The sequence below is a fragment of the Streptomyces sp. NPDC107575 genome (genome assembly GCF_055657265.1).
Genome location: NZ_JBVKBG010000009.1, coordinates 225,835 through 280,917 on the forward strand (window position 1 = coordinate 225,835; position 55,083 = coordinate 280,917).

The 55,083-nt window shown below is 70.4% G+C and carries 53 protein-coding genes and 1 tRNA gene (2 of these 54 cut by a window edge); 24 read left to right on the forward strand and 30 right to left on the reverse strand.

Translation table 11 applies throughout. The features are described 5' to 3' along the window. On the forward strand, positions 1–591 hold the 3' portion of the coding sequence (locus ACZ7L4_RS37170) for a helix-turn-helix transcriptional regulator (RefSeq protein WP_472109464.1). Its footprint begins 399 nt before the window's first position; the window shows 591 of its 990 coding nt (coding positions 400–990); the start codon falls outside the window, past its left edge; it ends in the stop codon at positions 589–591. 84 nt (positions 592–675) lie between these two features. On the opposite strand, the gene ACZ7L4_RS37175 is transcribed toward ACZ7L4_RS37170, so the two are convergent. Next, on the reverse strand, positions 676–1,683 hold the full coding sequence (locus ACZ7L4_RS37175; protein ID WP_399237769.1) for a sigma-70 family RNA polymerase sigma factor: 1,008 nt from the start codon (positions 1,681–1,683) through the stop codon (positions 676–678). A gap of 172 nt (positions 1,684–1,855) precedes the next feature. Between ACZ7L4_RS37175 and ACZ7L4_RS37180 the strand changes: the two genes are divergently transcribed. Beyond that, positions 1,856–2,374: a GNAT family N-acetyltransferase gene (locus ACZ7L4_RS37180; protein WP_472109465.1), complete on the forward strand. Its 519-nt coding sequence runs from the start codon at positions 1,856–1,858 to the stop codon at positions 2,372–2,374. Positions 2,375–2,383: 9 nt separating this feature from the next. On the opposite strand, the gene ACZ7L4_RS37185 is transcribed toward ACZ7L4_RS37180, so the two are convergent. Beyond that, complete coding sequence (locus tag ACZ7L4_RS37185) at positions 2,384–3,145, reverse strand: dioxygenase family protein (protein WP_472109534.1); 762 nt, start codon at positions 3,143–3,145, stop codon at positions 2,384–2,386. A 107-nt stretch (positions 3,146–3,252) separates the two neighbouring features. Here ACZ7L4_RS37185 and ACZ7L4_RS37190 point away from each other — a divergent pair, with 107 nt between their 5' ends. Next, complete coding sequence (locus ACZ7L4_RS37190) at positions 3,253–3,756, forward strand: MarR family winged helix-turn-helix transcriptional regulator (protein WP_472109466.1); 504 nt, start codon at positions 3,253–3,255, stop codon at positions 3,754–3,756. Positions 3,757–3,769: 13 nt separating this feature from the next. Here the strand turns inward: ACZ7L4_RS37190 and ACZ7L4_RS37195 are convergent, their stop codons facing one another. Together ACZ7L4_RS37195 and ACZ7L4_RS37200 are read right to left on the reverse strand one after the other, a co-directional pair. Then, positions 3,770–5,278 carry an MFS transporter gene (locus ACZ7L4_RS37195; RefSeq protein WP_472109467.1) on the reverse strand — a complete coding sequence of 503 codons (1,509 nt, stop codon included), beginning with the start codon at positions 5,276–5,278 and terminating at the stop codon, positions 3,770–3,772. 104 nt (positions 5,279–5,382) lie between these two features. Next, positions 5,383–6,048, reverse strand: a complete 666-nt coding sequence (locus ACZ7L4_RS37200; protein WP_472109468.1) for a TetR/AcrR family transcriptional regulator — start codon at positions 6,046–6,048, stop codon at positions 5,383–5,385. Positions 6,049–6,307: 259 nt separating this feature from the next. On the opposite strand from ACZ7L4_RS37200, the gene ACZ7L4_RS37205 reads away from it, so the two are divergent. Further along, the gene (locus tag ACZ7L4_RS37205; protein WP_472109469.1) at positions 6,308–7,579 is read left to right on the forward strand and encodes a M6 family metalloprotease domain-containing protein; all 1,272 of its coding nucleotides are present in this window, start codon (positions 6,308–6,310) and stop codon (positions 7,577–7,579) included. Between the two features lie 1,114 nt (positions 7,580–8,693). On the opposite strand, the gene ACZ7L4_RS37210 is transcribed toward ACZ7L4_RS37205, so the two are convergent. From ACZ7L4_RS37210 to ACZ7L4_RS37225, 4 genes are all read right to left on the reverse strand, one after another. Beyond that, on the reverse strand, positions 8,694–10,391 hold the full coding sequence (locus tag ACZ7L4_RS37210) for a class I adenylate-forming enzyme family protein (protein ID WP_472109470.1): 1,698 nt from the start codon (positions 10,389–10,391) through the stop codon (positions 8,694–8,696). A gap of 163 nt (positions 10,392–10,554) precedes the next feature. After that, positions 10,555–12,042: an amino acid permease gene (locus ACZ7L4_RS37215; RefSeq protein ID WP_472109471.1), complete on the reverse strand. Its 1,488-nt coding sequence runs from the start codon at positions 12,040–12,042 to the stop codon at positions 10,555–10,557. 205 nt (positions 12,043–12,247) lie between these two features. After that, positions 12,248–13,591, reverse strand: a complete 1,344-nt coding sequence (locus tag ACZ7L4_RS37220; RefSeq protein ID WP_472109472.1) for a diaminopimelate decarboxylase — start codon at positions 13,589–13,591, stop codon at positions 12,248–12,250. Positions 13,592–13,842: 251 nt separating this feature from the next. Next, positions 13,843–15,783: a PucR family transcriptional regulator gene (locus tag ACZ7L4_RS37225; RefSeq protein WP_472109473.1), complete on the reverse strand. Its 1,941-nt coding sequence runs from the start codon at positions 15,781–15,783 to the stop codon at positions 13,843–13,845. A 128-nt stretch (positions 15,784–15,911) separates the two neighbouring features. Between ACZ7L4_RS37225 and ACZ7L4_RS37230 the strand changes: the two genes are divergently transcribed. Then, complete coding sequence (locus ACZ7L4_RS37230; protein ID WP_422476510.1) at positions 15,912–16,217, forward strand: DUF6401 family natural product biosynthesis protein; 306 nt, start codon at positions 15,912–15,914, stop codon at positions 16,215–16,217. A gap of 4 nt (positions 16,218–16,221) precedes the next feature. Here ACZ7L4_RS37230 and ACZ7L4_RS37235 read toward each other — a convergent pair whose 3' ends face one another. Continuing rightward, positions 16,222–17,025, reverse strand: coding sequence for a mechanosensitive ion channel family protein (locus ACZ7L4_RS37235; protein WP_472109474.1), 804 nt, complete (start codon positions 17,023–17,025; stop codon positions 16,222–16,224). Between the two features lie 195 nt (positions 17,026–17,220). Here ACZ7L4_RS37235 and ACZ7L4_RS37240 point away from each other — a divergent pair. Further along, a tRNA-Arg gene (locus tag ACZ7L4_RS37240) sits at positions 17,221–17,293 on the forward strand. Positions 17,294–17,380: 87 nt separating this feature from the next. Here ACZ7L4_RS37240 and ACZ7L4_RS37245 read toward each other — a convergent pair. The 12 genes from ACZ7L4_RS37245 to ACZ7L4_RS37300 all read right to left on the reverse strand — a co-directional run bounded on the left by ACZ7L4_RS37245 (position 17,381) and on the right by ACZ7L4_RS37300 (position 24,681). Further along, positions 17,381–18,505, reverse strand: a complete 1,125-nt coding sequence (locus ACZ7L4_RS37245; protein WP_472109475.1) for a tyrosine-type recombinase/integrase — start codon at positions 18,503–18,505, stop codon at positions 17,381–17,383. Next, positions 18,505–18,717 (reverse strand): excisionase family DNA-binding protein, encoded by a 213-nt coding sequence (locus ACZ7L4_RS37250; RefSeq protein ID WP_472109476.1) that lies wholly within the window; start codon positions 18,715–18,717, stop codon positions 18,505–18,507. Before ACZ7L4_RS37250 ends, ACZ7L4_RS37245 begins: the two co-directional genes overlap by 1 nt. 3 nt (positions 18,718–18,720) lie before the next feature. Beyond that, complete coding sequence (gene repSA, locus ACZ7L4_RS37255) at positions 18,721–20,109, reverse strand: replication initiator protein RepSA (RefSeq protein WP_472109477.1); 1,389 nt, start codon at positions 20,107–20,109, stop codon at positions 18,721–18,723. 4 nt (positions 20,110–20,113) lie between these two features. Beyond that, a complete protein-coding gene (locus ACZ7L4_RS37260; RefSeq protein ID WP_472109478.1) occupies positions 20,114–20,305 on the reverse strand; it encodes a hypothetical protein in 192 nt (63 codons plus the stop codon). Between the two features lie 92 nt (positions 20,306–20,397). After that, positions 20,398–20,691 (reverse strand): SpdD-like protein, encoded by a 294-nt coding sequence (locus tag ACZ7L4_RS37265; protein WP_472109479.1) that lies wholly within the window; start codon positions 20,689–20,691, stop codon positions 20,398–20,400. Between the two features lie 25 nt (positions 20,692–20,716). Further along, a complete protein-coding gene (locus tag ACZ7L4_RS37270) occupies positions 20,717–20,872 on the reverse strand; it encodes a hypothetical protein (RefSeq protein WP_472109480.1) in 156 nt (51 codons plus the stop codon). Between the two features lie 8 nt (positions 20,873–20,880). Further along, positions 20,881–21,069, reverse strand: a complete 189-nt coding sequence (locus ACZ7L4_RS37275; protein ID WP_389282122.1) for a mobile element transfer protein — start codon at positions 21,067–21,069, stop codon at positions 20,881–20,883. Between the two features lie 19 nt (positions 21,070–21,088). Beyond that, positions 21,089–21,772 (reverse strand): DUF2637 domain-containing protein, encoded by a 684-nt coding sequence (locus ACZ7L4_RS37280; RefSeq protein WP_472109481.1) that lies wholly within the window; start codon positions 21,770–21,772, stop codon positions 21,089–21,091. A gap of 40 nt (positions 21,773–21,812) precedes the next feature. Beyond that, on the reverse strand, positions 21,813–22,007 hold the full coding sequence (locus ACZ7L4_RS37285) for a hypothetical protein (protein ID WP_472109482.1): 195 nt from the start codon (positions 22,005–22,007) through the stop codon (positions 21,813–21,815). Between the two features lie 85 nt (positions 22,008–22,092). Beyond that, positions 22,093–23,433: an FtsK/SpoIIIE domain-containing protein gene (locus ACZ7L4_RS37290; protein WP_472109483.1), complete on the reverse strand. Its 1,341-nt coding sequence runs from the start codon at positions 23,431–23,433 to the stop codon at positions 22,093–22,095. 2 nt (positions 23,434–23,435) lie between these two features. Further along, on the reverse strand, positions 23,436–23,765 hold the full coding sequence (locus ACZ7L4_RS37295) for an SCO3933 family regulatory protein (protein WP_472109484.1): 330 nt from the start codon (positions 23,763–23,765) through the stop codon (positions 23,436–23,438). Between the two features lie 136 nt (positions 23,766–23,901). After that, entirely contained in the window at positions 23,902–24,681 is a 780-nt protein-coding gene (locus ACZ7L4_RS37300; protein WP_399239877.1) for a GntR family transcriptional regulator, read from the reverse strand. An 18-nt stretch (positions 24,682–24,699) separates the two neighbouring features. Here ACZ7L4_RS37300 and ACZ7L4_RS37305 point away from each other — a divergent pair, with 18 nt between their 5' ends. The 5 genes from ACZ7L4_RS37305 to ACZ7L4_RS37325 all read left to right on the forward strand — a co-directional run bounded on the left by ACZ7L4_RS37305 (position 24,700) and on the right by ACZ7L4_RS37325 (position 28,077). Then, entirely contained in the window at positions 24,700–25,176 is a 477-nt protein-coding gene (locus ACZ7L4_RS37305) for an NUDIX domain-containing protein (protein WP_472109535.1), read from the forward strand. 563 nt (positions 25,177–25,739) lie between these two features. Continuing rightward, positions 25,740–25,961 (forward strand): hypothetical protein, encoded by a 222-nt coding sequence (locus ACZ7L4_RS37310; protein ID WP_472109485.1) that lies wholly within the window; start codon positions 25,740–25,742, stop codon positions 25,959–25,961. 12 nt (positions 25,962–25,973) lie between these two features. Beyond that, complete coding sequence (locus ACZ7L4_RS37315; protein WP_472109486.1) at positions 25,974–26,411, forward strand: type II toxin-antitoxin system death-on-curing family toxin; 438 nt, start codon at positions 25,974–25,976, stop codon at positions 26,409–26,411. A gap of 350 nt (positions 26,412–26,761) precedes the next feature. Next, the gene (locus ACZ7L4_RS37320; protein WP_472109487.1) at positions 26,762–27,175 is read left to right on the forward strand and encodes a DUF6578 domain-containing protein; all 414 of its coding nucleotides are present in this window, start codon (positions 26,762–26,764) and stop codon (positions 27,173–27,175) included. Between the two features lie 635 nt (positions 27,176–27,810). Beyond that, positions 27,811–28,077, forward strand: coding sequence for a hypothetical protein (locus tag ACZ7L4_RS37325; RefSeq protein WP_472109488.1), 267 nt, complete (start codon positions 27,811–27,813; stop codon positions 28,075–28,077). A 48-nt stretch (positions 28,078–28,125) separates the two neighbouring features. Here the strand turns inward: ACZ7L4_RS37325 and ACZ7L4_RS37330 are convergent, their stop codons facing one another. Next, positions 28,126–28,728: an HAD family hydrolase gene (locus ACZ7L4_RS37330; RefSeq protein ID WP_472109489.1), complete on the reverse strand. Its 603-nt coding sequence runs from the start codon at positions 28,726–28,728 to the stop codon at positions 28,126–28,128. 166 nt (positions 28,729–28,894) lie between these two features. Between ACZ7L4_RS37330 and ACZ7L4_RS37335 the strand changes: the two genes are divergently transcribed. Further along, entirely contained in the window at positions 28,895–29,776 is an 882-nt protein-coding gene (locus tag ACZ7L4_RS37335) for a hypothetical protein (RefSeq protein WP_472109490.1), read from the forward strand. A 56-nt stretch (positions 29,777–29,832) separates the two neighbouring features. Next, on the forward strand, positions 29,833–30,705 hold the full coding sequence (locus ACZ7L4_RS37340; RefSeq protein ID WP_472109491.1) for a hypothetical protein: 873 nt from the start codon (positions 29,833–29,835) through the stop codon (positions 30,703–30,705). Positions 30,706–30,715: 10 nt separating this feature from the next. Here ACZ7L4_RS37340 and ACZ7L4_RS37345 read toward each other — a convergent pair whose 3' ends face one another. The 3 genes from ACZ7L4_RS37345 to ACZ7L4_RS37355 all read right to left on the reverse strand — a co-directional run bounded on the left by ACZ7L4_RS37345 (position 30,716) and on the right by ACZ7L4_RS37355 (position 34,042). After that, entirely contained in the window at positions 30,716–31,798 is a 1,083-nt protein-coding gene (locus ACZ7L4_RS37345; RefSeq protein WP_472109492.1) for a GNAT family N-acetyltransferase, read from the reverse strand. A 183-nt stretch (positions 31,799–31,981) separates the two neighbouring features. After that, complete coding sequence (locus ACZ7L4_RS37350) at positions 31,982–32,560, reverse strand: GNAT family N-acetyltransferase (RefSeq protein WP_472109493.1); 579 nt, start codon at positions 32,558–32,560, stop codon at positions 31,982–31,984. A 147-nt stretch (positions 32,561–32,707) separates the two neighbouring features. Further along, entirely contained in the window at positions 32,708–34,042 is a 1,335-nt protein-coding gene (locus tag ACZ7L4_RS37355) for an MFS transporter (RefSeq protein ID WP_472109494.1), read from the reverse strand. A 178-nt stretch (positions 34,043–34,220) separates the two neighbouring features. On the opposite strand from ACZ7L4_RS37355, the gene ACZ7L4_RS37360 reads away from it, so the two are divergent. The 4 genes from ACZ7L4_RS37360 (at position 34,221) to dgoD (ending at position 37,767) form a co-directional block, all read left to right on the forward strand. Continuing rightward, positions 34,221–35,150 (forward strand): sugar kinase, encoded by a 930-nt coding sequence (locus tag ACZ7L4_RS37360; protein WP_472109495.1) that lies wholly within the window; start codon positions 34,221–34,223, stop codon positions 35,148–35,150. Positions 35,151–35,154: 4 nt separating this feature from the next. After that, complete coding sequence (locus ACZ7L4_RS37365; RefSeq protein WP_472109496.1) at positions 35,155–35,901, forward strand: IclR family transcriptional regulator; 747 nt, start codon at positions 35,155–35,157, stop codon at positions 35,899–35,901. Beyond that, positions 35,889–36,497, forward strand: a complete 609-nt coding sequence (locus tag ACZ7L4_RS37370; protein WP_472109497.1) for a bifunctional 4-hydroxy-2-oxoglutarate aldolase/2-dehydro-3-deoxy-phosphogluconate aldolase — start codon at positions 35,889–35,891, stop codon at positions 36,495–36,497. The genes ACZ7L4_RS37365 and ACZ7L4_RS37370 overlap by 13 nt, the downstream gene beginning before the upstream one ends. Positions 36,498–36,615: 118 nt before the next feature. Continuing rightward, a complete protein-coding gene (gene dgoD / locus ACZ7L4_RS37375; RefSeq protein ID WP_472109498.1) occupies positions 36,616–37,767 on the forward strand; it encodes a galactonate dehydratase in 1,152 nt (383 codons plus the stop codon). Between the two features lie 129 nt (positions 37,768–37,896). Here dgoD and ACZ7L4_RS37380 read toward each other — a convergent pair whose 3' ends face one another. Both ACZ7L4_RS37380 and ACZ7L4_RS37385 read right to left on the reverse strand, forming a co-directional pair. Then, a complete protein-coding gene (locus ACZ7L4_RS37380; protein WP_472109499.1) occupies positions 37,897–39,759 on the reverse strand; it encodes an MFS transporter in 1,863 nt (620 codons plus the stop codon). Positions 39,760–39,908: 149 nt separating this feature from the next. Continuing rightward, positions 39,909–42,665 (reverse strand): D-alanyl-D-alanine carboxypeptidase, encoded by a 2,757-nt coding sequence (locus tag ACZ7L4_RS37385; protein WP_472109500.1) that lies wholly within the window; start codon positions 42,663–42,665, stop codon positions 39,909–39,911. Between the two features lie 223 nt (positions 42,666–42,888). Here ACZ7L4_RS37385 and ACZ7L4_RS37390 point away from each other — a divergent pair, with 223 nt between their 5' ends. The 3 genes from ACZ7L4_RS37390 (at position 42,889) to ACZ7L4_RS37400 (ending at position 45,233) form a co-directional block, all read left to right on the forward strand. Then, positions 42,889–43,626 carry a GOLPH3/VPS74 family protein gene (locus ACZ7L4_RS37390; RefSeq protein WP_385760804.1) on the forward strand — a complete coding sequence of 246 codons (738 nt, stop codon included), beginning with the start codon at positions 42,889–42,891 and terminating at the stop codon, positions 43,624–43,626. Positions 43,627–43,915: 289 nt separating this feature from the next. Continuing rightward, positions 43,916–44,773, forward strand: a complete 858-nt coding sequence (locus tag ACZ7L4_RS37395; protein ID WP_450817070.1) for a helix-turn-helix domain-containing protein — start codon at positions 43,916–43,918, stop codon at positions 44,771–44,773. Positions 44,774–45,032: 259 nt separating this feature from the next. Continuing rightward, positions 45,033–45,233: a DUF397 domain-containing protein gene (locus ACZ7L4_RS37400; protein WP_385760809.1), complete on the forward strand. Its 201-nt coding sequence runs from the start codon at positions 45,033–45,035 to the stop codon at positions 45,231–45,233. A 136-nt stretch (positions 45,234–45,369) separates the two neighbouring features. On the opposite strand, the gene ACZ7L4_RS37405 is transcribed toward ACZ7L4_RS37400, so the two are convergent. Next, a complete protein-coding gene (locus ACZ7L4_RS37405) occupies positions 45,370–46,218 on the reverse strand; it encodes a hypothetical protein (RefSeq protein ID WP_472109501.1) in 849 nt (282 codons plus the stop codon). A gap of 102 nt (positions 46,219–46,320) precedes the next feature. On the opposite strand from ACZ7L4_RS37405, the gene ACZ7L4_RS37410 reads away from it, so the two are divergent. Together ACZ7L4_RS37410 and ACZ7L4_RS37415 are read left to right on the forward strand one after the other, a co-directional pair. Further along, positions 46,321–47,115, forward strand: a complete 795-nt coding sequence (locus tag ACZ7L4_RS37410) for an SDR family oxidoreductase (protein WP_472109502.1) — start codon at positions 46,321–46,323, stop codon at positions 47,113–47,115. Between the two features lie 211 nt (positions 47,116–47,326). Continuing rightward, a complete protein-coding gene (locus ACZ7L4_RS37415) occupies positions 47,327–48,871 on the forward strand; it encodes a sodium:solute symporter family protein (protein ID WP_472109503.1) in 1,545 nt (514 codons plus the stop codon). A 46-nt stretch (positions 48,872–48,917) separates the two neighbouring features. Here ACZ7L4_RS37415 and ACZ7L4_RS37420 read toward each other — a convergent pair whose 3' ends face one another. After that, complete coding sequence (locus tag ACZ7L4_RS37420; RefSeq protein ID WP_472109504.1) at positions 48,918–50,039, reverse strand: ADP-ribosylglycohydrolase family protein; 1,122 nt, start codon at positions 50,037–50,039, stop codon at positions 48,918–48,920. Positions 50,040–50,251: 212 nt separating this feature from the next. Here ACZ7L4_RS37420 and ACZ7L4_RS37425 point away from each other — a divergent pair, with 212 nt between their 5' ends. Beyond that, on the forward strand, positions 50,252–51,250 hold the full coding sequence (locus ACZ7L4_RS37425; protein WP_472109505.1) for an AraC family transcriptional regulator: 999 nt from the start codon (positions 50,252–50,254) through the stop codon (positions 51,248–51,250). A 228-nt stretch (positions 51,251–51,478) separates the two neighbouring features. Here ACZ7L4_RS37425 and ACZ7L4_RS37430 read toward each other — a convergent pair whose 3' ends face one another. Then, positions 51,479–54,070: a bifunctional FO biosynthesis protein CofGH gene (locus ACZ7L4_RS37430; RefSeq protein ID WP_472109506.1), complete on the reverse strand. Its 2,592-nt coding sequence runs from the start codon at positions 54,068–54,070 to the stop codon at positions 51,479–51,481. A gap of 126 nt (positions 54,071–54,196) precedes the next feature. Between ACZ7L4_RS37430 and ACZ7L4_RS37435 the strand changes: the two genes are divergently transcribed. Further along, positions 54,197–55,083 carry the 5' portion of a CehA/McbA family metallohydrolase gene (locus ACZ7L4_RS37435; RefSeq protein ID WP_472109507.1) on the forward strand. It continues 643 nt past the right edge of the window, so 887 of the gene's 1,530 nt are visible here — the first part of the coding sequence; it begins with the start codon at positions 54,197–54,199; its stop codon lies beyond the right edge, outside the window.

Consider the following 55,083-nt stretch of genomic DNA (forward strand, 5'->3'; position numbering starts at 1 on the left):
CCCCTGACCTCGGGCGACGGCGCCACGATCGCGCCGGAGACCCTCACGGTGATCGCCTCGACGGCGGCGGGCAGCGAGCGGCTGCGCTTCACGTACCGGGCGCGCGACACCGCGGAATCGCGCCGCTTGGTGGAGCCGCACCGGCTGGTGTCGACCGGCCGCCGCTGGTACCTGGTCGCCTACGACATCGACCGCGAGGACTGGCGCACCTTCCGCGTCGACCGCATCTCGGACCCGTTCGCCACGGGCGCGCGGTTCGCTCCGCGTGAGGTCCCGGAGGGCGACGCGGCGGAGTACGTACGCCGCGCGGTGTCCTCGTGGGGTGCGGGCACGTCGTACGACCTCGACGTGGAGTTCGAGGCCCCGGCGGAGTCGATCGCGGAACTGATCCCGGCGGCGGTCGGCGTCCCGGAACCACTCACGGAAGACCGCTGCCGCCTACGGGCCACGTCATCGGACCCGGTGCAGTGGACGGCGGTCCGCCTGGCGATGACGGGTTACGACTTCACGGTCCGAGGACCGGACGAACTCATCACAGCAGTACAGGAATTGGGTGGGCGACTCATGCGCTCAAGCGCATCCACAATTTGAGCCCCGCTCTTTGAACGAGAGCCCGCGGGGCCCGGGGCAGAGCCCCGAGACCGCAACCCCGCTGCGGCGCAACAAAGAACCCGGTCAGGCCGCCGCGTCGAACCCCGTGTCCCGCGCCAACTTCTTCAGCTCAAGAAGCGCATGCTTCTCGATCTGCCGGATCCGCTCCCGCGTCAGACCGTGCTCCTTGCCGACCTCCGTGAGCGTCCGCTCGCGCCCGTCCTCGATCCCGTACCGCATCTTGATGATCGACGCGGTGCGCTGGTCGAGCCGGCCGATGAGGTCGTCCAGCTCCTCGCTGCGCAGCAGCGTGAGCACGGACTGCTCCGGCGACACGGCCGACGTGTCCTCCAGCAGGTCGCCGAACTGGGTCTCGCCCTCGTCGTCCACCGACATGTTCAGCGAGACCGGGTCGCGGGCCCAGTCCAGGACGTCGACGACGCGCTCCGGCTTGGCGCCGAGCTCGGCGGCGATCTCCGTGGGCTCCGGCTCGCGGCCGTGCTCGCGGTTGAACTCGCGCTGCACGCGGCGGATCCGGCCCAGCTCCTCGACCAGGTGGACGGGGAGGCGGATGGTGCGGGACTGGTCGGCTATCGAGCGCGTGATGGCCTGGCGGATCCACCACGTCGCGTACGTGGAGAACTTGAAGCCCTTGCGGTAGTCGAACTTCTCGACCGCGCGCACCAGGCCCGCGTTCCCCTCCTGGATCAGGTCGAGCAGGGGCAGACCGGACCTCGGGTAGCGGCGGGCGACCGCCACGACGAGCCGGAGGTTCGACTTGATGAAGATGTCCTTCGCGTTCTCCGACGCCGCGACCAGAGCCTCCAGCTCCTCGCGGGACGCCTCGACCGCGGCCTTGCTGTCGGAGACCGTGCCGTCGAGGATCTGCTGGGCGTAGACGCCCGCCTCGATGGTCTGGGACAGCTCGACTTCCTTGGCGGCGTCGAGCAGCGGTGTGCGCGCGATCTCGTCGAGGTACATGCCGACCAGGTCGCGGTCGGCGATCTCCCCGCCTCCTGCGCGAACACTGCGTGCCGCATCAGTCTCACCAGTGGCGGCGGACTTACGACGGGCTACGGCACGGGTTGCCATGCGTGCTCCCTTGCGGTGGTAGGTCGGCTGTACGCCCCTTCCGGGGCCTTACGGGTGCCCTGCATCCGATGGAATCAACGACTGGAATCCGGACAGAATTCCCAAGCCGCCCATCTTTTTTCTGATCATGCAGTACCCTGTCGCGCCACACCGCGCGAAGAGGGGAGACACGATGGTGTCCGGTTCCACAGAGGTGCAGGTCAGGCCGGGAGTCGAGGACGACCTCAAAGCCCTCACGGACCTCTACAACCACTATGTGCGCGAGACGCCGATCACCTTCGACACGGCCGTCTTCACTCCCGAGGAGCGACGTCCTTGGCTGCTCTCCCACCTTGAAGACGAACGACACCCACTCCTGGTTGCCACTGAGGCCGCCTCTAACCGGATCCTCGGCTACGCCACGGCCAGCGCGTTCCGCCCGAAGGCCGCGTACGACACCTCGGTGGAGGTCACCGTCTACCTCGCGCCCGACGCGGGCGGCCGCGGCGTCGGCACGCTCCTCTACAAGGCGCTCTTCGAGGCCCTCGCCGACCAGGACGTCCACCGCGCCTACGCGGGCATCGCCCAGCCGAACGAGGCATCCGGCCGCCTCCACGCCCGCTTCGGCTTCCGCCACGTGGGGACGTACCGGGAGGTGGGCCGGAAGTTCGGCCGGTACTGGGACGTGGCCTGGTACGAGAAGGAGCTGTGAGCCCGGCGCTCAGCCGAACTGCACCGACCGCTTCGCCAGCCCCATCCAGAACCCGTCGATCACGCTCCGCTGACCCGCGAGATCGCCGAAGGCATCCGCCGCGCCCATCGTCACGAACAGCGGGGCGAAGTGCTCGGTGCGCGGATGCGCGAGCGCGCCCGCCGGGGACTTGTGGGTGAAGTCGAGCAGCCCGTCCACGTCGCCCGCCTCAAGCGCCCGGTGCCCCCAGTCGTCGAACTCGGACGACCACGCCGGGATCCCGCCCTGCCGCAGCGCGGCCAGGTTGTGCGTGAAGAAGCCGGAGCCGACGATCAGCACGCCCTCGTCGCGCAGCGGCGCGAGGCGTCGGCCGATGTCCATGAGCCGGGCCGGGTCGAGCGTCGGCATGGAGATCTGGAGGACGGGGATGTCGGCGTCCGGGTACATCTCGACGAGCGGGACGTACGCGCCGTGGTCGAGCCCGCGGTCCGGCACGTCCTGGACGGGGATGCCGGGGCCGCGCAGCAGCTTGCGCACGGAGTCGGCGAGTCCGGGCGCGCCCGGCGCCGCGTACGTCACCTCGTAGTAGTGCTCGGGAAAGCCCCAGAAGTCGTACACGAGCGGCACGGTCTCGGTGGCGCCGAGGGCCAGCGGCGCGTTCTCCCAGTGCGCGGAGACCATCAGGATCGCCCGGGGGCGCGGGAGGTCGGCCGACCACTCGGCGAGCTGGCCGGGCCACAGGGCGTCGTCGGCGAGCGGCGGGGCACCGTGGGAGAGGTACAGCGCGGGCATGCGCTCCAGTACGGACACGACGACCTCCTTGAAGTTTCAAGTTCACTCGCCCACTAATGTAAGCGTTGTTTGTTTAATATTCAAGAAGAGGGTCTACGATGGAAGGCATGGAGCCGCAGAACAATGCAGAGACCCCGTGGCTGGCGGATGACGAGCAGCGCACCTGGCGCGCGTACCTCCATGCCACCACGCTCCTCGAGGACCACCTCGACCGGCAACTCCAGCGCGACGCGAAGATGCCGCACATCTACTTCGGTCTCCTGGTGCGACTGAGCGAGGCGCCCCGGCGCCGGCTGCGGATGACCGAGCTGGCGCGGGAAACGAAGATCACCCGCTCCCGGCTCTCGCACGCCGTCGCGCGCCTGGAGAAGAGCGGGTGGGTGCGGCGCGAGGACTGCCCCTCCGACAAGCGAGGCCAGTTCGCGATCCTCACGGACGAGGGCCTCGAAGTCCTGAAGAAGACCGCGCCCGGACACGTCGAGACCGTCCGCCAGGCGCTCTTCGCGCGGCTCACCCCCGAACAGCAGAAGTCCCTCGGCGAGATCATGATGATCGTCGCCGAGGGACTTCAGCCGAAGGACGCCGGGGCGGACCTCCCCTGGCTCCGCTAGCGCCCCACCGGGGTCAGTGCGCGACCACCGGCACCAGCACCTCGTCCTCCGCGCCCTCCGTGTCGCCGGAGGCCGCGGGCGAACCCGTGCCCGGAACACCCGTGTTGACGAGCGTGAAGGCGATCAGGGAAGCGACGGCGAGGATGCCGACGGCCCACCAGATGGCGTGGGTGTAGCCGCTGACCATGGCCTGCGCCTGGAGCAGCTGCCGGCTGGTGGCTCCGGCCGCGTGGTCCGCGACGTACGCGGTGGTGGCCGAGGCCGCGATCGTGTTCAACAGGGCCGTGCCGATGGCGCCGCCGACCTGCTGCGAGGTGTTGACCATCGCGGAGGCGACGCCCGCGTCACGGGGCTCCACGCCGAGCGTGGCGAGCGACATGGCGGGCATGAACGCCGTACCCATGCCGAGGCCGAGCAGCAGTTCGGCGGGCAGGATCAGACCTGCGTACGAGGAGTCGACGGACAGCTGGGTCAGCATCAGCATGCCGAGCGCCGCGACCAGGAAGCCGGGGCCCATCAGCAGGCGCGGGCGGACCCGCGTCATCAGGCGGGCGCCGATCTGCGTGGAGCCCGTGATCATGCCGACGATCATCGGCAGGAACGCGAACCCGGTCTTCACCGGGGAGAAGCCCTGCACGACCTGGAGGTAGTAGGTCAGGAAGAGGAACAGGCCGAACATGCCGATCACGGCGAGACCGAGCGAGGCGTAGACACCGCCGCGGTTGCGGTCGGCGATCACCCGCAGCGGCAGCAGCGGGTGCTTCACCCGGGCCTCGACGGCGACGAAGGCGAACAGCAGCACGGCCGCGGCGATGAACATGCCGATGGTGGTCGCGTCGGACCAGCCGTTGGTCTCGGCGCGCGTGAAGCCGTAGACGAGCGAGACCAGGCCGAGCGTGGAGAGCAGCACGCCGGGGATGTCGAGCGGCGAGCGGTTGCGCGAACCGGCCGGCTCACGGATGACGAAGTACGCACCGGCGGCGGCGACGATCGCGAACGGGATGTTCACGAAGAACGTCCAGCGCCAGTTCAGGTACTCGGTGAGGAAGCCGCCGAGGATCAGGCCGACGGCGCCACCGCCACCGGCGATCGCACCGTAGATGCCGAACGCCTTCGCGCGCTCCTTGGCGTCGGTGAACATGACGGCGAGCAGGGACAGGGCGGCGGGCGCGAGCAGCGCGCCGAACAGGCCCTGGAGCGCACGGGCGCCGAACATCATGGCCTCGTTGGCCGCCGCGCCGCCGAGCGCGGAGGCGAGGGCGAAGCCGATCAGGCCGGTGACGAAGGTGCGCTTGCGGCCCCAGAGGTCCGCGATGCGTCCGCCGAAGAGCAGCAGACCGCCGAAGGCGAGCGCGTAGGCCGTGATGACCCACTGCTTGTTGCCGTCGGATATGCCGAGGTCCTGCTGTGCGGCGGGCAGGGCGATGTTCACGATGGTGGCGTCGAGGACCACCATCAGCTGGGCGAGCGCGATGAAGGCGAGCGCCTTCCAGCGCCTCGAATCGGGTGCCGTTTCCGGCAAGGGGGTACCCACAGCGGGACTCCAAGTCGTGAATAAGCGTGAGAAATCGGGTCGTTACGAAGCTGAGCGTGGTTCTGCAAAGAAGTGGAGAGGCGCCCGGACCGTCAGTCCTGGCGGAGGTCCTCCAAGGTCGCGGGCTCGCCCGGGAGTTCCGAGCGGGCGGGTGCCATCAGGCCGTCGAGGAAAAGCTGCAGGTGACGGTGGACGTACCGGTCGAAGTCCATACAGCCGGTGCCGGGCAGCGGCCGGGTGAGCTGGGAGAGGGCGACCATCAGATCGCCGACGCCGACGTCGGGCCGCAGTTCACCGGCCGTACGGGCCCGTTCGGTGAGCTGCTCGACGGCGTCGGTGAGCCGCTCGCGGGAGGCGACCAGATCCGGGTGGTCCTTGTCGAAGGTGGCGTTGAGCATCGGGCACAGGGCGCCGATCCGCTCCTCGGCCGCGGCGTGCACGAAGGTGCGCAGCGCGCCGAACGGGGTCGTCTCGCCGGCGTCCTCGGCGGCGAGTCCGCACTCCGCGTGCTCGGTGATGGTGTCGGTGACCGTGAGGACCACGTGGTGCATCAGCTCGCCGCGGTCCTTGAAGTTCCGGTACAGCGTCGCGTTGCCGACGCCGGCGCGGCGGGCGACCTCGTCGAGCGGGAGGACCGGACCGTGCTCCACGAGCAGCTCGCGCGCGGCGGCGACGATCCGCTCGCGGTTGCGCACGGCGTCGGCCCGCGGGCGCGGGACGCGGCGCTGTGGCTGCGGCTTCTCGGTCGCGGTGGTCACGGAGGGCTCCTTCACGGTCCGGGTGTTTCGGGTGTACTGGCCGCACGGTCTTCGGATGAAGTGGGGAGCTGGTCCCCGTTTCGTGCGGACACGGGTCTAAACGGGGAGAGCGTCCCCGGTTATTTCCCGGCCTTCATGTGACCTGCCTCACACGCCTCCGACCTCGGAAACCCACGATCGGCGCACCCAGCGAGCGGCCCGCCGGACCTCACCACAGGGTGATCGAAAGGGACCCGAGCGTGAGGCGGTGCGGATGCGGATGCGTCGGATACGCAAGGGCCGGCGGGGGGCGCTGCTCGCCGTGAGCACGGCGGTGGCGCTCACCGTGACGATGACCGCGAGCACCGGCAGGCTCCTCGACGACTCGACGACCGCCGCGGGGCCCGTCGCCGTCTCGCGCACGACCTCCCTCTCCCCCTGCATGATCCGCGGCTCGTTCGGCGTCCAGATGTCGGAGGGCCTGCCCACCGCCCCCGGCTACGCCCGGTCCACCGGCACCGTGCGCGCCCTCAACCTCATGGTCGACTTCCCGGACGCGCCCGGGCAGGGCTCCGCGAAGGACCGGTTCCGCGAGTTCTTCCCGCAGACCCAGGACTGGTTCCGCACCGGCTCGTACGGGAAGCTCGACTACGTTCCCGAGGCCCCGGTCGACCACTGGCTGCGGATGCCCAAGCCGTTCACCGCGTACGGGATAGACCGCGGCGCCCCCTTCGACCCCGGCTACCGCAAGCTCGCCGACGACATCGCGGCGGCGGCCGACCCCGAGGTGGACTTCCGGCGGTACGACCTGGTGAACATCCTGGTCACCCCGAACGCGGGGCCCTCGGCCCTGGACACCGTCCTGTCGGTGACGTTCGCCGGCAACCACGAGGCGCCGGTCGCGGACGGGGTGCCGCTCTCCAACGCGTCGTTCGTGTACTCCCGGCAGGACGACGGGTCGGGGTCGTACGCGAAGACCGGGTACCGGGTGCTGCCGCACGAGAACGGGCACGTGTTCGGGCTGCCGGACCTGTACACGCAGGACGGCGGTGGGGCCGCCGGGCACTGGGACATCATGAGCGAGGACTGGGGGGCCGGGAACGATCTGCTGGGCTGGCACAAGTGGAAGCTCGGGTGGCTCGACGACAGCCAGGTCGGCTGCGCCGCGCAGCCCGGTACGACGGAGTACCGGCTGTCTCCACTGGCCCGTAACGACGGCCGGTCGAAGCTGGTGTTCGTGCCGCTGACCAAGAAGACGGGGTACGCGATCGAGGTGCGTACGCAGGAGGGCAACGACGAGGCGGTGTGCCGGTCCGGGGTCCTGGTCTACAAGGTCGACGCGGACGTGGACACGGGCCAGGGGCCGGTCAAGGTCGAGGACGCGACACCGGACAGCGGCGGCTGCACGCACCAGCCCAACGTCCACGCGGAACTGTCCGACGCGGCGTACCAGTCGGGCGAGGTCTTCCGGGACAAGTCGTCGGGTGTACGGGTGACGGTCGGCGGGATCACGTCCACCGGCGACTACCAGGTGTACGTCACCCGTAAGTAGCCCCGGTGGGCCGCCCCTGCGCCACGGGCTCCGCCCATGCGCGCTGAACCGTCCCCACGCCACGGGGCTCCGCCCACACGCCGGACCGTCCCCACGCCACGGGGCTCCGCCCCGGACCCCGCGCCTCAATCGCCGGCGGGGCTTCAAATGCCCACCCGTCCCAGGGCCTTGATCCGCCCCCTGCCCGCCGGGGCTCGACTCGCCCCACCACCGGCTGCCGCCGCCCATCTCCCACCCACCCGCCCCCTCAGGGGCGTAGGCCCCACGGGGTTCTGCCCTCTCCGGGCAACCTGCCGCAGGCCCGCCTCCCCTTGACGGTCGACCGCCACCCAGCCACGCGTGAGTCACCGTGTGCCGGGCCCCCACCCCGACGAACCTCCACGGTCAGGTCACCGCGAACACGCCTTCGCTTGCCCGAAGGTCGACCGCCACCCCGCCTCGGGCGAGCGACCGCAACCACGCCTCCCGCCCAATTCCCCACCCGCCCGCTCCCTCCAGGGGCGTAGGCCCCACGGGGTACCGCAACGGTTACGGCCAGCCGCCACACCGGCTCCCCACTCGTCGCAGTCGACCGCATCCGACCTCGGCAATCTGCCGCGCTACGACTCCCCCACCCGCCGCGGTCGACCGCACCCGCCTTCGGCAATCCGCCGTCGGAACGGCTCCCCACCCGTGGCGCTGGGCCGCAACCACCTTCGGCAAACTGCTGCCACCACGCCTCCCCACCCATCACGCTCGACCGCAACCACCTTCAGCAATCCGCCACCACGCCCCCCACCCATTGCGCTGGGCCGCAACCGCCTTGGGCAATCTGCCGCCTTGGGCGGCAGGGTGGGCAAGGCGGCCCCCGGTGCCGCGCACCCATCACGACAGGCGCCGACCCCGGCATAAGCACCGCCCCCGGCGCCGCGCATCCAAAACCGCCGCCCCGACCCCGGCACAGCAACCGAACCCCGGACGGACCGAAGCCCCCGGAGGGGGCGGGCGGGTGGGAGATGACCCGGCCCCGGCGCAGCCCGAGCTAGGCCCGGGCCCGCGCAACCAAAACGAAAGGCGTCCCCGACCCGACCTGCCCCGGCCCACCCGGAGAGGAGCACCGCACCCCGCCCCACCCTCACCTCGACGTCAACGCCTCCCGCAGATCCCGCTTCAGGATCTTGCCCGTCGCGTTCCGGGGAAGTTCCGTCTCCTGGAGGAACACATGCGCCGGAACCTTGAACGCCGCCAAGGACTTCGCCGCGAAGTCGCGGATGTCGTCCGGCCCGGCCACCGAGCCGGGCCGCACACGGAGCACCGCCGCCACCTCCTCGCCAAGCACCTCGTGCGGCACACCCACGACCGCCGCCTCCAGAACGTCCGGGTGATCGTGGAGAACCGCCTCCACCTCGACACAGTGGACGTTCTCGCCACCCCGGATCACCAAATCCTTGATCCGGTCGACGACACTGACCCGCCCCTCCGAGCGCACCGCCAGGTCCCCCGTCCGGAACCACCCGTCCGCCGTGAACGCCGCCCCGGTGGCCTCCGGCGCGTTCCAGTACCCCCGGATCAACGGCTGCCCGCGCAGGCACAGTTCGCCCACCTCACCGTCGGCCACCTCCTCCCCCACGGGGTCCGCGATCCGTACCTCGACGGCCGGCGCCGGACGGCCCACGCTGCCCGGCCAACTCCGGTACTCCTCACCCGCGTTGGAGAGCACCCCGCCGAGCGTCTCGGTGAGCCCGTACCCGTTGCGGGGCTCGATGCGCTCGCCGTAGCGGTCGGTGAGGCGGGCCACGATGCCGGGCGGGGCCGCGGCGCCGCCCGTGCTGAACCCCGTAAGGGAGGGGAGTTCGTCGCCCAGTTCCGATGCGCGTTCCAGGAGTTGGAGGGCCGTCGCCGGGACGCCGCCGAAGCTGGTGACGCCGTGTTCGCGGATCATGGCGAGCGCCGTGTCCGGGTCCCATTTGCGCAGCACCACGATCGTGCCGCCCACCCCCATCGCCGCGTAGAACCCGGTGAACGCCGCCACGTGGAAGAAGGGGAAGGTCAGCAGGCCGATGGGGGCCGGTCCCTGGCCGGGCATGACACCACGGGCAAGCGCCGTGCGCGCGGCGGCGTACCGAGGGCCCGTGACGGCGCCCATGTGGGCGTGGTGGGTCGCGACCGCACCCTTGGGGCGCCCCGTCGTACCGGAGGTGTAGAGGATCGTGGCGTCCGCGGACGGGTCGATGTCCACGTCGGGCGGGCCGAGTTGGGGATCGGGCTCGGGGAGGTCCGCGTATCGCTCCACCCGCTCGCCGCTCGCCTCCCGCCCTTCCTCGTGGCAGACCAGGGTCCACGGCCGGGAGCCCGCCGCGTCGAGCCACGGCCGGACCCGTTCCCAGCGCTCCCCGTCGACGACCAGCACCCCCGGCCCGCAGTCGTCGAGGGCGTACGCGAACTCGTCGGGGGTCCACCACGCGTTCAGCGGCACCGCCACCAGGCCGGCCAACTGCGCCGCCCAGAAGGCGACCTGCCACTCCGGGTGGTTGCGCATCGCGATGACGGCGCGGTCGCCCGGCCGCAGCCCGTAGCCGCCCGCACTCTCGTCGGCACAGAAGCGGCGGGCCAGCGCGCACGCCGCCGCGAAGAACTCCCCGTAGGTCATGCGCCCGGTCTCGGAGACGACGAAGGGCGTGTCACCGAACGCCCACGTCGTCTCGGCGAACTCGCGCAGCGTACGGGGCCCGTCGGCATAGGAAAGGCGCCCGTCCTCGCCTCGTACGACGGCGAAGGGGGCGCCCGGAGCGGTCAGCAGCGCTTCCACGGAATCCACGGCATCAGCGTCCATGAACGGACGGTACGTCCGGCGGCCCGACCCACGTCAAGGTACGTGCACCGGCCAACGGCCCCGTACGGCACAGCAGGCGGTGCACGTAGCCCCGTACAGCACGACGGGCGGCGCCCGTGGACCTCTCCACGCACACCGCCCGCCTTCCTACTGGACCGCCCCGCTAGACCTCGGCCTTCGCATGCTCCGCCACCCTCTTACGGGTCAGGAACCAGCCGATCACCAGGCCGACCACGATCAGCGGGGAGCAGTACACCGAGATCGCCGAGTCGCCGCCACCGACGACCATCAGGACCACGACCGCGACCAGGAAGACGATGGTCAGCCAGCTCGTGAACGGCGCGCCCGGCAGCCGGAACGACGGCCGCTCCAGCTCGCCGCGCAGCGCCTTCCTGCGCAGCACCATCTGGCAAATCATGATCATGACCCAGGTGCCGATCATGGTGATCGCGGAGAAGTTGATGACGATCGCGAACGCCCGCTCGGGCACGATGTAGTTGAGGATGATGCCCGCGATGTAGCAGGTCGCGGTCAGCAGCACGCCACCGTAGGGCACGCCCTTCTTGCTCATCTTCGTTGTGAACGCGGGCGCCGAGCCCGCGAGGCCCATCGAGCGCAGCACGCGGCCGGTCGAGTAGAGGCCGGAGTTGCAGCTGGACAGCGCCGCCGTGAGGATCACGAAGTTCATGATGCCGCTGATGCCGGGCACGCCCAGCTTGCCGAGCAGCGTCACGAACGGGGACTCCCCCGCCTTGTACGCGCTCCAGGGCAGGAGGAGGACGAGCAGCAGCACGGACCCGACGTAGAACAGCACGATGCGCCACGACACGGAGTTGATGGCGCGCGGGATCACCTTGCGCGGGTTCTCCGTCTCGCCGGAGGCGATGCCGACCATCTCGATCGCGGCGTACGCGAAGACGACGCCCTGGATCAGGACGATCGCGGGGAGCAGTCCGTTGGGCAGCATGCCGCCGTTGTCGGTGATCAGCTGCGGGCCCGTGCTGTGGCCGTCGACGGGGTGGCGGCTCGCGAGCAGCCAGCAGCCGATGCCGAGGAAGCCGAGGATCGCGGCGACCTTGATGATCGAGAACCAGAACTCGAACTCGCCGAACCAGCGCACCGAGATCAGGTTCGCGCCGAGCACCACGAGGAGCGCCACGAGCGCGAGCGTCCACTGGGGTATGTCGCGGAACATGGCCCAGTAGTGCAGATACATCGCCACCGCGGTGATCTCCGCGATGCCGCTGCACACCCAGTGCAGGAAGTAGACCCAGCCCGCCGTGTACGCGGCCTTCTCGCCGAGGAACTCACGCGAGTACGAGACGAACGAGCCCGACGTGGGCCGGTGCATCACCAGCTCGCCCATGGCGCGCGTGATGAAGAAGGCGAACAGACCGGTGATGGCGAAGATGACCACCAGGGACGGGCCCGCGGTGTGCAGCCGCTCCCCCGCGCCGAGGAAGAGACCGGTGCCGATGGCGCCACCGATCGCGATCATCTGGACCTGACGATTGCGCAGGCCGGCCGCGTAACCCCCCTCACGGATGGCTCCGGCCGTGGCCTTGCCGCCCGTGGTCACACTGCTCTCGGTCGCAGCCGTAGAGGCCTGCGCGGGCCGAGCCTCGGACTCGGCTTGTGCTGTGTGCTCCATGGTTCTCCGACGTACGTGCAAAACGGCATGCCGCACACACGCGAGCACCCACGAATGCGAACGCGGGCAGGCGTGTGCGGCGTACCTGTTGGACAGGACTGGTCCGCCGGATTCGGCGAACTACGAGATCGGAACGGATCCCGGTGGAGTGTGCCGCGGGCGGACCACGCGACGACACGCCACCTTAAACCGTTCGCGGGGGCAACTAATCCACGAGTCCGAGCAGCGAACCGGCGTACTGGGCACCGGACTCGGCGAGCACCTCGTCGAGCGACTGCGCGGACCGGACCGGCGCGAAGGTCACCTTGTCCGCTTCTGCCCCGTTCTCCGGCAGGACATATCCGTACACAGCGGGACGGGGAAGGCTGTTGTAGTGGAAATGCGTCGAGAAGTAGTACGCGCCGGTGTCGTACAGCGCGACGAGATCGCCGGGCTCCAGTTCGGGCAGCTCACGGCCGCGCGCCACGAGGTCGCCCGCGAAGCAGCAGGGCCCGGCCACGTCCTGCACCATCTCCCTCGTCGTCTTCGCCCGGCCCTCGGCGTCGTACGCCCCGACCCGCAGCGGCCACGACTCCGGCACGAAGACGGTACGGGTCGCCACCTGCGCGCCCGCGTGCGTCACCGCGATCCGGCGGCCGCCTGACGTCTTGGTGTACTCGACGTGCGCGGCGATGAACCCCTGCTTGGCGAGGAGCGAGCGCCCGAACTCGGTGACGAGCGTGTACCGCCCGTCGAAGAGGCCGGGGACGGTCTCCCGCAGGATCCGCGCGTACTCCTCGAAGCCGGGCGTGATGTCGTCCGACTCGAAGTTCACGGGCAGCCCGCCGCCGATGTCGAGGGTGTCGATCTGCTGCCGCCCGACGTGCGCGTTGATCTTCTCGGCCAGGTCGTACGCGGCCCGTACGCCCTCGGCCATCAGCTCCAGGGCGACGCCCTGCGAACCGGTGTGGGTGTGAAGCCGGGTCATCCACGGCCGCGCCTTGTACGCGCCGAGGACCCACTGCTCCGCGCCCTCGTCGCGCAGCGCGACGCCGAACTTGGAGGTGGCGGTCGCGGTGCTCATCGCGCCGATCGAACCGCTGCCGACCTGCGGGTTCACCCGCAGCCCCACGGGCGAGGTGCTGCGGTTCGCCGCGACGAGCGCGTCGATCCGGGCCAGCTCCTGCGGGTTGTCGGCGTTCACGGCGATACCGGCCGCCAGCGCCTCGCGCAGTTCCCCGACCGTCTTGGCGGGCGAGTCGAAGACGATCCGCTCGGCCGGCACCCCGGCCGCCCGCGCGAGCGCCAGCTCACCGGGGCTCGCGACCTCGGCGCCGATGCCCTCCTCGTTCAGGAGCGCGAGCACGGGGACGAGCGAGGACGCCTTCACCGCGAAGGTGTGCCGCGCGTCGACGCCCTCGAACGCCGCCTTGAGCGCACGCGCCGCCTCCCGGACCCCGGCCACGTCGAGCAGCCCGAGCACGGGGGCGTCGGGTCCTACGAGCCCCTGCTCGACGGCGGCGCGCAGGGCGGCGTCGCGGCGGGCGGCGGAGGCGGGGGGCTGCGGCATCAGGGGGTGTCCTGCCTTCTGCTTCGTATTGCTTCGTATTGCTTCGTACGGGTTGCTTCGTACGGGGTGGTGCTCGGGGCACTCGTCACTGTGCAGCGCGGCGGGGCGGCGTGTCTGCGTGCGGCGGCACGAAGTACGGGGCGGGGTGATGGTGCGGGCGCACAACGAGCGGCCTGCGGGGCGGCGCGCGTAGTGCCTGTGTACGACGGTGGGCGGGTGGACATGGTGGCGGCGCACTACGTGGGGTGCCCTCACGGCAGCGGGATCAGCCCGGCCCGCCGCAGCCCGAGCTCGACGACGAGCCGTACGTCGGGGTCCGCCAGGTCGAAGCCGCCCAGCTCGCGGGCCCTGCGCAGCCGGTAGCGCAAGGTGTTCGCGTGGATCCCCAGGTACCGGGCGGTGGCCCCGGCGTCCCCGAAGAACGCCAGATGCGCGGCCACGGTGCGCGGCAGATCCGTCCCGTGCCGCTCGTCGTGCGCGAGGAGCGCCGCCACGGCGTCCCCGACGGAGGGCACCTGCGCGGCGACGGCGTCCGACACCCGCAGCGCGTCCAGGGCGAACCGCACGTCGCCGGCGCCCGCCACCTCGGGCTCCCCGCGCTCGCACAGCACCCGCAGCACCTCGCCGGCCCCCGCGCGGGATTCCGCCGCGTCCTTCAGGGCACCGACGACCGGGCCGACCGCGACGAGGGGCTTGCCCCCGGCGCCGCGCAGGACGGCGGCGAGATCCCGGGCGAGCCGCTCGGCGGCGTCGGGCCGGGGGTCACTGAGCAACACGTCGAACCGGTCACCTTCGATTCCGGCCCCGCCTTCACTTCCGACCCCTCCGGGACCTGCATTGCCAGCCGCTCCGGGGCCTGCATTTCCGGCCCCGCCGGAGTCTGGATTTCCACCACCGCCGGAGCTTGCATTCCCAGCCCCGCCGGAACCTGCATTCCCAGCCCCGCCGGAACCTGCATTCCCAGCCCCGCCGGAACCTGCATTCCCAGCCCCGCCGGAACCTGCATTCCCAGCCCCGCCGGAGTCTGCATTTCCAGCCCCTCCGGCGTTTGAGGAGCGGGGTCCGGGGCGGAGCCCCGAGACCGGGCCACGGGGTGCCGCCCCATACGCCGGAGCCAGGCCCCCCTCCACCCGATACGCAAACGCCGGCGAGCCATGCGCAGCAACTCGCAACGCCGCCGCCCGCAACGCCCTCTCCCGCACCTCCGGCACCCCGGCCCCGACCACACCGGAAAGCACCACGCACGGCCGCCCGGGATCAACCCCCAGCGCGGCCCCCGCGGCGACCACATCCGGCGCCCGCTCCTCGAACAACGCCCGCACCGCGTGCCGCCGACGCCCCTCCGCGGACCGGGACCGCAACCGGTGATGCAGCAGATGCGGCACCGCGATCGTCGCGGCCTGCCGCAACGCGTCCCGCGCCCCCTCCGGCAACGGCTCCCCGTCGGCGGCGGCCCACAACGAACCCAGCACTTCCTCGCCCGCACGCACGGCGACCGCGAGCCGCTCGGGAAACCGCCCATCGGCAGGCCGATGCACGACGTCCCCCGCCCACAGCGCGGCCAGGAACCCGCTCTCCGCGAGCTCGGCGACCCGCCACCGCGGCACACGGCGACCGAGAATGGTCAGCCGCCGCAGCGGATCGGCGGTGTCGGCGGTCGGCGAGTACGCCAGCACGTTGGACTCGGGGTCCTCGATGGTGATCGCGCCCCCGACGAGCGCGGCGAGCGCGGAGGCGAGAGCCGGCAGATCCCCCAGCCCCACGTCGACGCCGGGCTCCGGCACCCGCGCCCCACCCGCCGCGAGCGCGGCCCGCAGCAGCCCGATCAGCTCGCCCCAGTCCACCCACGGGGCACGGGCGAGCAGCGCGGTGGACACGCCATCGGCCACTTCCCCGAGCAACGGCGAGACCCCTTCGGCCCCGCGCCGCACGACCAGGGCCGCAGCCCCCGCCCGATCGGCCGCCCGCAACACTTCAGCGGCAGCGGGATCGGACGTATCAACCCCCACGGCAATCAGCACCCGCCCACGCTCCTGCAGGCTCTCCCCGGCGTCGAACACCCCGACCCCGCCCACGGCGACGTCCGTCCCGCACGGCGCCCGTACGACCTGCACGACGTCCTGCCCCACGACCTCGACGACCTGCGCCAACGTGGGTCCGCCACCCGCCGCGGGCCTCTCCGACTGCTCCATGCCCCCAGTCTCACCGATCACGAAACCGGCACCACTGTGACGTACAAGTCACCGCAAACACCCCACTTGTGAGCAACAGCACCCACCACTCACCGCCAATGGGCCGCCCTCGCGCCTACGTTGGACGGATGTCCCCTCTTGCCCGGGTGAGCGAGGCGTACGGTCCGCGCTTCGCCGAATTCGCCTTCGAGCCCGCCTTCCTGGCCGCGGTCGACCAGCACGTGGCGGAGGTCCGCGACCGCCTGGAAGCCGGTTCGGCCGCGCTGCACCCGCCGGCCCCCGACGCCGAGGCCCTCGGCGACTACGCGCTCGGCTTCCTCGACGCGCTCAGCGAGAACGGCTGGCTCGAACCCGTGGGACACGACTACGCGGTGTGCCGCCTCACCGCCATCAGCTGGCTGGTGAGACGGCACGACCTGCTCGACCTGGTGTAGGCGGCTACTGGTTGTCGAACCTCTCCCGCTCCTGAACGGGCTGATTGGTCAGGGCATCCTCACGCCCCGCCTGATAAGCACCGGCACCACCGGCACTCCCCTTCGCCTTGGCGGTCTCCTCCTCGGCCATGTTCAGCCACCGCTCCCAGCGCTGCTTCATCGGTCCGATGAGCCCGCCGCCGACGCCGACGATCAGGATTCCGGCGGCCGCCGCGAGCGCGGCGATCAGCACCGGCTGCGTGACGGTCGTGGCGATCCCCGCCTGCCCGAGCGCGGCAATCGCACCGAGCACGACGATGCAGGCCCACACGATGGTGCCGACGGTCTTCCCGTACGAGACGGAGGACAGGGCGTTGGTGACGATGTCACGCACCAGGTTGGCGACGGCCATGGCCACGACGATCAGGACGACCGCGACGATGCCGCGCGGCAGCCAGGCGACGATGCCGTTGATCATGTCGGACACGGGGTTGTCGCCGAAGACCCCGAAGCCGAGCTGGAGCACGATCAGCATCAGGGCGACGTAGACGACCTTGCAGAGGATGGCGGTCGTGTCGTACTTCGACCCCTCGAGCATCTTCGCCGAGCCGGCCCGCTCGGCGAGCTTCTCCGACCCGATCTTCCTGAGGCCCCTGTCGAGGAGCTTGGTGATCATCTTGGCCACGAACCAGCCGATGACCATGACGACGAGGAAGCCGAGGAACTTCGGAACGAACTCGGCGACCTTCGACCACGCGTCGTTCAGCCCTTGAGTGAAGTCGACGGCGAGCGTGTCGGCGCCGGTCGGCGTACTGAGATTCTGGATCATGAGTGGTACCTCCACCCAGTGGGGCCGGGCGCCGCGAATCCGCACCCGACGAGACGTGTCCCCCTCGTTTTCCTGTGTCCCTCCGGCTTAACAGCCCCAGCCGCCCCCGGCCGCCCCACATCCCCCATTGGCGTGACCCACCCCGCGCCCCGGCCCACCCCACGCCCCGAACCCGATCCGCTACGCTGTTCACGCGCCTTCGTAGCTCAGGGGATAGAGCACCGCTCTCCTAAAGCGGGTGTCGCAGGTTCGAATCCTGCCGGGGGCACAGCATTAAGGGCCAGTTCAGAGGGGTTATCTCCTCGAACTGGCCCTTCGCTTTGATCACGGCCGTGCCACACCCGTGCCAGAACGCCTACGAATCGGTGTCGTCGCGCGCCTTCCGGATCATCGAGCCGAGCCGGTCGGCGATCTCCCGGTCACGCCCGTCGACCATGTGCTGATAGATCAACGCGGCCCGCGAGGTGCTGTGCCCCATCCTGGTCATCAGCTCCCGCAGACTCGCACCGGACGCGGCGAGCGTGTTCCCGGTGTGCCGGAGATCGTGGAAGTGGGCATCCACGGTGACGCCCGCCTCCTTCTTGGCCTTGATCCAGTCATCCCGGAAGTTGCTCCGCCGGAGCTGCCCGCCCTGGGGCCCACGGAAGACATGGCCGTCACGACCAGGACCCGCGTAGGCGTCGAGGTGCACCTTCACGTCCGACAGGAGTTCCGTCGGGAAGGCCACAGGCCGGACACCGGCTTCGGACTTGGGTGCCTTGTCGACGAGCGCCCCGTTCTGCATCTCTGCCTGCGACCGCCGAACCATGAGCGTGGCGTTGTCCGGGTCGATATCCCGTCGGCGCAGCGAGGCCAGCTCCCCGAAGCGCAGGCCAGCGAAGGCCGCGAGGAGGACGAGCAGCCGGTAGCGCGGCGCGATGGCGTCGGCGACGGCGTAGACCTCAGCCACAGTGAGGACGGGACGCTCCGGCACGTCGTAGCGGTCGGCGCCCTTGACCCGGCATGGGTTGCGCCGGATCAGCTCGTCGTCCACGGCCGTATTCAGGATCGCCCGCATGATCTGGTACGCCTTGACCACGGTCGGCTCCCCGGTCCGCTCAAGGCAGGCTGTACGCCATGCCCGGACTTGAGTCGTCGTGATCGAGGACAACGGCCGCTCACCGAAGGTGGGCAGCAGGTGCAGCCGGATCACCGACTCGTGACGCTCGCGGGACCGAGCAGCGAGCTTGCGATCCTTGAGCCATGCCATGGCGTACTCGCCGAAGTGCACCTTGCCCGCATCGGGATCGGCCCACTGACCACGGGTGATGTCCGCCTCAATGTGGGTCAGCGCGACCTCGGCGTCCGTCTTGGTCCCGTAGGTCTCCTCTGCGCTGCGGAGCTGCCCGGTGACCGGATCACGGTAACGAACCTGCCAGCGGCCGGACTTGAGCTGTCGGACCGTGCCGAACCGGCGGCGCCTGCCCTTGCTGTTCGCCATCAGGCAGCCCTCCCATAGGCGCCACGCCGGATTTTCACGGGCTCGACCGTGTGAGCGTCGATGAACTCGCGAACGGCGCTCTCGGCAATGCGGACGTGGCGTCCGACCTTCACGTACGCGATGCGGCGTTCCTCGATCAGGCGCCGGGGGAAACGGACGGTGGTGCCGAGGATCTCGGCGACCTGGTCGACGCTGAGGTAGCGGTCGTTCATGGTCTACTCCCCTTCTTCCTGGGTCGAGTTGGCGTATTCCTCGCGGGACAGTTGGCGGTTCTGCTCGATGTCGCGGCGGATGTTGGCCGCGAGCCAGGACTCGCCGGGGGTGTGGCCGTGGCCGGCATAAGTCCAGTGGGCGAGCGTCAGCGTGGTCCCCTCGTCGATCTCGTCGGGGTCGGGCAGGCCGAGCGCGGCGCGGTGCTGGGCGGCGCGGTAGTCGGCGCGGACCTGGCGCAGGGCACCGAGGGTGGTCGAGTAGCGGCGGGACTTGGTGGAGAAGTGGCCGCGGAAGCCGAGCATGTGGGCCCAGTCGCGCAGCTTGCGGTCCGGGTACGCGTGGTGGAGGTCGAGGCAGGCCTCGATGAGGCGGCGCGGGTGCTCGGGCACGTCCAGGAGGAGCAGGGCTTCCTTGTTGCCGACGCGGCGGTCCACGGTTCCCGTCGTCTCGGCCGCCTTGGTCGCGTACTTGGCGACGTACGAGGCGACCGCCGCCTCGGTGATCTCGGAGCCGTCGCCGAAGGCCTTGATGGTCTGGACGTCGAGGCGGTCGCCCCAGCACAGGACGCGGGCCGGGTGGTCGCCGGAGGCGTCCAGGTCGACGCGGACGCGAGCAGCCGCAGCACGGATCGCGTCGGTGAGCAGGTCGACGGTGGCCCAGTGCGGCGGCGGGGAGTCCGGGCCTTCGGGGCCGTCGAAGCGGATCACGGCGTGGAAGTGGATGGCGCCGCGCTTTTGGTACTCGGCGACCTTGCCGAAGGAGAGCCGGGACTGTTCCTTGGCCGCCTTCTGGGTCAGGCCCGCGCGGGCGGCGATCTCTCGGCGCAGGTAGATCGTGAAGTAGCGCCACAGCTCGGAGGCGTGGTTGTTCCACAGCACCGCGCCCGCGTAGTCGTAGGTGGCCGGGTCGAGCGGGGTGCCCAACTCGGGTGCTTCCTCGGGGTGTCGGGTGCCGCAGCGGCAGGGCCGGGTGCCGGGCCGGTTGTGGACCGGGCCGAAGGACGGCGCGGTCAGCGTGGCGAAGACGCGGGGGTGTTCGCGGACCGTGGGCGGGGTGCCCTTGGCCGGGTCGCCGACGAGGCCCGCACGGATCAGGTGGTAGGTGTCGCCCGCGTACGTCCAGGCACACGAGGGGCAGCGCGAGGCGCGGCGGTTGCCGCAGGCGATCCGGAGCTTGCCGCCGGGCTCGGTGTCGGTCGAGTACGAGTAGAGGGCCTGGCCGGTGGCGCGGTCGCGGGTGACCGTCGATCCCTGGAGGTGGATCGGGTCCGAGCAGCCACCGGTACGGCGGATCTGGTCTTGAATGCGGTCGAAGCCCGGGGACCCGGCCACCCTCAGCACGTCAGCGAGGGTGGCCGGGTCCAGGCCCGCCACGGTGGCGGTGTCGGTCATGCGCTCACCGTCCGGCGTGGGCGAGGAGCGCGGCCGGGGCGGTGGTGCGGCCAAGGCCCTTGCAGGTGCGGCAGGTGACCTTGATGACGTGCAGGTGTCCGGCGTGGTCGCGGCCGAGGCCGGAGGATACGGCAACGGTCGGGAAGCCGTCGCAGTCTCGGCAGACGCGCGAGCGGGCAGGGGTGTGCTGGGCCATGATGAGACTTCCCTTTCGGGTCCGTGGGATCTGGAGGGGTGGAGCCGTCCGGGGCGGCGGAGACTTGGCGGTTGAGGCCGCCCCGGAGGGCGTTACTTGCGCTCTTGGTTCATGAGCGAGCGGACGACCAGCGCGACGATCGCGAGCGATCCGGCGGTGATGGCGACCGCGAGGAGCATGGAGACGAGCACGGTCCCGACCACGAGGACCGCAGCCGAGCCGCCGCCGACGAGGAGCGCCAGCGAACCGGGCGTGAGTTGCACGGTCGGCCGCGTGGAGGCGGCCGGGGCGGGCGCGGGGGCCTGGTGGTGCTCGACGATGGCGCCGCTGAGCGGGATGGTCTGGCCGGTCGGCTGGTCGTTGACCGGGATCTTCGGCGTGAGCATGAGTGGAACTCCTTTCTGATCTGGGCTAGTTGAGGAGGGAGCCGACGGTGGGGCCGAGGAAGCTTTGGGCGATGAGGTAGCCGCCGAGGAGCAGCAGGATCACGAGCCAGATCGGCGGCCGGGTGAGCTTGATGCCGAGGACTCCGACGACGATCACGGCGAGCCAGAGCGGAACGTCCACGAGATCTCCTAGGCCGAGCAGCGGTGGGTACGGGCAGCGAGTTCGGCGGCGGAGCGGTCGTTGTACTCCGTGGAGAAGTCGCAGCGCGGCGCGGTGCAGGCGGCCGTGTGGCGGTCGCGGCCGCGCCCGTCGTAGAAGGTGGCGACCTGGACCGGGCCGAACTTGCGGACGTTGCGGAAGCGCCGATAGGCGGTCATGGGTGGTGCTCCTTCCTGGTCAGGTGAGTTGGAGCTGTGCGGCGATCGAGTCGACGACCGGTGCGGGCAGTCCGAGTTGGGCGTGCAGGTTGGCGGCCGGGAGCGGGCTGCCGGTGGTCTGGTGGTGCTTGTCGGCGAGCTTTCGGGCGTGGTCCAAAAGCGCCGGCGGAACGCTCACCGGGGCCGGGGTGGGGGCCGGGGTTGGGTCGGCGGCCGGGAGTTCAGCGGGCTCGGTCGGCTCCGGACGCTCGTCGAGGTCGGGCGCAGGAGCGGGACGGTGCACGTCGACCGCAGTCGGCTCCTCGGTCGACTCCGGCGCAGGCATCGCGGCCGGGGCCGTGTCGGTCGGGGTGTGCACGAGGAGCGTGCCGCCGAGGAAGGCGAGCGCGGGCCATCCGGCGACGACGATGCGCAGCCAGGCCGGAACGTGGCCGAGGTCGAGGAGACCAGCGGTTGCGATGTTGGCGCCGAGCGAGGCGAACAGCGCGATCACGAACCACGCCCAGGCGGCCCGGTCACGGCGAACGGTGCGCAGGCGCCGCCAGGCCGCGACCAACAGCAGGTCGACGCTGATCGGGTAGGCCCAGGCTTTCCAGCCGGACTGTCCGGCAGCTTCGGCCAAGTCGTGCAGGTGGGAGAAGGACAGGGCTCCGGCGATCACGGCTTGGATGAGCACGGCGTCCAGACGGATCGAGCGGTTCACCGTCATCACCTCCTAGCGGGAGTCGGGCCCGGACCGGCGGTCAGCGGTTGCCGCTGGGGTAGCCGTGGCCGGGCGGCGGGTACATCGCGGGCTCGTAGGCGCCGAACAGGGCGACGGCCAGGCCGTACGCGGTGACCGCGACGAACTCGGGGTCGGCGTCCGGGCGGTTGGCGTAGTCGCTCAGATCGGAGATGAGGGCGGACGTGATGGAGAGGTCGGCGCAGGTCGAGCACATGAGCGTGGTTCTCCTCTCGGATCAGGCATGGGCGGGGTAGGGACCTGGCGCGAGTCGGTCACGCCAACCGGGTGGGGAGGGAGCCTCAGCCGATCGCGGGGGCCGTGGTCGGCATCGGCGGAATCTTCGACGCGGGAACCGGCGCGGGCGCCGGGCGGAACGGCTCCAGGGCCGGAAGGTCCGGGGCCAAGTGGGCGAACTCGCGGCAGACGGCGACAGTTTCGTCCACGGTGGTCAGCGGGGTGCGGATGCGGCCCCAGCCGCCGGAGGCATCAGCGGCAACGGCCTGGCCGGGCCGGTCAGCGGGGATCGTGCAGGCCACCGGTACGGACTCCGGGGCCACGTCGTTCAGTCCCATCTCTGCCGTCTGCTTGTCGTTGACCCGATGCACCACGCGGCCGGTGAGCTGGGCGCGGAGCATGGTCGCGCCCTTGCCCAGCTCGGAGCCGAACCGCTGCCCGCAGATCTCCAGGTAGAGGCCGACTGCGCGGGACAGTTGGGCCAGCCGGATCAGGCCGGTGACGATCCGTTCTCGGCGCTTCTCATCCTTGCTTGAGGAGATCAGGAACAGCTCGGCGATCTCGTCGACCAGGACCACGATCGGCGCCGGGCGCAGGTCCTCGGGGAGCTCCCACAGGTCCGAGACGCCATGCTTGGCCAGCAGATCGAAGCGGTCCTCCATCTCCGCCACGAGTACGTCGATCAGCGAGGCGGCATCGTCGGGGTTGGTCGCCAGCGCGGACAGCCGCGGGGCGTAGCGGTTCTGCTCGACCCCGCGCTTGCAGTCGATCCCCACCAGCGCGACGGGCAGTTGGGCGAGCCCCTTGATCAGGTTGCGCTGATACATGGACTTGCCGGACTGGTTCGCGCCGAGGGTGAGCGCCTGCGGGATCTCGCGGTAGTTGCGCTCGTACACGCTCCCGTCGTCCCGGATCGCGACCGGCACCACCAGGCCGTGCGGCGCGGCCTTCTTCGGCATCTGCACCCGCTTGAGCAGGTCGAAGCCAGTCATGCGCAGTTCCACGTACCCCGGCTTGGTCGCACGGACGTGGACCGCGTGGACGCCCCAGGCATGCCGCAGCCGCTCGGAGGCCGCCGCGATATCGGCGGGCTCCAGACCAGCAGGCAGACGGAGCGTGACCCGAAGGCCGGTCGAAGTGCCCCTCACGCGGCGGATCTTCGGGGCTACCGGCTGCACCTCGCTGCGGGCGATCCGGCGGGACATGAACGCCCGCAGGCCGGACGGCTGCACCGTCAGCCCGCACACATCCATCGTGTTCTTGTACGAGAACGAGAACCGGCCCCAGGCCATCGGCAGACCGACCATCCCCCAGTACACGCGCGGCGCACGAACCTTGGCGTAGCCGACGCCACCCGCACCCGCGAGAGCGCCCGTCGCCTCCAGCCACATGGTCAGGTCGGTCATGATCAGGCCCCCGTGGTGAGCGCGGCCGCACGGAAAGCGATCCCGTGCCGCTTCTCGCCGTTGAAGGTGTTCTCCCAGTCACGGGCCTTCAGGCCGATGACCTTCACCGGCATGCCGGGCGCCAGACCCTCGGGAAGACCCGTCTCCGGCACGGTCACCTGGTACAGGTTCCCGTCCCCCTCGTCCGAGACCAGCAGGCCCACCGTCGACAGCGGCGCGTCCGTCTCCCGGTCCACGGCCCGCTCACCCGTCTTCTTGTTGACCAGCTTCGGCTCGGGCGCGGTCGCCACGAACACAACGGCGGTCGAAACGTCGATCTTGAAGGACGGCATTGCGTCTCCTCTAGTAGAGCTTCGCTCCTGCACTCATGTACAGGAGTTATGAGTACGAGAGTGCCTAACTCATGTACATGAGTCAAGCGGTAGAGGCCGAGCGCGTGTCGAGTTGGCCGAAAAGAAGGCCCGCGAGTCAGTCCCTCGCGGCGAACCGATAGTCGAGAACGAACTGGTCAGCAGCCATGATCGTGTCGCAGACCTCGACCACACGACCGCTGTCCGAAAATGCGCTGCGGACGAGGTGGATCACCGGAGCACCAGGGCTCAACGCCAGGGCCGTGCCCTCGGCCTTCGTCGCCAGACGGGCGCTGACAGTCTCTGTGAACTCCGCGAGCTGATGGCCGTGCTCCTCAAGGCGCGCGTAGATGCCGCCACCTCCGGGGTTCTCGGCGAACATCTCGGGGATGTCCTTCACCACGTCCCACGGCAGGTACGACGTCGCTTCCTCAGTGGGGGTGCCGTCTCGGAAGTACCGGCGCTTGCGAGCGAGGACCTTCGAACCGGCCGGCACTCCGAGCCGCTCGGCGATCTCCTCCGGCGCATCGACCGGGCCGACGAGAAGCACGTTCACCGAGGGGACTCCCCCGGACTGTTCCGCCTCAGCGAGGTACGCAGCCTTTCCGGCCTTGCGGTGCGCCCGGCGGAAGCGGTCGGAAGACTTGCGCTGAACCGGAGGACGCGAACGCACGTAGGAGCCTCGGCCATGGTGCGTCTCGACCAGCTGGGCCGCGCGGAGTTCCGCGATGGCCTTGCGGACCGTGCCGGAGGCGGCCCCGTACCGCTCCATGAGGTCGGTCTCACTGGGTACCGGGGCGCCGGGTGCCAGCACGCCCGACTTGATCTGCGCGGACAGGTCATCCGCGATCTGTAGGTACTTCGCCTTGTTCGAAGACGACACGCTGTCACTCGCCATAGTCCTACAGTCTCTCCTATCCTCCTGTACATGAGTAACAGCGACGCCCAAAAGCCGTCAACGCCTCTCCACTCGGTATCCGTGGCGGGCGTGGTCGTGCGCGAGGACGGACGCGTGTTGGTGATCCGTCGCGCCGACAACGGGCGGTGGGAGCCGCCGGGTGGAGTCCTGGAGCGGGACGAGGCCATCGAGGATGGGGTGTGCCGCGAGGTCTTCGAAGAGACCGGGATCAAGGTGCGCGTCGAGCGGCTGACCGGGGTCTACAAGAACATGACGGTCGGGGTCGTTGCCATGGTCTTCCGGTGCAGCCCGGAAGGCGGGACCGAACAGCTCTCGGACGAGTCGACCGCCGTCACCTGGCTCGCCCCGGAAGAAGCCATGGACGCGATGAGCGAGGCCTACAGCATCCGCATCGCAGACGCCCTCACCGACGGCATGGCGCCCCACATCCGCACCCATGACGGCCTCAAGCTCACCGACCCGGCAGGCAACTAGTCCAACCGACCGGAGCCCAGGAGCTGTTACAGGTTTCTCTACCTCATCAAGCCCCGGCTGCGCTCCGCTCCGCCGGGCGCGCTTCCCGGCTCCGCTGCCCTTCGCGCTCATGCCTTCGGCCCGCGCTACGGGCGCTGCGCCGACGCGCGCCCACAAGTGGCTAGGCCGGGAGCATGAGTCGAGCACCCGACCACTCCGGCCACGGTCAAAGACGATGCCTCCGGCGGGGGATCGGCCGGCACCGGGGGCCCGGGGGTAGCGCTGCCGAGTGCGGATCCGCGGGTGGTTGCGAGGGCTCCCATCCCGTCCACCGTCGACCCAGGCAAAGCCGAGCAGACGTGGCCCCTGGTGTCCAGGTCGTTCGTACAGTGGCGCGCTCCACCTGGACACCAGGGGCCACGCCCGCTCCACTGCGTGTGGGTCGACGGCGGACGGGATGGGAGCTGGGGTTGAGTGGTGGTGGGTACAGGTCGATGACTGCAGACAGAATGGGGCATTTTTTTCTTGAATTGATCTTGACGTCATGCCACCATGAAGTCAGGTATACGAAGTAGGAGGCTCGCTTGAACACCAAACCGCAGGCGCTGACCTTGCGCTTGCCACCGGAGCTCCATGAGCAACTGCGCACACTGTCCTTCCTCACTCGCAGGTCGATCAATGACCTGGCCACCGAGGCTTTCGCCGACTGGATGAAGTCGGCCGGACGAGAGCTGCTGATCGGATCGGCGACTCAACATGGACAAGATCGACACCGCGTAGCGCTCGACAAGCTCCAGGATCTATAGGAGCGCTAGGCCGTGCCCTTGTACCTAACCGCGGGCGAGATCGTTGCCCTCCATGACGCTGAGATCAGCCCCGACGAACCTCGTGGGGTCACTCTCAGCCTCGTGGAATCTGCTGCCGCTAGGCCGCAGCAGAGCGCTGGTGGCAAGGACGCCTACCCAACGCTCCACCTGAAAGCCGCAGCCCTCTTGCACAGCCTGGTCTGCAACCACTGTTTCGTCACTGGCAACAAGCGCACGGCCACTCTCGCTGTTCACGTCTTTTACATGATCAACGGATACGAACTGATCGCAGAAGCCGGTGACCTAGTAGCACTTATGCTCGCAGTCGCTAAGTCGTACGTTGAGACAGAGAACAAGGTGTCCGGTACGGAGGTGGAGGAAATCTCCGAGCGCCTCGCTGGTTGGGTAGAACCCATCAAGCATGACGACCCGGCCTTCGGGTGGGAATGAGGCCTGGCTCCACCAACCAGGCGTGCCACTTCCGTGCCAGAAGAGGCAGGGAACCTCGGGGAGCTGGAGTGCACAACGGCATGTTTCGCCAGGACCTGATAGCCAAAGAGCCCGCAGGTCGGACACATGAGTATCAAACCTCGCTCCTAAAGCGGGTGTCGCAGGTTCGAATCCTGCCGGGGGCACCAGCTCAAGGGCCCCGGACCGGTCACGGTCCGGGGCCCTTGGCGTCTGCTCCTGACATCAGCGCCACGGCGCAGAGCATCGGCGCCGAGCGTGCGCCCCCCTGGGCCAAGGCCTCCGCGGCAAAATCCCTGGTGAGCATGTGACACGTTGCGGACAATGACGGCATGACGCTGACAATTTGGGTCGATGACTGGCAGATCCAGTGCTGCGGGGAGAACTTCACGCCGGGGGACACGGTTGCCTGGCATCTGCTGGAGGCCGACCCCGAGGATTACGCCGCCCGCGTTGGCAGCGATCGTGCCGCAGAGATCGACTTTCGCGAGGAGCATCACGGCCAGGGAGAGGAGCACGCGCCGCCCACGCGGTTGCAGGTACTGACGATCACAGAAGTGCACTGCCGGTACGAAGCCCCTCCCGGCAGCGCGTCGAACATGCGGCACCCGGTACCAGGCACGACCGAATTGGTTCCGGTCCGAGAAGCGGACGGATGGGCCGCGCATCGCCCACACGTCGAATTCACCGGCTACCTGGTGACGGCCGAGCGGCGGGACGATGTGCGGCTGCCGAATATCCGATAGCTGCCCGCCACATCCCTCGGTACCGTCCCTCTATGACCGACAGCCAAAGGGGCAATGCCGCGTAGGCGCCCATCAGCCCTGCGGGGCAGCATCCCTGTCCGCTCTCCGGGGCGGCGAAGGTACCCGTTCATCGATCACCTTTCGGGCTCTTGCACGGCTGACCTGCGTCGGCTCGAGCGAACCCGCTTCTGGCCCGAAGCCACGGAAGCAGCGTTCTGGCACTGGAAGGCCCTTGCCCACGGCCCGCTCAGGCAACTGACGGACCGGTTCGCAGGCTCTGATTGCGGTCTCCCCGAGTGCGGGTGCTACAGCGGAAACTTCCGCGATCACCTGGAAGTCGTGCTCCGGACACTGCCCCGGAAGAGCGCGCGTGAGCTGCGCGCCCTGGTGCGAGCTCTCGACGAGAAGATTCTGGCAAGAGCCAAGGTGATCCCGGCAGAGAGCCTGGACGCGCCATGGTGGCGAGGCCAGATCTAGGAAGAATTCGCTGTGCCACAGCTCGCAAGAAGCCGAGTGAGTACGCCGGTTGATGGGAACTGCGGGGTGAGTGGTCGGTCTGGGGCAGGAGCGCAACACCGGCCCATGCCCACCACTCGCCCCCCCGGCAATAGCCGCGTCAATGCCATGGAGGCCCCATGAGCCGCGCCCGCACAGTCGCCGTGGCGGTCCTGTCCGCCGCTCTGCTCGCAGCGTGTGCGCAGGAGAAGCCCGAACTGCGTCCCACCAGGACGCCCGGTGAAGGCGCTTGGTACGAGAGCACCAGGGCCGAGCGCCACGAGTACTGCGAGGCCTACCGCGCGCACGACCCCCAGCACCCCATCAGCATCCCCACGTACCCGTCGGAAGAGACCAGGGACGAGTTCGCCGACGACTTCTACAACGTGCTGAAAGAGAAGTGCTGAAGATGAAGTGCTGGGCATCCGAACCAAGTTGGATCCGCCAGGCCGACGTCACTCCAGATGAGCCGCGATGCGCGCGAGAGTCCGCCGGTTGTCCTCAAACAGGTGCGCCTGCATACCCGTTGCCCGGGCCGCCTCGACGTTGATCGCGACATCGTCGATGAACAGGCAGTCCTCGGGTCGCACGGCCAGGCCTGCGCACGCGGCCTCAAACGCACGTGAGTCCGGCTTCTCGATGCCGATCTCGTGCGAGTAGACGATCTGCTCCACCAGTTCGTCGAAGTGATACAGCGCCGTCTCCCGCTCCCGGGCTCCGACAAAGCTGTTGCTCAGGATGCCGAGCCTGCAGGTTCCCCGCAGCGACCGCACATAGTTGATGAGCTCCTCGTTCGGCGTCCCCAGGTACTCCGCCCACAGGTCTGCCATGAAGGCTTCGGCCAGCGGGGCATCGAGCCCCAAGCGGGCCGCGACCTGCTGGTTCACCTCCCGCTCGCTGATGCCTCCGACGCTCCCGGCCCGCCAGACGTCGCCCATCCGTTCCTGAACAGTGCCCAGCGGCAGGTCCAGCCGCTGTTCCCAGCGTTGCACCCACCCCGTCTCCGGAGTGATCTCCAGTACGCCGCCGATGTCGAGAATGACGCAGGACTCAACCACGCAAGCTCCCCTCCGGCCACAAGGAGAGCAGCCCTCCGGGGCGCCCCACCCTGTGACCTCCTTGTGAAGATCCAATGGGGTTGGCATACTCCTCCAGCCGCCCCCCAACGGCCAGAGCCCGCAAAGGGCTTGGTCGTCTTCGCATTCCCCTGGGGGGATCTTGAACATGCATGCTGTGTCGCGCGCCGTCGCCCTGACGGTGGCCGCGGTCGCGACGACGTTCGCCGTGGGGGCGCCGGCGCACGCGGTCGACGTGGAGTCCGGGACGTTCGACGTCGTCAGTGAGGTCGGGGACCCGGTCGGTGGCGGGTATCCGTATTCGTACGTCGACGGCGCGGGGTCGGGCGACTCCATGTACGCCGGGTGGAACGACGAGCAGAATTCCGTGCACGTCATCGTGATCGCCGGGAACGGGGATCGGTGGGATCTCACCATGGGGGCTCCGGCCGGTGACCCGCTCGCCGTCGGGACGTACAGCGGGGCGAGCGACACGCCCTCCCTCGGCGGGGCCAAGCTCTCCGTCGACGGGACGTTCTACGGGTGCGAGTCCGAGGGCACGTTCAGCATCGACCGGCTCGAGCTCGGGCCCCGCGGATACGTCCAGGCCCTCGACGCGAGCTTCGCGCAACACTGCAAGGACACCGTCCCCGGGCTCACCGGGCAGGTCCACCTCACCAACCCGCCGCCGCCCGCCGAGCTGGCCCTCGGCGCCGACGTCGACGCCACCGGCTCCGTGTCCGCCGACGGCAAGGCCACCGTGCACGGCACCGTCACCTGCTCCGAGCCCGTCGCCGACGTCCTGGTGAACGGTCGTATCGAGCAGGCCGTCGGCAAGGACGCCCTGGCCACCGCCACGTACTACACGCACGTCGCCTGCACCCCGGGCGCGCCCGTCGTCTGGTCCGCCGTCGGCACCGCCACCGGCAGCGTTCCCTTCGCCAAGGGCAACGCCTCCGTCGGCTACAAGGCCCAGGCGACCGACCCGGTGTACGGGCAGACCGTCGTCACCGACCCCGCCGCCACGACCATCGTTTCGCTGCGCAAATGACGTGTGACCGCCCAAGCGCCACCAACTCCCCTTCGCGGGACACCATTTGGAGAATCGTGAGATCCAGACGCGTCCTCACCGCCCTCGCCGCCACCGCGCTCCTCTCCGGAGCCTTCGGTGCCGGGACCGCCGAGGCCTACGACGTCGAGTCCGGCAGCCTCTCCTTCAGCGGAGACGCCGGTGAGTACATCAGCGGCGGGCAGTCGTACGCCTACGCCGAGGGACTGACCACGCAGGGGTACGTCACCAACGGCGTCCCGACCGGCGTCGGCGTGTTCGTCGACGGGGCCGACGGCAGCAGTTGGGCCCTGCACCTCGAAACGCCCGCCGGCGCCGTCCAGCCGCTCGCACCCGGCACCTACACCGGCGCCGCGGCCAACCCGGACCCGAGCCAACCCCGCGTCGAGCTGCGCGGCAACGGCCGGGACTGCCTCGCCGAGGGGTCCTTCACCGTCCAGGACGTGGACATCAGGGACCACGGCTACGTGAAGAGGCTCGACGCCACCTTCGAGCAGCACTGCCCCGGCGCCACGGAGTCGGTGCGCGGCGAGGTCCACCTGAACAACCCGGAGCCGCCCGCCGAGACCGTGCTGGGGCTCGACGTCGCCCCCGACGCCGTCGCCGACCGGGTCAGCGGGCGCGCGCTCGTGCACGGCACCGTCACCTGCACCGAGCCCGTCGCCCTGGAGACGCACGGCACGGTGAGCCAGACCCTGGACGGCGTGACCACCCGCGGCACTTACAGCGCCAAGGTCGACTGCGTGCCGGGCGCACCCACGCCGTGGACCGCCTCCGCCGCTCCCACCGGCGGCGTGCCCTTCCAGCGCGGCGACGCCACCGTGATCGCGAGCACCAGCGGCAAGGACCCGTTCTACGGCCACACCATCACGGCCGGCTACAACGGCGCGCTGCAACTGACCAAGAAGTAGCCCCAGCGCCTCACGGCCGCTGTCGCATGGATCCCACCGTCCGCAGCAGCCGGTCCGCCCGCTCCCGGAGTTCCGGATGTGCGAGCACCGTGTTGCGCAGGCCGCGGACCGGGCGGCGCCAGAGGCGGTGGGCGGCCGCGGCGGGGTGGGGGCGGGTCGCGAAGCCCTCGGAGACCCGGAGTTCGCGGGTCTTGAGCCAGTCCTTGTACTCCTTCTCGCCGCGGCCCCAGTCCATCAGCCGGATGCCCTGGCGGCCCGCGGCCTCGACCATGCGCAGATGCATGAGGAGGCCGGGCGAGTAGTAGCCGAACTCCGGGTCGTACGCGGTGAACCAGGCCGCGAAGATCGTCTTCGACGTCGGCCCGAAGTGGGCGGCGACCGGGCGGTCGCCCGCGTAGACGACCGAGAGGACGCCCGTGAAGTGGTCCTCGCGGACCCGGAAGAGGTGGTCCGTGAGGTGCACGATCCACGGGCGGGCGAAGCGGTCCATGCGGCCGGTGCGGCGGTACTGGGCCGATTTCCAGCTCATCAGCTGGTGGAGGACAGCCGGGTCCCGCTCGTCGTAGACGAAGCGCATCTCCCCGACGTTGCGGGTCAGGCGGCGCTCCTTCTTCAGGGTCGTCTTGGCCTGGCCGGGGTACGTCGCCCTCAGCCACTCCTCGTACGTCTCGTGGCTGCCGTCCTTCAGGTCGAGGACGGGTGAGGCGAACGTTCCGGTGACGTAGCGGCCGAAGGGTCTCTGTTCCTCGACGAGGTGGTCGAACTCGAAGACCGACAGCCCGCAGGCGCGCAGGAGTTGTCTCGTGTCCCAGGTGACCCCGGGCCGGTGCACCAGGGCCTGGCAGTCGGACAGGCCCATGCCGATGGCGCGGCCGATGCCCGCGGGCCCCTTCTCGTACGGGAGGAAGCCGACGGGTTCGCCGCCCTCGCGCAGCACCGCCACGTGCGCGCGGCCCTTGAACCGGGCGACGCCCTCCGCGAACTCCGGTGCCAGGAACGGGTTCTGGAAGTCCGGAGAGTGCTCCATCGTCTCGTGCCAGGCCGCACGCAGGGACGCGCTGAGCTCGTCGGCTCTGTACGTCGTGATGTTCAACGTCGGTTCGCCCGCCCCTCGCCGCGGGCGTGTGGTCCACCAGTAACCGGATACCTGCGTCGATACGTGAGCGTGCCGCTCATGAGCCCCCCTCTTCCCCCAGAGGGCTCAAAGGTCGCGAAACAGTACGCACGCTGTCAAGAGTCCTTCGGGCACTTCGGACACGCAACCGGAAGCTGTCGCCTACGAGTTGAGCCGCATGTGGACGTGCATGTCGTGCCAGCCGTCCGTGTGCAGCGCCGAGCTGCGCCGGGTGCCCTCCAGCTCGTAGCCGGCCTTGAGGGCCACCCGGCAGGAGGGCTCGTTGCGGGTGGAGTGCTGGAGGTCGAGGCGGTGGAAGCCGAGGGCGAACGCCCAGTCCGTGAGCGCGCCCAGGGCCCTGGGCGCCACTCCTGCCCCGCGCGCCTGCGGCAGCACCCAGTAGGCGACCTCGGCGACGCCGTCCAGGAAGTTCATCTCGCGCAGCGCCATCCGGCCGAGCGGGGCGTCGTCTGCGGCGCCGGCCACGATCCACTGGGCCGACTTCTCCTCCCGCCAGGACGTGTGCGTCCCCTCGACCCAGTCGCGCGCCTCGTCCAGGGACGCCATGCCGCGGATGTGCCAGTAGCGCAGGACCGGGTCCTGGAAGGCGTCGTGGACGGCCTGCGCGTCGTCGAACGCCGGGGTGCGCAGGACCAGTTCACCGTCGGCCGAGCGGAGCGTCGGCTGCGGGGCCGACGCCAGGGTGCCCGGCTCGATGACGTGCTCGGTGTCGAAAGGCATGATCCGCATGATGACCGGATCGCACCGCCCGCGCACCCGGATTCTGGGTCGGCCTCCCGGTGTAACGCCTCGGGGCTCCGCCCCGGACCCCGCGCCTCAATCGCCGGCGGGGCTTAAAAGGCGCACCCGGATTCCGGGTCGGCCGGGTCAGTCCCGAGTGCGGACCGGTGCCGTCTCCGGGAGGCGCCAGACGCACAGCGCGCTGGCGAGGCCGGCGAGCGCCATGTAGCCGGCGAGGTACCAGGGGCGGTCGCCGCCCGCGTCGACGAGGAGCGTCGCCACGAAGGGCGAGGTGCCCGCGAAGATCACGCCGTTGATCTCGCGCACGAAGACGAGCCCGCTGTAGCGCACCTCGGTCGGCAGCGACTCGGCGTAGAACGTGCCGGTGACCGCGAAGATCGAGTTGAGCATGAGCGCGAAGGCGATGGTGATCGCCAGGTAGATCAGCCACGGCTCGCGCGTGTCCACCAGCCAGAAGAACGGGTACGCGAAGAGCGTGATCGCGACCGCGCCGCCGATCATCACCGGCTTGCGCCCGACCCGGTCGGAGAGCGCGCCCGCCAGGGGAATGGTCAGGATCGAGACCGCCGAGGCGATCGTGATGCCGAGCACGGAGGTGCCGGAGGACAGGCCCAGCTGGTTGGTGAGGTAGCTGGGCAGATAGCCCTGGATCGCGTACGAGGCGATGGCGGTGGCGCAGCCGGAGCCGATGAGCAGGGCGATCGCCTTGGGGCGGGCCTTGATCGCGGCGAGCACGGGGAGCTTCTCGCGCTTTCCGCTGTCGCGGGCCTCCTCGAACTGCTCGGTCTCGGGCGCCGCGTTGCGGATGAGGAGCGCGATCACGACCACGAACGCGCTGGCCAGGAACGGGATGCGCCAGCCCCAGCTGAGGAAGTCGTCCTCGGGCAGCGTCGAGACGGCGGCCACCGCGCCGGAGGCGATGACGACGCCGATGAACTCGCCCGCGCCCGGCAGCGAACCGTAGAAGCCGCGCTTGCCCTCCTCGGCCGCCTCCGTCGACATGACGTACGCGCCGCCCAGCTCGGCGCCGACGCCGAAGCCCTGCATCATCCGGCACAGCACGAGCAGGACCGGGGCCCAGATGCCGATCGAGTGGTACGTCGGCAGGAAGCCGATGGCGAGCGTGCCCACGCCCATCAGGATCACGGTGAGGATCAGCACCGGGCGGCGGCCGATGCGGTCGCCGAGGTGGGCCAGGACGAGGCCGCCGATGGGGCGCACGGCGAAGCCGAGCCCGAAGGTCGCGAACGAGGCGAGGGTCGCCGCGAACGGCGAGACGTCCGGGAAGAAGACCTTGTTGAAGACGAGCGCGGCCGACGCGCCGAAGAGGAAGAAGTCGTACCACTCGAGGATCGAGCCGACGACGCTCGCGGCGGCGGTGCGGCGCTGGCGGGTGCGGGCGCTCATCGCCTTCGCAGGCGCGGATTCCTTGCGGGTGGATGCGCTCGACGGTGCGCTCATCTCACTCACTCTCTTGCTGACTCTTGCTGATGGGGACGGATCGGACGCGGCTCGGAGCGGCTGATCCACGGCTCTGATGCGGCTCGAACCCTCGTTGTTGCAACATGTGCACGCCTGTTGCGCAAGGGCTGCTAATGTTCTTCACGGCCCCAGCGGGATGTCAATGGAGGGACGGCGAATGTCCGGTAAGGCGATCTGCATCGGCGAGACGATGGCGCAGGTCACCCCGGCCGACGGCCTGGGTCTCGAGCACAGCCGTGAGCTGCGGCTCGCGGTCGCCGGTGCCGAGTCGACCGTGGCCCAGTACCTCGCCGACCTCGGGCACGAGGCGGCCTGGGTGAGCCGGGTCGGGGACGATCCGTTCGGCCGCCGGATCGTCGCGGCGGTCGCCTCGCGCGGCGTGGACGTCGCCGGGGTGCTCGCCGATCCGGCCGCGCCCACCGGCGTGTACTTCAAGGACCCGGGGCCCGACGGCACGCGCGTGCACTACTACCGGGCGGGCTCGGCGGCGTCCCGGATGACGGTCGCCGACGCGGACCGCGTGGACCTGACCGGCGTACGGCTGCTGCACCTCACCGGGATCACCCCGGCCCTCTCGGACGGCTGCGCCGAGCTCGTGGACACGCTCGTGCGACGGGCGGCGGACAGCGGGACACTCGTGTCCTTCGACGTCAACCACCGCCCTGCGCTGTGGAGTTCACGCGAGACAGCCGCCGAGGCCCTGCTCGCGCTCGCCCGCCGCGCCGACATCGTGCTCGTCGGGCGCGACGAGGCCGAGACGCTGTGGGACACCGCCACCGCCGAGGACGTCCGCGACCACCTCGCGCCGCGCGGGACGCTCGTCGTCAAGGACGGGGACGTGGGGGCCACCGAATTCACCGCCGCCGGGAGCGAGTTCGTGGCGGCGCCCGCCGTCGACGTCGTCGAGGCCGTCGGCGCCGGTGACGCCTTCGCGGCCGGGTATCTGAGCGGACTGCTCGACGGCTCCACGCCCGCCGAGCGGCTCGCGCTCGGACACCGGCTCGCCGGGCGGACGCTGCGCAGCATCGAGGACTACGTGCCCGCCACCCGCCCCGACGCGGCCGACGCGACCGGCGAAGGACACTGATCCCATGTCTCAGACCGTCCGTCGCGCCATCGACATCCTCGAGTTCATCGCCCGCCGCCCTCGCACCCAGACCGAGGTCGGCGAGCACCTGGGCGTGCACCGCTCGACCGCCCTGCGCATCCTGGAGTCCCTCACCGACGGCGGCCTCGCGCGCCGGCTCCCCGACGGCCGGTACGCGGTCGGGCACCGGCTCGCCGGCCTCGCCCACCTCGCGCTTGAACAGTTCGGCCTCAAGGACGTCGCGGGCGAACACCTGCGGCTGCTCGGCGAGCGCTGCGGGCACACCGTGCACCTCGCCGCCCTGGAGGGCGAGCGGATCGTCTACGTCGACAAGGTCGACCCCGTCGACGGGGTGCGCCTCTACTCGCAGATCGGCCGCCCGGTCACCCTGCACACGGCGGGCGTGGCCAAGGCGATCCTGGCGTACGTGCCCCGGGAGCGGGCCGACGCACTGCTCGCGGACTGCGACTTCGTGCCGCACACCGACACGACGATCACCTCCCCCGACGCCTACCGCAAGGCCCTCGCCGAGACCAGGACCCGCGGCTGGGCCGTCGACGACGGCGAGTACGAGGACTTCGTGAACTGCGTCGCCGTGCCCGTACGGGACAGCAGCGGCGAGGTCGTCGCCGCCGTGTCGGTGACCGCACTCAAGGCCAGGGCCGACCTGGGCGCCCTCGAATCCGAAGTGCTGCCCGACCTCATGACCACCGCCGACACGATCTCCAAGGAGCTGGGATGGCGTCCGTAACGTTTGATGAGTTGTTCGCCGGGGTGCCCGTCATGGCGATCCTGCGCGGCATGCCCGCCGACAAGTCCGTCGAACTCGCCGTACGGGCCTGGGACCTCGGCATCGAGTGCGTCGAGGTCCCCGTGCAGACGGAGGAAGCCGCGCGAGTGCTCGGCGCCGTCGTCGCAGCGGGCGCCGAGCGCGGCAAGCCGGTCGGCGCCGGCACGGTCACCACGGCCGAGCGGCTCGGGTGGGCGGTGGACGCGGGCGCCGCGTTCACGGTGGCCCCCGGGCTGGACGTGGAGGTGGCGCGGGCGAGCGTCGCGGCGGGGCTGCCGCACCTGCCGGGGGTCGCCACGGCCACGGATGTGCAGGCCGCGCGGGCGATCGGGCTGACCTGGCTGAAGGCGTTCCCGGCGAGCGTGCTCGGGGTGGACTGGTTCCGGGCGATGCGGGGGCCGTTCCCGGAGGTGCCGTTCGTTGCCACGGGCGGCATGGATGCGGGGAACGCTGCCACTTATTTGGCGGGTGGGGCGTCTGTGGTTGCCGTTGGTTCGGCGTTGGAGGACGCGGCGCAACTTCCTTTGCTGGCCGAACTGTTGAGGTCACAGGGGTGAACGTCGCGGGGCTCTGCCCCGGGCCCCGCGCCTCAATCGCCGGCGGGGCTTGATGTGCCGAACCGGGCTTGATGCAGCCGGACCAGACCAGAAATCACCAGACAGGAGTCGCTCCACCATGAAGATCACGTCACTCACCACCTACCTTGTTGCTCCCCGTTGGCTGTTTCTGAAGGTGGAGACCGATGAGGGGATCACGGGGTGGGGGGAGCCCGTCGTCGAAGGGCGGGCGCACACCGTTGCCGCCGCCGTCGACGAACTGAGCGACTATCTCGTCGGGCAGGACCCCCTTCGCATCGAGGACCACTGGCAGGTCATGACGAAGGGCGGGTTCTACCGGGGCGGGCCCGTGCTGTCGTCCGCCGTGTCCGGGATCGACCAGGCTCTGTGGGACATCAAGGGCAAGTTCCACGGTGTTCCGGTGCACGATCTGCTGGGCGGCGCGGTCCGGGACCGGATGCGGATGTACTCGTGGATCGGCGGCGACGACCCGAGCGAGGCCGCCGAGCACGCGGCCCAGCGCCTCGAACAGGGTTACCGGGCCGTGAAGATGAACGTCGGCGGCCGGATGCGGCTCCTGGAGACCTCGCGGGAGATCGACGCGGTCGTCGAGCGCGTCGCCTCCGTGCGCGACGTGCTGGGCCCCGACGGCGGCGTCGCCGTCGACTTCCACGGGCGCACCTCCCCCGCCCTCGCCAAGCAACTCGCCCAGGCCCTCGAACCGCTGCGCCCGATGTTCATCGAGGAGCCGCTGCTGCCCGAACTCACGTCGCAGTACGCCGACTTCACGGCGTCGACCTCCATCCCCGTGGCCACCGGTGAACGCCTCTTCTCCCGCTGGGACTTCGACCCGGTCCTGCGCTCCGGCATCGCGCTCGCGCAGCCCGACCTGTCGCACGCGGGCGGCATCTCCGAGACCCGGCGGATCGCGGCGCAGGCCGAGGTGCACGGGGTGGGCCTCGCGCCGCACTGTCCGCTCGGGCCGATCGCGCTCGCGTCGTGCCTCCAGGTCGACTTCGCGTCGCCGAACGCGTTCATCCAGGAGACCAGCCTCGGCATCCACTACAACGTGGGCTCCGACCTGGGCGACTACCTCGTCGACCCGTCCGTCTTCGCCTTCGACTCCACGGACGGCCACATGGCGCGGCTGACCGCGCCCGGCCTCGGCATCGAGGTGGACGAGCAGGCCGTCATCAAGGCGGCCGCCTCCGGCCACCGCTGGCGCAACCCGGTGTGGCGCCATGTGGATGGCTCTTTCGCCGAGTGGTGATCACGTCTCGGGGCTCCGCCCCGGGCCCCGCGCCTCAAACGCCGGCGGGGCTGGGTATTTCAAGCCCCTGCGGCGATTGAGCAGCGGGGTCCGGGGCAGAGCCCCGAGACCGCAACGCCGTGCGACCAGTCACCTCAGCTCCTCGGGGCACGGCGTCCCCCGGGGCAGCTGATACGGCGCCGCGAGCCGATAGATCCCCGGCTTCGGGGCCAAGAGCTCCGTCCACGCGTCACCCGCCTCATCCTTCTCCGTCTCGATGAGGCACCCGTGCGCATTCGCGTACCGCTTGGGGAGCGAACCGTTCGCATCCCTCGCCCGCTTCGACGACTCCGTCTCCTTGGGCGCGCCGAGGCTCTTGCCCTCCGCGTCGACGACCGAGAGCCACGGTGAGTACGGGACACGGATCAGCACCCGTCCCGGCCGGGTCACCTCGATGGTCAGCTCGCCCTGCTCCGCCGCGTCGACGACGGCGTGCGGCTCGGCGAGCGGCGTCGGGTCCGTGACGGCGAACAGCTGCCAGTTGGCGTCGCCCCACACCTGCTTGAGGTACGGCAGACCGCGCTGGACGAGCTGCCGCTCGCGCTCGGCGCCCTTGCCGTCCGGCTCGTCCTTGGGCAGCACCACGTAGTGCACGGCCCAGCGCCGCAGCCACTCGCGGTAGTTCGCCGAGTTGAGGGTGTCGTCGTAGAAGAGCGGGTTGCGCTCCATGTCGGCCTGCCGGTTCCAGCCGCGCGCCAGGTTCACGTACGGGGCGAGCGCGGAGGCCTCGCGGTGCGAGCGGGCGGGCACCACCTCGACGCGGCCGTGCTCGGCGCGGACCTCCTGCAATTCGTTGACCAGCGGCGCCAGTTCGCGGGCCCAGGAGGCGGCGGGAGTGGTCCGCACGACGTCGTCGACCGACTTGAAGCCGATCCACGCGTTGAAGGCGACGAACGCGATCACCAGGACGTACCACTGCCGCGACCGCTTCACCGTGAACGGCAGCGCCGCGAGCAGCGCGACGCCCGCGAACAGCATCGGGAGCCGGGTGATGTTGGAGCCGATCTGCGAGCTGATCAGCCACACCAGGAGCACGGACAGGGTGTAGACGGCGGACGTGATCCGCACCGTCACCCATCCCTTGGGCACGAGGACGCACACGAGGACGCCGTAGACCATCGGCAGCAGCGCCGACCAGAACGACATCGGCTGCGTGCCGGAGAACGGGAACAGCCAGGCCGAAAGGACGACCACGGCGGTGGGCGCGAGTCCGAGCGCGTACGCGCCGGGGCGCCGCTTCTGCAGGAACAGCGCCACGGCGACGAGCCCGACGAAGAGCCCCGCCACCGGCGAGCAGGCGGTCGCGATGCCCGCGAGGGGCGCCGCCACGGCCGCCTTCGCCCAGCGCTTGTAGCGCCAGCGGTACGGCCAGCAGAACACGGCGGCCGTCGCCGCGAGCCCGAACATCATGCCGAGGCCGAACGTGACGCGCCCCGACGCGGCATTGCACAGCAGCGCGAAGACACCGGCGAGCGCCGGCCACAGGGGCGTGGCGACCACCCGCGTACGGATCAGGATCATGGTGAGCAGCGCCGCCGACAGCGTGCCCGCGCCCATCATCGTGGTGCGCACGCCGAACACCGACATCAGATACGGCGAGACCACGCTGTACGACACCGGGTGCATGCCGCCGTACCAGGCGAGGTTGTACGCGGAGTCGGGGTGCCGGCCGACGAACTCGGCCCAGGCGTCCTGCGCCGCGAGGTCCCCACCGCTGTTCGCGAACGTGAAGAACCAGATGAGGTGGAGGAGCGCGGCGACCAGTGTGGCGAGGGTGACGGGGTGCCGGGCGAACCGCTTCAGGCGGGCGCGGCCACCCAGGATCTTGGCGACCGCCTCGGCCTCGGAGGGCCCTTCGGGCTGTTCGGGGACCTCGGGGAGCCGTATCCGGGGGCTGCCCCCGCCCGCCCCGGGCTTCGCGTTGTCCGCGCGCGTCGGCCTCGCTGTGGCCACTGGAGACACTCCCGTTTACCCGTGTGCCGTTGTGAATGAACGGGTGGGCGTCCCCCGCCTGCCCGGTCTCGCGACGCTAGCACGGCGGGCGCGGACGGGCGCCGTGGGAGGCCGAAGGTCATCGGCCTCCCACGCGCGGGTCCGGGTTGTCAGCCGACGCGGGTCAGCTTCGCGCCGAATCCGGGCTCGGTGAGGCCCTTCTGGAGGGCCACCGGCACCTCCACGGCGCCGCCTTCGCCGTCGCCGACCTCCAGCACGCCGACCGTCTCACCGGCCTTGCCCGTGTGCGGCACGGACTTGCCGTCCTGGTCCGCGAGTTGCAGGTGCACGGTCTTGCCGGCCCAGCCGACGGCCTTGACGTCCTTCGTGACCGTGACGGGGGTGTGCCCGCCGAGCTGGTCGTCGACGTAGCCGACGACGTCGCCCTTCTTCAGGACCGTGGACGAGGTGACCGCGTCCTGGGCGGCGAGCATCGCGGTCTTGCTGACCGCGTTGACCGTGTCGATGATCGGCGCCTTGTGCTGGCCGAGGACCGCGCCGACGACCGTGACCGTGGAGCCGCCCGCGTCCTTGGTGGCGGCGAAGAGCAGGTTGCCGCCGGCCTTGGTCGTCGTGCCGGTCTTGATGCCGATGGCGCCGTCGTAGGGCACCAGGCGGTTGTAGTTGGTCCACTTCTTGCCGGACGGGTCGGTCCAGGTGGGCAACTTGGTGATGTCGGTGAGCGCCGGGATCTGCACCAGCTCGTTGCCGAGCTTCACCTGGTCCTGCGCAGTGGAGACGGTCGTCTCCTTCAGCCCGGAGGGGTCGGTGTACGTGGTGTTCTTCATGCCGAGCTTCTTCGCGGTGGCGTTCATCTTCTTGACGAACGCCTCCTCGGAACCGGCGTCCCAACGGGCCAGCAGACGCGCGATGTTGTTCGCGGACGGGATCATGACCGCCGCGAGCGCGTCCTTCTGGGAGATCTTGTCGCCCTCCTTGACGGTGTTGAGCGTCGACTCGTTCTGCCCGTCGGCGTCGTAGCCGCCCTCCTTCTCGGCGGTGGCGTCGACGGTGATCGACGGGCCGTCGGCGCCCGCCTTCAGCGGGTGGTCCTTGAGCACGATGTACGCGGTCATGGACTTGGCGACGGAACCGATCGGCACGGGGGTCTGCTTGCCGAAGTTGTCCATCGTGCCGATGCCCTGGACGTCCATCCAGCCCTGGCCCTCGTCCGGCCACGGCAGCGACGCCTTGTCGCCGTCGAAGCTGTACGTCGAGTCGGCGGTGAGCGAGAGGGACGGCGTCGGCAGGGGGCGGACGGCCTGGATGACGCCGAACACGACGATCAGCAGGATGACGATCGGCGTCCACACCTTGACCCGGCGCACCGCGGTACGGACCCGGGTCTCCGGGGGCGGCGGGGTGTTGGTCAGTTCGGCGAGCAGGTCGAGCGGCGGCTTCGGCGGCAACGGCTGCTGGGTCGTCCGCTCGGCCGGTTCGACGGTGGGCTGCTCGGCCTCCGGCGGCAGCTCCTTGCCCGTGGCCTTGCCCTCGTCGAGCGACTTGAGCGGCACGAACTTACTGCTCTGCGCGGTCCCGGCCGCCTTGAGCGTGGTGGTCGGCTGATCGACGGGCTGCGGCACGGCCTTGAACACGGCGGTGGCCTGATCAACCTGGACGCCGTCCTTGGCGCCGTCCTTCGTGACGCCCTTGGCGTCGGCCTTCGCGGCGTCCTTCGTGGCGTCCTTCGTGGCGTCCTTGGCGTCGGCCTTGCCGCCGACCTTCTCGCCGGGCTTGGCGTCGGCCTCCTCGCCGGCCTTGCCGCCAGCTTTCTCGTCGGCCTTGGCTTCAGCCTTCCCGTCGGCCTTGGAGCCCGACTTGGCGTCGGCCTTCCCGTCAGCCTTGCCGTCCGGCTTGGCGGCGGCCGTGGCCGCAGGCTCGGCGGCGGGCCTCCCGTCGGCGTTCGCGCCCGACGTGGCATCAGCCTTCTCGTCGGCCTTGCCGTCCGACGTGGCGTCAGCCTTCTCGTCGACCTTGGCGTCAGGCTTGGCGTCGGCCTTCTCATCGGCCTTGGAGCCCGACTTGGTGTCGGCCTTGCCGTCCGACGTGGCGTCGACCTTGGCAGCGGACTTCCCACCAGCCTCAGCGTCCGACCTGGCGTCGGCCGTGGCCGCAGGCTCAGCCGCGGGCTTCGCGTCGGCCTTGGCGCTGTCCTTGCCGTTCGACTTGGCAGCGGACTCCCCGCCAGCCTCGGCGTCCGACTTGGCGTCGGCCGTGGCCGCAGGCTCGGCCGCGGGCTCCCCGTCGGCGTTGGCGCCCGACGTGGCGTCAGCCTTGGCATCCGCGTTGGCGGTGTCCTTGGCGTCGGCCTTGCCGGCCTCCTCGCCGTCCGACGTGGCGTCGGCCGTGACGTCGGCCTCGTCATCCGAACCAGCACCGGCTTCGGCATCGGTCTTCGCGGCCGGCTTGGCGGCAGCCGTGACGGCAGCCTCGGCCGCGGGCTTCGCGCCACCCTCGCCCTCGTCCTCCGGGCCGCCGCCGGTCTCGGCGTCGGCCGTCGCGTCGGGCTTGGCCTCGGCCGCACCGACCCCCGTGGGCTTGCGTTGCGGCAGGGCGGCCGTGCGTGAGGCGTCGGCCGGGGGTTCCCCGGCGCCCTGGTCATCGCCGCCCGGCTTTGCAACTGCAGACGGATCGGCGGAGCCGCCGTCGCCCGCCACCCACGCCGCCACGGCCGCCCGCAGACGCTCGTCGCCGGCGCTCTCGGGCGCCGCCTCCGGAGCCTCGGACCCCGTGCCCGGAACCTCGCCGGAGGCACCCTCGTCCTGGTCCACGCCGGACGGCGCTCGCGACACCGCGAGACGCGGATCCTCCGGAGCCGGACCGCCCGACGCCTTGTGCTCTCCCGACTTGTCGGGGGTCCCCGCCACCGATGCCTCCTCGACCGAATGAACCACTCAACCACTTGTCGCCGGACAGGCTGCCTCTGTCTGACCCTGTCCGAACCATGTACCAGTGTCCTGTGTGGGGGCTTAACCCACGTGGTAGACGAGAACGACATACCTATAGGTTCCCGCCCAAACCCCCCACGCACTCTCGACAGACCAATGTGAGAGGGGTCACCCTGTCATTCATCCACGCGGGGAGGCATGGATGGGCAGGAGCCGCAGAACACTTCCGGAGGAGCTTCTGCTGCTCGCTCTGGACCCGGCCACGGGTACCACAGCGCAGCCGCAGTCGCTCGACCTAGGTCTGGCCGGAGCACAGCTAGTAGAGCTGGCGCTGGCCGGACGGATAGCCCCAGACGGGGATCGTATCGCCGTGGTGGCACCACGGCCGACCGGAGATCCGACTCTGGACTGCGCGTTGGAGTTGCTGCGAAGGCGTGGCGCTCCCGTACGGGCCGTCCACTGGATAGGCGGGCCGCGTCTCGGCCTGCGACAGACCTATCTCTCGCACCTGGAGCGGTGCGGCATGGTGCATGCCGTGGCGGGACAGATGTGCGGGGTACTGCCGACGACTCGCTACCAGGCGACGGACACGGCGATCAGCCGGGAGATCAGGGCCCGGCTGGACAGCGCGATCCGCACCGGGGTCCCACCGGACCCACGGACCGCGGCGCTCGCCGCACTGGCCCATGCGGTCGGTCTCGGCAAGCACCTGTATCCGGGCAACGAGGGCAGGTCCTCGCGCTCCCGGCTGCGGGACCTGATCAGGCACGACCCGATGGGCGGCCTCGTGGCGCACGCCGTGATGGACGTCCAGAACGGTGTGGCGGTACAGCCACGCCGCTCACCGGCCCCCTCGGCGGGTCGGGCCGCACCGGAGCCCGCACGCGGCGTTCCGATGCAGCCACGCCGCGGATCCATGGCTCGCGCCGTGGCCCACTAGGCGAACCGCACCACCCGCAGCACCGCAGCGCCGCACCGTAGTCCCCAAGAACCGGTCCGGGAGCCGCTGTACCGCGCGGGGTGGCGTGCCGGGCGTGAGGACGACGCCCCGGCCCGCCACCCCGCGCGCTCGCGTTTGTGCTGCACAGGAGGCACGTGCGGGCCGCATGTGCGGCCACGCACATCCGCCGTTTCCCAGCGCAGGGCCGCCTCGGGGTGGCAATCTGCTCAGCAATAGACACGCAACGTATACAGAACAAAGAAATGCACGTAGCCGGAGGTGCACGTCCGTGGCGTCCAACGTCAATCCCACCGTCAGGCGACGCCGGTTGGGTCAGGAGCTGCGCCGGCTCCGCGAACTCAAGGGCATGACCGCCGAAGAGGTCGCCGAGCGCCTGCTGGTCTCGCAGTCGAAGATCAGCCGCCTGGAGAACGGGCGGCGCAGCATCAGCCAGCGGGACGTACGCGATCTGTGCGGGGTGTACGAGGTCGAGGACCACCGGGTCATCGACTCGCTGATGCAAATGGCCAAGGATTCGCGCCAGCAAGGCTGGTGGCACTCGTTCGGCGACATCCCGTACAGCGTCTACATCGGTCTGGAGACCGACGCGGCGTCCTTGCGCGTGTACGAGTCGCAGTGCATCCCGGGCCTGCTGCAGACCCGCGGCTACGCGGAGGCGCTGATCCAGGGCGCGATGCCCGAGGCCTCGCAGACCGACGTAGAGAAGCGCGTGCAGGTCCGCATCCGCCGCCAGGAGCGGATCAACGACGAGGCGAACTCGCTGCGCCTGTGGGTGGTCCTGGACGAGGCGGCGCTGCGCCGCACCGTCGGCGGCTCCGCGGTGATGCGCGAGCAGCTCGAGCACCTCGCGGAGGTCTCCGGGCTGCCCCATGTCACCGTGCAGGTGCTGCCCTTCGAGATGGGCGCGCACCCGGGGATCACGGGGCAGTACGCGATCCTCGAGTTCCCCGACGCGGCGGACTCCAGCGTCGTCTACATCGAGGGCGTGACCAGCGACCTCTACCTGGAGAAGACGCAGGACGTGCAGAAGTACAGCGTCATGTACGAGCACCTGCGTGCGCAGGCGCTGAACGTGGAGCAGTCCCGGCAGTTCATCCTGGAAGCCGCGAAGCGGCACACGCGCTGAGCGGCAACTCGCGTAACGGACCGGAGAGTTCAGGCCTCCGCTCCGCACCCCGCCCGTGAGAAAGCGCCGCACGGTACACCTTTCCCACGGGCGGGCGGAAGACCCACCTGGAATATGCCATCCGGTCGAGTGAATGCCCCCACCGCCGCCCCGAGTCGGCGAGTAGCGTCGATCACGCCAACAACAGACAAGGTGTTGGCGCAAAGCCGCGGCAGGTCCGCGGCCCAGCAAGGGACAACTGGCCAGACCGGAGCAGATCATGGCAATCACCAAGGGCGCACAGCCCACCTGGATCAAGTCCTCGTACTCGGCAGGGAACGGCGCGTGCGTGGAGATCAAGTCTCCCGCGGCCCACGCCGTGGACGTACGCGACTCCAAGGACCCGCAGGGCCCGAACCTGGCGTTCGCGCCGGCTTCCTGGAGCGCCTTCGTCACGGAGATGAGCCGGGTCGACGTCTGACCCCCAGCACACTCCGTGAGACAACCGAACACGCAAGACAGCACACTGCACCACAGCACCACTGACAGAGCCCTCTCGACTGGTCCGCCGTCCTGGCCGAGGGGGCTCGGCGCTGTCCGGAGCCGGCGGGCCCGGATCAGCGCAGCTGGTCCACGTACTGGTCCGTGCCCGGCACCGTCGGGACGAACGGGGCCATCAGTTCCACCCGGCCGAGCCCCGATGCCGCCACCGCCCCGCCCAGGCCCGCGAAGTGCTCCTGCCAGACCTCGCGCGGGTCGCACTGCAGGAACCAGAGCAGGGTGAGCCGGGTGTCGACGCCCTCGACCTGCTTCACGTACGTCATCTTGTCCCCCGGCAGCGGGGTCGGCCTGAAGACCGTGACCAGCGCGGCGGGCGAGCCCGCGAGCCGCTGCGGCAGGTGCTCGTCGCGCAGCCAGTTCAGCAACTCGGCGCGCTGCCCGGGCCCTTCGGAGTCGATCACCTCGACGACCAGCCCCTGGTACGGATGGTCGAGCGCGTGGAAGTCGCGCGGCCCCTCGTCGCCGTCCCGGTACACCGTCGCCTCGTGGTCCTGGAACGACGTGAAGACGTGGGTGCGGTCCTGGTGGACGCGGTCGTCCCGGTTGAGCCGCTTGTTGATGCCGACGGTCCACTTCATGTGGTCGGCGTAGCGGCCCTCGGTGATCCAGTACGTGGAGATGTAGCAGCCCGCGGTGACCGGCTCGGCGACCGCCGACTTCTCGGGGTAGCGCAGGAGCTGGAGGTCGCGGGTGGCGACCCAGCGGCGCCCGGAGTACATCCACGGCATGGCCATGGCGCCGGCGTAGTAGTGGTCGTCCTCGTACCAGCGGTTGTACGCGTGCTCGTGGCCCGGGTGCGGTTCGACCATGGTGATCAGGGCGTGTCCGGGACGCACCCCGTACGGCCCGACGGCCGCCAGTTCCGCGTACGTCTCGCTGTGCGTGTCCTCGTGCGTTTCCTCCATGCCGCTCACCTTCCGGCCTCCCTCGTGGGCCTTCCATCTCCCGTTCGACGCCCATACTCTGACGCCCCGTCAGACAAAGCGCCAGAGCCGGGAGGCGAACCGATGGTGAATGCGGAACTGCTTGCGGGGAAGACCGTGATCGTCTCCGGCGTGGGCGCGGGGCTCGGCCGCCAGGTGGCGGAGGCCGTGCTGCGCGACGGCGGGAACGCGGTGCTCGGGGCGCGCACCGAGGCCCACCTCGCGGCCTGTGCGAAGGAGTTGGACCCGGAGGGCGGGCGGACCGCGTTCCGCTCCACCGACATCGGTGACGAGGCGCAGTGCGAGGCGCTCGCGGACCTTGCGCGCGAGCGGTTCGGGGGTGTGGACGCGGTCGTCCACGTAGCCGCCTGGGACAGCTACTTCGGGGGCCTGGAGGATGCCGACTTCGAGACCTGGAGCAAGGTCGTCGACGTGAATCTGCTCGGCACGCTGCGAATGACCCGGGCCTGCCTGCCCGCCCTCAAGGAGTGCGGCGGCTCGGTCGTCTTCATCGGTACGCAGTCGGCGATCGCGGCGCCCTCGCAGGTCCGGCAGGCGGCGTACGCGGCGTCGAAGGGCGCCCTGACGAGCGCGATGTACTCGCTGGCGCGGGAGGTCGGCCCGCACCGGGTCCGGGTGAACACCGTGCTGCCCGGCTGGATGTGGGGCCCGCCCGTGCAGGCCTACGTCCAGATCACCGCGCAGACCGAGGGGGTGCCCGAGGACGAGGTGCTCGGGCGGCTCACCGAGCGGATGGCGCTGCCGGACCTCGCGACGGACGGGGACGTGGCGGACGCCGCGGTGTTCCTCGCCTCCGACCGGGCGCGCGCGATCACCGGCCAGCAGCTCCTGGTGAACGCGGGAGAACTCATGCGGTAGCCGCCCCACTCGGAGAACCGGGCAACATCGCAGGTCAGCTGTGGTGGGCCCGCTCGTACCCGAGTTTCGCGACGTTCTGAATTCTGTCCGGGGTTCATATCCATGACTGCAGAACCCTTGACCGGCCCTTGGCGCGGAGGTTCAATCCCCCACGTCCCCAACACCCTTACCGGGGGCAACCGTTGTGCAGCGGAACCCCTGGAGGGGGCACATGAACAGTCTCGACTGGGTCGTGCTCATCGCCTACTTCGGCGTGATGGTCGCGATCGGCGTCTGGTCCCACAAGCGCGTCGACAACGTTTCCGACTTCTTCACCGCGGGCGGCAAGATGCCGTGGTGGCTGTCGGGCATCTCGCACCACATGTCCGGCTACAGCGCGGTGATGTTCACCGGTTACGCCGGCATCGCGTACACCTACGGCGTGACGTCCTTCGTCACCTGGTCCTTCCCGATCGCGCTCGGCATCGCCATCGGCGCCCGGCTGTTCGCGCCGCGCATCAACCGGCTGCGCTCACGGCTGCACGTGGCCTCGCCGCTCGAATACCTCAAGAACCGCTACAACCTGGGCACCCAGCAGGCGCTCGCCTGGTCCGGGATGCTGCTGAAGATCGTCGACGTGGGCGCGAAGTGGGCGGCCATCGCCACGCTGCTTTCAGTGTTCACGGGTGTGTCCCTGAACCAGGGCATCCTCATCACCGGCGCCATCACCGCCGTCTACTGCACCATCGGCGGACTGTGGGCGGACGCGCTCACCGAACTCGGCCAGTTCATCATCCAGTTGCTGGCCGGGATCTCGATGTTCATCGCGGTCGTGCTCGAGCTGAGCGACAAGCACATCGGCTTCTTCGAGGCCTGGAGCAGGCCCGAGCTGGAAGGACACGGCAAGCCGCTCGTCGGCCCGTACGGCACGGTCTTCCTGCTCGCGTTCCTGTTCATCAAGCTCTTCGAGTACAACGGCGGCATGCTCAACCAGGCCCAGCGGTACATGGCGACGAGCAGCGGGCGCGAGGCCAAGCGGTCCGCGTATCTGTCCGCCGCGCTCTGGCTGATCTGGCCGGTCGTGCTCTTCTTCCCGATGTGGATGTCGCCGCTGCTGGTGCAGGCGCAGAAGCCGGACGGCTCGGACTCGTACGGCCTGATGACCGAACAGCTGCTTCCGCACGGCCTGTTGGGCCTCGTCATCGTCGGCTTCTTCTCGCACACGATGGCGATGTGCTCCTCCGACGCCAACGCCATCGCGGCCGTCTTCACGCGGGACGTGGCGCCCGCGCTCTCCTCGAAGGCGCGGCAGTGGGGCCCGCGCGCGGGTCTCGTCGCGGCCCGGCTGACGACGGTGATCTTCCTGGCGCTGTCCATGGCGGTGGCGACGCAGGTGAACTCGCCGACGTTCAAGGACATCATCACGGTCGTCATCAAGTGGGTGGCCGGACTGATGGGCCCGATCGCGATCCCGATGATGCTGGGTCTGCTCCGCCAGTTCCGCAGGTCGGGGCCGACCGCCGCGCTCACCAGCTGGGGCATGGGCCTGCTCGCGTTCTGGCTGGTGAACTACCCGATCAGCTGGAGCATCGAGGGCGGCGTGCCGCTCCAGTACCAGGTGTCGATCCCGCTCGCCGTCTCGCTCGTGCTCTACATCCTCATCGGCTTCATCAAGCCGGAGGACACCCCGGAGCGCGACGCGATCATCGCCCGCATCAACTCGGACGACGACGGGGCGGCAGCGGCCGCGGTACCGACACCGGCCAGCCAATCCTGACCCTGAGCCCCGGGTGTGGCCTAGGGCCTGATCCAAACGACAGGCCCTAGGCCCTCGGATAGCGGGCCAGCCACCCCGGGGAAGCCGCCGCAGGCCCGTGCAGTGCGGCGCCCTGCGTCATCTCCATCGCGAAGTCGTCCGCGAGCTCCAGGATCGTGGGGCGGCCCTCCAGCTCCGCGACCCACGCGGGCGGCAACGCCGTCTCGCCGTGCAGCGCCCCGAGCAGTCCCCCGCACAACGCGCCGACCTGCGCGGAGGGCCCGTCGTGGTGCACGGCGAGACCGAGCCCGTGCCGGATGTCGTCGCTGACGAGCGCGCAGTACACGGCGGCCGCGAGCACACCGGTCGCGTCGCCCTCCCCGACCAGCTCGCCGACCCGCGCCGCGGTCGGCATGCCCTGCCGTACGGCGCCGAGCGCGTGCTTGAGCGCGTCCGCGACGGGCGGGTGCCCGGGGCGCGCGGCGAGCAGGGCGAGCGCCCGCTGCACCGCGGCGTCGAGGGAGTCGCCGCGCGCGAGGGCGTGCACGAGGACCGCGTACGCGCCGGCCGCCAGGTACGCCTCCGCGGCGCCGTGCGTGTGCACGGCGCACTCGACGGCGAGCTGGAGCACGAGCTGCGGCTCCCAGCCCACGAGGAGCCCGAACGGCGCGGAGCGGGTCGCCGCCTCCGCACCGTCCGCGTCCAGGTTCTTGGGGCGGTCGAGCGTGCCCATGACGTCGTTGCCGAGCCCCAGCAGGCAGGCCTGCGACGCCCCGCGCCGCGAGTACAGCCACTCCTCGCGGGCCAGCCAGCCGTCCTCCTTGCGGCGCAGGTCGGGACCCCAGTCGCGCTGGGTCGCCGCCCATCGCAGATAGGCGCGGTGCACATCGGTCGGCGGGTGCCAGGCGCCGGTGTCGCGGCGCACCTGGGCCCGGATCAGCCCGTCCACGGTGAAGAGGGTCAGCTGGGTCGCGGCGGTGATGGCGCCGGTCCGCCCGTACACGGGCACGAGCTGCTTGAGCCCCTCGTCCCCGTGCTCGGCGTGGATCCCGTCGAGCGTGAGGCCGTCGAGCGGGGCGCCGAGGGTGTCACCGAGTGCGCCGCCGAGCAGGGTCCCGCGCACCCTGCTGCGGAAATCCTGCTGTTCGGCGCGGCCCCAGACCGCCGCCGCATTGGGCGCTGCGCCCATGGGGCACTCCTCCTGTCACGACCCTCGACCCTTCGGCTTGGAGCACTGTAATCGACCGGCGTCGACCAGGAATGTTCACGAAGTGATGGGACTGTGGACGAGCGTGCGCACGGTGGGCATTGCCCGAAACCCGCCCCGCCGCCCCACCCGACGGAGGACCCTGAAGGGACACGTCTTCTGGTACTGAGGGGTGCCGGGAAGGGCGGGACATCATGGACGCGGGCAAGGGACAGGGCCTTGCGGGCGCGGCCAACCGCTTCACCACGCGGTCAGTGGACGAGGCGCGCGCCGTGCTGTCGCAGCAGTTCTACGACATGAAACTGGACACCCCCACGGCGGCGGATTTCGAACTGGACGCCGATGTCGTGGTGCTCGGGGGCGTCACGATCGGGCGGATGTCGTTCGGCGCCCCCATCAGGGCCTTCATCCCCGAGCTCGAGTGCTACCACGTCGTGGCGCCGGCGACGGGTTCGTTCGGGATCGGACAGGGCCGGGCGGCCGACACCCGGGTGACGGCCCGTACCGGGGGCATGCTGAACCCCGTCGCGGGTTTCCGGGTCGGCGACTTCTCGCCCGACTGCGACACGCTCACGATCAAGATCGACAAGGTGGCCGTGCACCGGCAGCTGGAGATCATGCTGGGCAGGCCCGTGCACCGGCTCGCCGACTTCCGGCCCGCGTTCGACATCTCCCGCGGAGCCGGCCGCAGTTGGGCGGGCCTGGCGCGCTGGACCGCGCTCGACGCGAACAGCCCCGACGGGCTGCTGCAGAGCCCCATGATCCGCGGCCGGCTCGAACAGACCCTGCTGGAAGGCCTGTTGCTGGCCACCGACCACCGCTACCGCGACGCCCTCGACGCGCCGCCACCCGCGATGCCCGCCACCGCCGTCAAACGCGTCATGGACGCCGTCCGCGACAACCCCGCCGAGCCCTGGGACGCGAACCGGCTCGCCACCGTCGCGCAGGTGAGCCTGCGCACGCTGCAGGAGGCGTTCCGGTCGCAGGTGCGCATGACGCCCATGGGGTACGTGCACGAGGTGCGGCTGCAGCACGTACGGATGGCGCTGCGCGTCGCCGCGCCCGGCGGCACCACCGTCACCGAGGTCGCCTACCGCTGGGGCTTCGCCCATCTGGGCCGGTTCGCCCGGCGCTATCGGGCCCGGTTCGGCGAACCGCCCTCCCGTACGCTCGGCGGCGCGCGAAGCGGATAGTCACCGCGCGCGAAACGGCGAGCCCCGACCCCCGCGCGGGCCGTACGGTCCTGGTACCGCCCCGCGCACGGGATGTCGCGGACGATGGACGGCGTCGGCGCCGCCCACCCGCCGCTCCCCTCGGTCCCGTGTCCGGCAGCGGACCTGGCGCAGGCAATGCGGGAGCGCCTGCACGCCCTCGGGCCCGGCCGCCCGCCCTGTCGACGGCGCCGGGCCCGGGACCCGCTCCTACGGCTCCAGCACCGGCAGCAGCTCCGGCAGGTGCCCGTCGGACGCCTGCGCCGCGTGGACCCGCTCCTCCGGGACGGCCCCGTACAGCGTGGTGCGCGGCTTGGACGGGCGGCCCGCCGCGTCGGCCACCGCGATCAGGTCCTTGACCGACTTGTACGAGCCGTAGGAGGAGCCCGCCATGCGGGAGATGGTCTCCTCCATGAGCGTGCCGCCCAGGTCGTTCGCGCCCGAGCGCAGCATCTCCGCCGCGCCCTCCGTGCCGAGCTTCACCCAGCTCGTCTGGATGTTGGGGATGTGCGGGTGGAGGAGGACCCGGGCCATGGCCGTCACCGCCCGGTTGTCGCGGGTCGTCGGGCCGGGGCGGGCGATGCCGGCGAGGTAGACCGGCGCGTTGGTGTGGATGAACGGGAGCGTCACGAACTCCGTGAAGCCGCCGGTCTCCTGCTGGATCGACGCCAGGGTGCGCAGGTGGCCGAGCCAGTGGCGGGGCTGGTCCACGTGCCCGTACATCATCGTCGAGGAGGAGCGGATGCCGAGTTCGTGGGCGGTCTTGATGACCTCGATCCAGTCGGCCGCCGGGAGTTTGCCCTTGGTGAGGATCCAGCGGACCTCGTCGTCGAGGATCTCCGCCGCCGTGCCGGGGATCGAGTCGAGGCCCGCCTCCTTGGCCGCCGTGAGCCACTCGCGGATGGACATGCCGGTGCGGGTCGCGCCGTTCACGACCTCCATCGGCGAGAAGGCGTGCACATGCATGCCGGGCACGCGCTCCTTGACCGCCTTCGCGATGTCGAAGTACGCCGTGCCGGGCAGGTCCGGGTGGATGCCGCCCTGCATGCAGACCTCGACCGCGCCGACGTCCCACGCCTGCTGCGCCCGGTCCGCGACCTGGTCGAGGGAGAGCGTGTACGCGTCCGCGTCCGTGCGGCGCTGGGCGAAGGCGCAGAAGCGGCAGCCGGTGTAGCAGACGTTCGTGAAGTTGATGTTCCGCGTGACGATGTACGTGACGTCGTCGCCGACCACCGACTTGCGGATGTCGTCCGCGATGCCGCAGAGCGCGTCGAGAGCGGGGCCGTCGGCGTGCAGGAGGGCGAGCGCCTCGTCGTCCGTGAGCTTCGTCGGGTCGTCGGCCGCCTGCTTCAGGGCCGCGCGCACGTCGCCGTCGATGCGGGACGGCTCCATGCCGGGGGCCGCCTGCTCGCGCAGCGCCTCCCAGTCGCCGTAGACCACGTCGAAGTCGTCGCGGCGGTCCTTCGTGCGGCCCTCGGTGTCGATGGTGCGGTGCAGGTCGGTGCGGCCCGACGCCGCCACGTACCCCTCGTCGGGCTCCTGCCAGGGGCGGCCGACGACGGGCGCGTCGGCGACCGCGAGCCCTTCGGCGTCGGACAGCGCCTGCACGTGCGGGAGCAGCCGCGGGTCCAGCCACGGCTCGCCGCGCGTGACGAACTCCGGGTAGACGCAGAGACGTTCGCGCAGCTCGAAGCCGACCTCCGCGGACTGCCGCGCCAGCTCGTCCAGTTGGGGCCACGGCTTCTCGGGATTCACGTGGTCGATGGTCACCGGGGAGACGCCGCCCCAGTCGTCGATCCCGGCCGCGATGAGCCGCGCGTACTCGCCGTCGACGAGGTTCGGCGGGGCCTGGATGTTCCCCGACGGGCCCATGATGTGCCGGGCGACCGCCACGGTGGCGACCAGGTCGTCGAGTTCCGCGTCCGGCATGCCGCGCATCGCCGTGTCCGGCTTGGCGCGGAAGTTCTGGATGATGAGTTCCTGGATGGCGTGGTACGAGCGGGCGGTGCGGCGCAGCGCGAACAGCGACTCGGCGCGCTCCTCGTACGTCTCCCCGATCCCGATGAGGAGACCGCTGGTGAACGGGACGGACGAGCGGCCCGCGTCCTCCAACACCCGCAGCCGGACGGCCGGTTCCTTGTCGGGCGAGCCGTAGTGCGGCATGCCCGGCTCCGACCACAGCCGCTCGGCGGTCGTCTCCAGCATCATGCCCATGGAGGGCGCGACGGGCTTGAGCCGCTGGAAGTCGGTCCACGACAGGACGCCCGGGTTGAGGTGCGGCAGCAGCCCCGTCTCCTCCAGGATCCGGATCGAGATGGCCCGCACGTACGCGATGGTGTCGTCGTAGCCGTGCGCGTCGAGCCACTCCCGGGCCTCGGGCCAGCGGTCCTCCGGCTTGTCGCCGAGGGTGATCAGGGCTTCCTTGCAGCCCAGTTCGGCGCCCTTGCGCGCGATGTCGAGAACCTCGTCGGGCGACATGAACATTCCGTGGCCCTCGCGGCGCAGCTTGCCGGGGACCGTCACGAACGTGCAGTAGTGGCACTTGTCACGGCACAGCCGGGTGAGCGGGACGAACACGCTCTTGCTGTACGTGATGACACCCGGCCGCCCGGCCGCCTCCAGGCCCGCGTCGCGCACGCGGGCGGCGGACGAGGTGAGATCGGCCAGGTCGTCGCCGCGCGCCTGGAGCAGCACGGCGGCCTCGGTGACGTCGAGAGCGACACCGTCCCTGGCCCGTTTGAGCGCGCGGCGCATCGAGTTGGCAGTGGGCTGGCTCTGCTGTACGGCGTCCTGATCACTCATGAACCGAGCATACGAGCGCCATCCGGACACTTCGAGGGCGCCCGCCGGAGCCCTTCCCTTGCAACGGAGTTCACGGCTCAATACAAGGGTTGCGCACGTCACATCGGACACTGTGGGAGCCGCGAAATGTGCACGGACGACATACACCAGGATGCGGGGCAGGAGAGCGGACACGGCGTCGGCAGACGCGCGCTGCTCGTGACCGGCGCCGCGAGCGCGCTTACGCTCACCACCATGAGCTTCGCCAGCGCCGCCGACGGCTCGACCTCCACGAAGACGCTCAAGGGCACCCTGCCGCCCGGCTCTCCCGACTACGTGTACCTGCCGGTCGAGGTCCCCTCGGGGGTGCGGGAGTTCCGGGTCTCGTACACGTACGAGAAGGCCACCGGGCTCCCCGCAGGCACCCAGAACAACGCCCTGGACATCGGCGTCTTCGACGAGCGCGGCACCGGGCTCGGCGGCGCGGGCTTCCGGGGCTGGTCGGGCGGCGCCCGCACCGAGTTCTTCGTCCGCGCCGACGACGCGACGCCCGGCTACATCCCGGGCCCGGTCCGCCCCGGCCGCTGGAACATCGCGCTCGGCCCGTACACGGTCGCCCCGGAGGGCCTGCCGTACGAGGTGACGGTGACGCTCACGCACGGCAAGGCGGATCCGACGCCACGGCCCACGTACCCGCCGCAGCGCGCCCGCGGCCGGGGCCGCGCCTGGTACCGCGGGGACTGCCATCTGCACTCCTGGTACTCGGACGGCCGCCGCACACCCGCCGAGATCGGCGCGCTCGCCCGCGCGGCGGGGCTCGACTTCATCAACACGTCCGACCACAACACGCACTCCGCGCACGCCCACTGGTCGGACGTGGCGGGCGACGACCTCCTCGTGCTGATCGGCGAGGAGATCACCACGCGCAACGGGCACGTGGTCGCGCTCGGTACCGACCCCGGCACGTTCGTCGACTGGCGCTACCGGGCACGCGACAACCGCTGGGCGAAGTACGCGCAGCAGATCCGCCGCGC

What these genes read in the sequence shown, in the direction of transcription:
- ACZ7L4_RS37285 (WP_472109482.1), bottom strand. Translation starts at nt 22,007, where the DNA reads ATGTGCTCGACCTGCGCCGACCTCTCCATCACGTCCGCCCTCATCTCC.
- ACZ7L4_RS37430 (WP_472109506.1), bottom strand. Translation starts at nt 54,070, where the DNA reads ATGAGTGATCAGGACGCCGTACAGCAGAGCCAGCCCACTGCCAACTCG.
- ACZ7L4_RS37210 (WP_472109470.1), bottom strand. Translation starts at nt 10,391, where the DNA reads ATGGACGCTGATGCCGTGGATTCCGTGGAAGCGCTGCTGACCGCTCCG.
- ACZ7L4_RS37265 (WP_472109479.1), bottom strand. Translation starts at nt 20,691, where the DNA reads ATGCTCACGCCGAAGATCCCGGTCAACGACCAGCCGACCGGCCAGACC.
- ACZ7L4_RS37360 (WP_472109495.1), top strand. Translation starts at nt 34,221, where the DNA reads ATGTCCGGTAAGGCGATCTGCATCGGCGAGACGATGGCGCAGGTCACC.
- ACZ7L4_RS37215 (WP_472109471.1), bottom strand. Translation starts at nt 12,042, where the DNA reads ATGGAGCACACAGCACAAGCCGAGTCCGAGGCTCGGCCCGCGCAGGCC.
- ACZ7L4_RS37220 (WP_472109472.1), bottom strand. Translation starts at nt 13,591, where the DNA reads ATGCCGCAGCCCCCCGCCTCCGCCGCCCGCCGCGACGCCGCCCTGCGC.
- ACZ7L4_RS37320 (WP_472109487.1), top strand. Translation starts at nt 26,762, where the DNA reads ATGACGCTGACAATTTGGGTCGATGACTGGCAGATCCAGTGCTGCGGG.
- ACZ7L4_RS37295 (WP_472109484.1), bottom strand. Translation starts at nt 23,765, where the DNA reads ATGCCGTCCTTCAAGATCGACGTTTCGACCGCCGTTGTGTTCGTGGCG.
- ACZ7L4_RS37245 (WP_472109475.1), bottom strand. Translation starts at nt 18,505, where the DNA reads ATGGCGAACAGCAAGGGCAGGCGCCGCCGGTTCGGCACGGTCCGACAG.
- ACZ7L4_RS37185 (WP_472109534.1), bottom strand. Translation starts at nt 3,145, where the DNA reads ATGCCCGCGCTGTACCTCTCCCACGGTGCCCCGCCGCTCGCCGACGAC.
- ACZ7L4_RS37410 (WP_472109502.1), top strand. Translation starts at nt 46,321, where the DNA reads ATGGTGAATGCGGAACTGCTTGCGGGGAAGACCGTGATCGTCTCCGGC.
- ACZ7L4_RS37405 (WP_472109501.1), bottom strand. Translation starts at nt 46,218, where the DNA reads ATGGAGGAAACGCACGAGGACACGCACAGCGAGACGTACGCGGAACTG.
- ACZ7L4_RS37250 (WP_472109476.1), bottom strand. Translation starts at nt 18,717, where the DNA reads ATGAACGACCGCTACCTCAGCGTCGACCAGGTCGCCGAGATCCTCGGC.
- ACZ7L4_RS37235 (WP_472109474.1), bottom strand. Translation starts at nt 17,025, where the DNA reads ATGATCCAGAATCTCAGTACGCCGACCGGCGCCGACACGCTCGCCGTC.
- ACZ7L4_RS37325 (WP_472109488.1), top strand. Translation starts at nt 27,811, where the DNA reads ATGAGCCGCGCCCGCACAGTCGCCGTGGCGGTCCTGTCCGCCGCTCTG.
- ACZ7L4_RS37355 (WP_472109494.1), bottom strand. Translation starts at nt 34,042, where the DNA reads ATGAGCGCACCGTCGAGCGCATCCACCCGCAAGGAATCCGCGCCTGCG.
- ACZ7L4_RS37290 (WP_472109483.1), bottom strand. Translation starts at nt 23,433, where the DNA reads ATGACCGACCTGACCATGTGGCTGGAGGCGACGGGCGCTCTCGCGGGT.
- ACZ7L4_RS37180 (WP_472109465.1), top strand. Translation starts at nt 1,856, where the DNA reads ATGGTGTCCGGTTCCACAGAGGTGCAGGTCAGGCCGGGAGTCGAGGAC.
- ACZ7L4_RS37365 (WP_472109496.1), top strand. Translation starts at nt 35,155, where the DNA reads ATGTCTCAGACCGTCCGTCGCGCCATCGACATCCTCGAGTTCATCGCC.
- ACZ7L4_RS37350 (WP_472109493.1), bottom strand. Translation starts at nt 32,560, where the DNA reads ATGCCTTTCGACACCGAGCACGTCATCGAGCCGGGCACCCTGGCGTCG.
- ACZ7L4_RS37370 (WP_472109497.1), top strand. Translation starts at nt 35,889, where the DNA reads ATGGCGTCCGTAACGTTTGATGAGTTGTTCGCCGGGGTGCCCGTCATG.
- ACZ7L4_RS37175 (WP_399237769.1), bottom strand. Translation starts at nt 1,683, where the DNA reads ATGGCAACCCGTGCCGTAGCCCGTCGTAAGTCCGCCGCCACTGGTGAG.
- ACZ7L4_RS37415 (WP_472109503.1), top strand. Translation starts at nt 47,327, where the DNA reads ATGAACAGTCTCGACTGGGTCGTGCTCATCGCCTACTTCGGCGTGATG.
- ACZ7L4_RS37260 (WP_472109478.1), bottom strand. Translation starts at nt 20,305, where the DNA reads ATGGCCCAGCACACCCCTGCCCGCTCGCGCGTCTGCCGAGACTGCGAC.
- ACZ7L4_RS37300 (WP_399239877.1), bottom strand. Translation starts at nt 24,681, where the DNA reads ATGGCGAGTGACAGCGTGTCGTCTTCGAACAAGGCGAAGTACCTACAG.
- ACZ7L4_RS37390 (WP_385760804.1), top strand. Translation starts at nt 42,889, where the DNA reads ATGGGCAGGAGCCGCAGAACACTTCCGGAGGAGCTTCTGCTGCTCGCT.
- ACZ7L4_RS37205 (WP_472109469.1), top strand. Translation starts at nt 6,308, where the DNA reads ATGCGTCGGATACGCAAGGGCCGGCGGGGGGCGCTGCTCGCCGTGAGC.
- ACZ7L4_RS37230 (WP_422476510.1), top strand. Translation starts at nt 15,912, where the DNA reads ATGTCCCCTCTTGCCCGGGTGAGCGAGGCGTACGGTCCGCGCTTCGCC.
- ACZ7L4_RS37420 (WP_472109504.1), bottom strand. Translation starts at nt 50,039, where the DNA reads ATGGGCGCAGCGCCCAATGCGGCGGCGGTCTGGGGCCGCGCCGAACAG.
- ACZ7L4_RS37400 (WP_385760809.1), top strand. Translation starts at nt 45,033, where the DNA reads ATGGCAATCACCAAGGGCGCACAGCCCACCTGGATCAAGTCCTCGTAC.
- repSA (WP_472109477.1), bottom strand. Translation starts at nt 20,109, where the DNA reads ATGACCGACACCGCCACCGTGGCGGGCCTGGACCCGGCCACCCTCGCT.
- ACZ7L4_RS37335 (WP_472109490.1), top strand. Translation starts at nt 28,895, where the DNA reads ATGCATGCTGTGTCGCGCGCCGTCGCCCTGACGGTGGCCGCGGTCGCG.
- ACZ7L4_RS37190 (WP_472109466.1), top strand. Translation starts at nt 3,253, where the DNA reads ATGGAGCCGCAGAACAATGCAGAGACCCCGTGGCTGGCGGATGACGAG.
- ACZ7L4_RS37275 (WP_389282122.1), bottom strand. Translation starts at nt 21,069, where the DNA reads ATGACCGCCTATCGGCGCTTCCGCAACGTCCGCAAGTTCGGCCCGGTC.
- ACZ7L4_RS37225 (WP_472109473.1), bottom strand. Translation starts at nt 15,783, where the DNA reads ATGGAGCAGTCGGAGAGGCCCGCGGCGGGTGGCGGACCCACGTTGGCG.
- dgoD (WP_472109498.1), top strand. Translation starts at nt 36,616, where the DNA reads ATGAAGATCACGTCACTCACCACCTACCTTGTTGCTCCCCGTTGGCTG.
- ACZ7L4_RS37425 (WP_472109505.1), top strand. Translation starts at nt 50,252, where the DNA reads ATGGACGCGGGCAAGGGACAGGGCCTTGCGGGCGCGGCCAACCGCTTC.